General features: G+C 67.9%; 42 protein-coding genes and 2 pseudogenes (1 of these 44 cut by a window edge). 20 read left to right on the top strand and 24 right to left on the bottom strand.

What is annotated here, in order from left to right; translation table 11 throughout:
- The first annotated feature begins 187 nt into the window (after positions 1–187).
- From CFB35_RS25070 to CFB35_RS25055, 4 genes are all read left to right on the top strand, one after another.
- The gene (locus CFB35_RS25070; RefSeq protein ID WP_059639823.1) at positions 188–1,642 is read left to right on the top strand and encodes a M20 family metallopeptidase; all 1,455 of its coding nucleotides are present in this window, start codon (positions 188–190) and stop codon (positions 1,640–1,642) included.
- A 60-nt stretch (positions 1,643–1,702) separates the two neighbouring features.
- Positions 1,703–2,812, top strand: coding sequence for a malate/lactate/ureidoglycolate dehydrogenase (locus CFB35_RS25065; protein ID WP_060012004.1), 1,110 nt, complete (start codon positions 1,703–1,705; stop codon positions 2,810–2,812).
- Positions 2,809–3,420, top strand: a complete 612-nt coding sequence (locus tag CFB35_RS25060) for a TfoX/Sxy family protein (protein ID WP_089465701.1) — start codon at positions 2,809–2,811, stop codon at positions 3,418–3,420. Before CFB35_RS25065 ends, CFB35_RS25060 begins: the two co-directional genes overlap by 4 nt.
- A 301-nt stretch (positions 3,421–3,721) precedes the next feature.
- Positions 3,722–4,300 (top strand): NnrU family protein, encoded by a 579-nt coding sequence (locus CFB35_RS25055; protein WP_089465700.1) that lies wholly within the window; start codon positions 3,722–3,724, stop codon positions 4,298–4,300.
- Between the two features lie 280 nt (positions 4,301–4,580).
- Here the strand turns inward: CFB35_RS25055 and CFB35_RS25050 are convergent, their stop codons facing one another.
- On the bottom strand, positions 4,581–5,318 hold the full coding sequence (locus tag CFB35_RS25050; protein ID WP_089465699.1) for a sulfite exporter TauE/SafE family protein: 738 nt from the start codon (positions 5,316–5,318) through the stop codon (positions 4,581–4,583).
- A gap of 297 nt (positions 5,319–5,615) precedes the next feature.
- Here CFB35_RS25050 and CFB35_RS25045 point away from each other — a divergent pair, with 297 nt between their 5' ends.
- The 3 genes and pseudogenes from CFB35_RS25045 to CFB35_RS25035 all read left to right on the top strand — a co-directional run.
- The gene (locus CFB35_RS25045; RefSeq protein ID WP_059584599.1) at positions 5,616–6,053 is read left to right on the top strand and encodes a hypothetical protein; all 438 of its coding nucleotides are present in this window, start codon (positions 5,616–5,618) and stop codon (positions 6,051–6,053) included.
- Between the two features lie 1,026 nt (positions 6,054–7,079).
- Positions 7,080–8,018 (top strand): LysR family transcriptional regulator, encoded by a 939-nt coding sequence (locus CFB35_RS25040; protein ID WP_059584601.1) that lies wholly within the window; start codon positions 7,080–7,082, stop codon positions 8,016–8,018.
- A 306-nt stretch (positions 8,019–8,324) separates the two neighbouring features.
- Positions 8,325–8,522 (top strand): annotated as a pseudogene (locus CFB35_RS25035) (LuxR C-terminal-related transcriptional regulator); the annotation flags it as partial.
- A gap of 41 nt (positions 8,523–8,563) precedes the next feature.
- Here CFB35_RS25035 and CFB35_RS25030 read toward each other — a convergent pair.
- Positions 8,564–9,004: a thioesterase family protein gene (locus CFB35_RS25030; protein WP_060011819.1), complete on the bottom strand. Its 441-nt coding sequence runs from the start codon at positions 9,002–9,004 to the stop codon at positions 8,564–8,566.
- Positions 9,005–9,211: 207 nt separating this feature from the next.
- On the opposite strand from CFB35_RS25030, the gene CFB35_RS25025 reads away from it, so the two are divergent.
- From CFB35_RS25025 to CFB35_RS25005, 5 genes are read left to right on the top strand one after another with little or no spacing between them, the layout of a single operon-like run.
- Positions 9,212–10,318 (top strand): 3-deoxy-7-phosphoheptulonate synthase, encoded by a 1,107-nt coding sequence (locus CFB35_RS25025; RefSeq protein ID WP_089465698.1) that lies wholly within the window; start codon positions 9,212–9,214, stop codon positions 10,316–10,318.
- A gap of 15 nt (positions 10,319–10,333) precedes the next feature.
- Entirely contained in the window at positions 10,334–11,593 is a 1,260-nt protein-coding gene (locus CFB35_RS25020; protein ID WP_050018149.1) for a Rieske 2Fe-2S domain-containing protein, read from the top strand.
- Positions 11,594–12,121: an aromatic-ring-hydroxylating dioxygenase subunit beta gene (locus tag CFB35_RS25015; protein WP_059639818.1), complete on the top strand. Its 528-nt coding sequence runs from the start codon at positions 11,594–11,596 to the stop codon at positions 12,119–12,121.
- 14 nt (positions 12,122–12,135) lie between these two features.
- Complete coding sequence (locus CFB35_RS25010) at positions 12,136–12,498, top strand: non-heme iron oxygenase ferredoxin subunit (RefSeq protein WP_059640013.1); 363 nt, start codon at positions 12,136–12,138, stop codon at positions 12,496–12,498.
- Positions 12,495–12,806 carry a DUF1330 domain-containing protein gene (locus CFB35_RS25005; protein ID WP_060011815.1) on the top strand — a complete coding sequence of 104 codons (312 nt, stop codon included), beginning with the start codon at positions 12,495–12,497 and terminating at the stop codon, positions 12,804–12,806. Before CFB35_RS25010 ends, CFB35_RS25005 begins: the two co-directional genes overlap by 4 nt.
- Positions 12,807–12,967: 161 nt before the next feature.
- Here CFB35_RS25005 and CFB35_RS25000 read toward each other — a convergent pair whose 3' ends face one another.
- From CFB35_RS25000 to CFB35_RS24955, 10 genes are all read right to left on the bottom strand, one after another.
- The gene (locus CFB35_RS25000) at positions 12,968–14,059 is read right to left on the bottom strand and encodes an IS630 family transposase (protein WP_059625722.1); all 1,092 of its coding nucleotides are present in this window, start codon (positions 14,057–14,059) and stop codon (positions 12,968–12,970) included.
- Positions 14,060–14,188: 129 nt separating this feature from the next.
- The gene (locus tag CFB35_RS24995; protein ID WP_060310613.1) at positions 14,189–15,727 is read right to left on the bottom strand and encodes a DHA2 family efflux MFS transporter permease subunit; all 1,539 of its coding nucleotides are present in this window, start codon (positions 15,725–15,727) and stop codon (positions 14,189–14,191) included.
- A 2-nt stretch (positions 15,728–15,729) separates the two neighbouring features.
- The gene (locus tag CFB35_RS24990; protein WP_089465697.1) at positions 15,730–16,929 is read right to left on the bottom strand and encodes an efflux RND transporter periplasmic adaptor subunit; all 1,200 of its coding nucleotides are present in this window, start codon (positions 16,927–16,929) and stop codon (positions 15,730–15,732) included.
- Positions 16,926–18,371 carry an efflux transporter outer membrane subunit gene (locus CFB35_RS24985; protein ID WP_089465696.1) on the bottom strand — a complete coding sequence of 482 codons (1,446 nt, stop codon included), beginning with the start codon at positions 18,369–18,371 and terminating at the stop codon, positions 16,926–16,928. Before CFB35_RS24985 ends, CFB35_RS24990 begins: the two co-directional genes overlap by 4 nt.
- Before the next feature lie 154 nt (positions 18,372–18,525).
- On the bottom strand, positions 18,526–19,050 hold the full coding sequence (locus tag CFB35_RS24980; protein WP_256940231.1) for a shikimate kinase: 525 nt from the start codon (positions 19,048–19,050) through the stop codon (positions 18,526–18,528).
- Positions 19,047–19,640 (bottom strand): hypothetical protein, encoded by a 594-nt coding sequence (locus tag CFB35_RS24975; RefSeq protein WP_143328756.1) that lies wholly within the window; start codon positions 19,638–19,640, stop codon positions 19,047–19,049. Before CFB35_RS24975 ends, CFB35_RS24980 begins: the two co-directional genes overlap by 4 nt.
- 74 nt (positions 19,641–19,714) lie before the next feature.
- Positions 19,715–20,857, bottom strand: coding sequence for a prephenate dehydratase (gene pheA / locus CFB35_RS24970; RefSeq protein ID WP_089465694.1), 1,143 nt, complete (start codon positions 20,855–20,857; stop codon positions 19,715–19,717).
- A complete protein-coding gene (locus tag CFB35_RS24965; protein WP_089465693.1) occupies positions 20,854–21,873 on the bottom strand; it encodes a nitronate monooxygenase in 1,020 nt (339 codons plus the stop codon). The genes pheA and CFB35_RS24965 overlap by 4 nt, the downstream gene beginning before the upstream one ends.
- Positions 21,874–21,890: 17 nt before the next feature.
- Positions 21,891–22,295 (bottom strand): thioesterase family protein, encoded by a 405-nt coding sequence (locus CFB35_RS24960; RefSeq protein ID WP_059584619.1) that lies wholly within the window; start codon positions 22,293–22,295, stop codon positions 21,891–21,893.
- Positions 22,296–22,330: 35 nt separating this feature from the next.
- Entirely contained in the window at positions 22,331–23,479 is a 1,149-nt protein-coding gene (locus CFB35_RS24955) for an acyl-CoA dehydrogenase family protein (protein ID WP_089465692.1), read from the bottom strand.
- A gap of 163 nt (positions 23,480–23,642) precedes the next feature.
- Between CFB35_RS24955 and CFB35_RS34595 the strand changes: the two genes are divergently transcribed.
- Positions 23,643–23,882 carry a hypothetical protein gene (locus CFB35_RS34595; RefSeq protein WP_124657746.1) on the top strand — a complete coding sequence of 80 codons (240 nt, stop codon included), beginning with the start codon at positions 23,643–23,645 and terminating at the stop codon, positions 23,880–23,882.
- A gap of 127 nt (positions 23,883–24,009) precedes the next feature.
- Here the strand turns inward: CFB35_RS34595 and gntB are convergent, their stop codons facing one another.
- Complete coding sequence (gntB, locus tag CFB35_RS24950; RefSeq protein ID WP_059639809.1) at positions 24,010–25,017, bottom strand: guanitoxin biosynthesis L-arginine gamma (S) hydroxylase; 1,008 nt, start codon at positions 25,015–25,017, stop codon at positions 24,010–24,012.
- Positions 25,018–25,235: 218 nt separating this feature from the next.
- Here gntB and CFB35_RS24945 point away from each other — a divergent pair, with 218 nt between their 5' ends.
- From CFB35_RS24945 to CFB35_RS24935, 3 genes are all read left to right on the top strand, one after another.
- The gene (locus CFB35_RS24945) at positions 25,236–29,249 is read left to right on the top strand and encodes a non-ribosomal peptide synthetase (protein ID WP_089465799.1); all 4,014 of its coding nucleotides are present in this window, start codon (positions 25,236–25,238) and stop codon (positions 29,247–29,249) included.
- Between the two features lie 88 nt (positions 29,250–29,337).
- Positions 29,338–41,952, top strand: a complete 12,615-nt coding sequence (locus tag CFB35_RS24940) for a hybrid non-ribosomal peptide synthetase/type I polyketide synthase (RefSeq protein WP_089465691.1) — start codon at positions 29,338–29,340, stop codon at positions 41,950–41,952.
- Positions 41,949–43,205, top strand: a complete 1,257-nt coding sequence (locus CFB35_RS24935) for an MFS transporter (protein WP_059584627.1) — start codon at positions 41,949–41,951, stop codon at positions 43,203–43,205. The genes CFB35_RS24940 and CFB35_RS24935 overlap by 4 nt, the downstream gene beginning before the upstream one ends.
- Before the next feature lie 44 nt (positions 43,206–43,249).
- Here the strand turns inward: CFB35_RS24935 and CFB35_RS24930 are convergent, their stop codons facing one another.
- The 6 genes from CFB35_RS24930 to CFB35_RS24905 all read right to left on the bottom strand — a co-directional run bounded on the left by CFB35_RS24930 (position 43,250) and on the right by CFB35_RS24905 (position 48,705).
- The gene (locus tag CFB35_RS24930) at positions 43,250–43,912 is read right to left on the bottom strand and encodes a helix-turn-helix transcriptional regulator (RefSeq protein WP_081059157.1); all 663 of its coding nucleotides are present in this window, start codon (positions 43,910–43,912) and stop codon (positions 43,250–43,252) included.
- Positions 43,913–44,171: 259 nt separating this feature from the next.
- Entirely contained in the window at positions 44,172–44,924 is a 753-nt protein-coding gene (locus tag CFB35_RS24925; RefSeq protein WP_059584631.1) for a thioesterase II family protein, read from the bottom strand.
- A 146-nt stretch (positions 44,925–45,070) separates the two neighbouring features.
- Complete coding sequence (locus CFB35_RS35100; protein WP_155634556.1) at positions 45,071–45,217, bottom strand: hypothetical protein; 147 nt, start codon at positions 45,215–45,217, stop codon at positions 45,071–45,073.
- 977 nt (positions 45,218–46,194) lie between these two features.
- Positions 46,195–46,944, bottom strand: coding sequence for a response regulator transcription factor (locus CFB35_RS24915; protein ID WP_059584633.1), 750 nt, complete (start codon positions 46,942–46,944; stop codon positions 46,195–46,197).
- A gap of 277 nt (positions 46,945–47,221) precedes the next feature.
- Positions 47,222–48,205, bottom strand: a complete 984-nt coding sequence (locus tag CFB35_RS24910; protein ID WP_089465690.1) for a FecR domain-containing protein — start codon at positions 48,203–48,205, stop codon at positions 47,222–47,224.
- Complete coding sequence (locus CFB35_RS24905; protein ID WP_059585104.1) at positions 48,202–48,705, bottom strand: sigma-70 family RNA polymerase sigma factor; 504 nt, start codon at positions 48,703–48,705, stop codon at positions 48,202–48,204. Before CFB35_RS24905 ends, CFB35_RS24910 begins: the two co-directional genes overlap by 4 nt.
- A 509-nt stretch (positions 48,706–49,214) precedes the next feature.
- Between CFB35_RS24905 and CFB35_RS24900 the strand changes: the two genes are divergently transcribed.
- Positions 49,215–51,497 carry a TonB-dependent receptor gene (locus CFB35_RS24900; RefSeq protein ID WP_059584635.1) on the top strand — a complete coding sequence of 761 codons (2,283 nt, stop codon included), beginning with the start codon at positions 49,215–49,217 and terminating at the stop codon, positions 51,495–51,497.
- Between the two features lie 16 nt (positions 51,498–51,513).
- On the opposite strand, the gene CFB35_RS35095 is transcribed toward CFB35_RS24900, so the two are convergent.
- The 5 genes and pseudogenes from CFB35_RS35095 to CFB35_RS35710 all read right to left on the bottom strand — a co-directional run.
- The gene (locus CFB35_RS35095; RefSeq protein ID WP_155634557.1) at positions 51,514–51,657 is read right to left on the bottom strand and encodes a hypothetical protein; all 144 of its coding nucleotides are present in this window, start codon (positions 51,655–51,657) and stop codon (positions 51,514–51,516) included.
- A 504-nt stretch (positions 51,658–52,161) separates the two neighbouring features.
- Positions 52,162–52,809 carry a hypothetical protein gene (locus CFB35_RS34585; protein WP_124657753.1) on the bottom strand — a complete coding sequence of 216 codons (648 nt, stop codon included), beginning with the start codon at positions 52,807–52,809 and terminating at the stop codon, positions 52,162–52,164.
- A complete protein-coding gene (locus CFB35_RS34580; RefSeq protein WP_143328755.1) occupies positions 52,806–53,474 on the bottom strand; it encodes a hypothetical protein in 669 nt (222 codons plus the stop codon). The genes CFB35_RS34585 and CFB35_RS34580 overlap by 4 nt, the downstream gene beginning before the upstream one ends.
- A gap of 223 nt (positions 53,475–53,697) precedes the next feature.
- Positions 53,698–54,021 carry a hypothetical protein gene (locus CFB35_RS34575; RefSeq protein WP_124657755.1) on the bottom strand — a complete coding sequence of 108 codons (324 nt, stop codon included), beginning with the start codon at positions 54,019–54,021 and terminating at the stop codon, positions 53,698–53,700.
- A 398-nt stretch (positions 54,022–54,419) separates the two neighbouring features.
- Positions 54,420–54,536, bottom strand: a pseudogene (locus CFB35_RS35710) (IS5/IS1182 family transposase); the annotation flags it as partial.
- 155 nt (positions 54,537–54,691) lie between these two features.
- Here CFB35_RS35710 and CFB35_RS24890 point away from each other — a divergent pair.
- The 3 genes from CFB35_RS24890 to CFB35_RS24880 all read left to right on the top strand — a co-directional run.
- On the top strand, positions 54,692–55,981 hold the full coding sequence (locus CFB35_RS24890) for an FAD-binding oxidoreductase (protein WP_059584639.1): 1,290 nt from the start codon (positions 54,692–54,694) through the stop codon (positions 55,979–55,981).
- Positions 55,982–55,998: 17 nt separating this feature from the next.
- Entirely contained in the window at positions 55,999–56,556 is a 558-nt protein-coding gene (locus CFB35_RS24885) for a helix-turn-helix domain-containing protein (protein ID WP_059584641.1), read from the top strand.
- A gap of 157 nt (positions 56,557–56,713) precedes the next feature.
- Positions 56,714–57,671, top strand: the 5' portion of a protein-coding gene (locus CFB35_RS24880) for a glutamine synthetase family protein (RefSeq protein ID WP_059584643.1). The gene runs 389 nt beyond the window's last position; the window shows 958 of its 1,347 coding nt (coding positions 1–958); it begins with the start codon at positions 56,714–56,716; its stop codon lies off the right edge, out of view.

Genomic DNA, 57,671 nt, shown 5'->3' with positions numbered 1-57,671 from the left:
CCGTCCCGCACGCGAAGAAGGATGCGGATGAACCGACGCGGCGCCTGTGGCGCGACGCGCTCGCCTGCGCGGCCGGGCTGCGCGACGCGTTGCCGACCGCGGTCCGAACAGCCGGGAAGGGGGCGCCGGCGGGGAAGCATCGGCGTATGATCTGGGTTTTCGTCAGCCCGATCCAGGCACCCCCACCATGACATCCGTCGACACTACCCGCGTCCTCGACCATGACAAGCTCGTGACCTTCATCGAGCGCAAGTGGAACGATGAAATCCTCCACGCGCTGACCGACTACATCGCGATTCCCGCGAAGAGCCCCGCATTCGACCCCGACTGGGCGAAGCGGGGCTATCTCGAGCGCGTCGTCACCGACGCCGCGCAGTGGGCCGAACGGCAGCCCGTGAAGGGCCTGAAGCTCGAAATCGTGCGTCTGCCGGGCCGCACGCCGGTGATCTTCTTCGAGTCGCCGGCCACGCGCTCGGGCAGCACCGACACGATCCTGCTGTACGGCCACCTCGACAAGCAGCCCGAATTCGACGGCTGGCGCGCGGACCTCGGCCCGTGGACGCCGAAGTTCGAGAACGGCAAGCTGTACGGCCGCGGCGGCGCGGACGACGGCTACGCGATCTACGCGAGCCTCGCGGCGCTCGGCGCGCTCGACGAGCAGGGCATCGAGCGGCCGCGCTGCGTGGGCCTGATCGAGACCTGCGAAGAGTCGGGCAGCTACGACCTGCTGCCGTACGTCGACGCGTTGCGCGACCGGCTCGGCCAGGTATCGCTCGTCGTGTGCCTCGATTCGGGCGCCGGCAACTACGACCAGATGTGGCTCACCACGTCGCTGCGCGGCCTCGTGTCCGGCGACCTGCAGGTCGAGGTACTCGAAGAAGGCATTCATTCGGGCGTCTATGGCGGCATCGCGCCGTCGAGCTTCCGTGTGATGCGCCAGTTGTTCGAACGCCTCGAGGACGCGAAGAACGGCAACCTGCTGCCGGGCGCGTTCCATTGCGAGATTCCGGCCAGCCGCGTGCGCGAAGCCGAGGCCGCCGCCGCGATTCTCGGCGACACGGTGTGGAAGGGGCTGCCGTGGGCGTGCGGCCAGGACGGCAAGCCCGTGCTGCCGACCACGACCGATCCGCGCGAGGCGCTGCTGAATTCGACGTGGCGTCCGTCGCTGTCGGTCACCGGCGCGGCCGGCATGCCGGCGCTCGCCGATGCGGGCAACGTGCTGCGTCCGCGCACCGCGTTCAAGCTGTCGCTGCGGCTGCCGCCGCTCGTCGACGCCGCGCAGGCCGTACAGCAACTGAAGGCGTTGCTCGAACTCGATCCGCCGTACAACGCGAAGGTCACGTTCAAGCCGGACGCGGGCGCCGCGACCGGCTGGAGCGCGCCGGATCTCGCGCCGTGGCTCGCGTCGTCGCTCGACGCCGCGTCGCGCCGCCACTTCGGCGCCGACTGCGCGTACATGGGCCTCGGCGGCACGATTCCGCTGATGAACGTGCTGCAGGAAGGCTTTCCCGCGGCGCAGTTCATGGTGTGCGGCGTGCTCGGGCCGAAGTCGAACGCGCACGGTCCGAACGAGTTCCTGCACGTGCCGTACGCGAAGAAGCTCACGGCGGCGGTGGCCGACGTGATCGCGACCGCGCGCTGATCGTCGCGACGTTCGACGTACCGGTTGCCCGACCCGAACCGACTGGATGGAGTGTTGCCGATGACCGCATTGCCGACGCCCGATACCGAACCGCTGCGCATGCGCGCCGAACCGCTGCATGCATTCGTCGCGGCACTTTGGGAACGGGCCGGCAGCCACCCGCGCGAGGCGACGCTCGTCGCCGATCATCTGGTGGGCGCGAATCTCGCCGGACACGATTCGCACGGGATCGGGATGATCCCGAATTACGTCGCGTCGTGGCGGGAAGGGCAGTTGCAGCTGAACGGGCACGCGTCGATCGTCCGCGACGGCGGCGCGGTGCTGACGATCGACGGCGGGCGCGGCTTCGGCCAGGTGATCGCGTTCGAGGCGATGGTCGAAGGGATCGAGCGCGCGCGACGCATGGGCATCTGCGCGATCGGGCTGCGCGACGTTCACCACCTGGGCCGCATCGGGCATTGGGCCGAACAGTGCGCGCGCGCGGGGCTCGTGTCGTTCCATTTCGTCAACGTGCCGGGCGACCTGCTGGTCGCGCCGCTGCACGGCACCGATCCGCGTTTCGGCACGAACCCGTTCTGCGCCGCGTATCCGCGAGCGGGCAAGCCTCCGCTGCTGCTCGATTTCGCGACGAGCGCGATCGCGTACGGCAAGACGCGCGTCGCCTACAACCAGGGCAAGCGCGTGCCGGCCGGCTCGCTGATCGACCATCGCGGCCAGCCGACCGACGATCCGGCCGTGATGCACGAGCAGCCGTTCGGCGCGCTGCTGCCGTTCGGGCTGCACAAGGGCTATGCACTCGCGGCGATGTGCGAGATCTTCGGCGGTGCGCTGGTGGGCGGGCATACGACGTACGGCGATACGCTGCAGAAGACGAGTGCGATCGTCAACGGGATGCTGTCGGTGCTGATCGATCCGAACGCGTTCGACGCGGCCGATGCCGAACGCGAAGCCGATGCATTCGTTGCATGGGCGAAGGCGTCGCCGCAGGCCGGCGATACGCCGGTGCGGATGCCTGGAGAACCTGAAGAAGCGAGCCGCGCCGCACGCGGCACGGCCGGCATTCCGGTCGACCGCGCGACGTGGCGGCAGATTCGCGAGAGCGCGGCGGCCGTGGGTGTCGACGCGGCGGAGTTCGATGCGTGGACGCGGCGCTGCGAGGTGTCCGCATGAGTTGGCAGGCGGAGAAGGCGCACGGTGAGGAAATCGCGTATCGGCTTGCGCCGCTCGGCACGCTCACCGTTGCACGGTTCTTCAGCGGTGCGGCGTTGCGGCTCGACGGCGTGATGTTCGGCTTCCTGTCGCGCGGGTCGCTGTTCCTGCGTGTGGACGACGTGAACCGGCCGGCGTTCGTCGCGGCGGGGATGGGGCCGTTCTCGTATGCGCGGCCCACGCGCACCGTCGCGCTCGAGGGCTATTACGAAACGCCGGCCGACGTGCTCGAGGATGCGGGCGCGCTGTTCGACTGGTGCCGCGGCGCGTATCGCGCGGCGCTGCTGGCCGGGCCGCCGAAGCGCAAGGCGAGGGCGGCGTCGAAGACGGTAGCCGGGGCGGGGCCGAAGGCCGCGCCGAAAGCTGCTGCGAAGGCTGCTGCGAAGGCTGCGTCGAAACCGGCAACGAAACCGGCAACGAAACCGGCAACGAAACCCGCGTCGGCACAGAAAACGAAGCCGGCGGCGAAATCCGCATCGAAACCGGTGTCGGCGCAGAAAGCGAAACCGGCATCGAAATCATCGCCCGCGCCGGCACCGAAACCTGCGGCGAAGCGCAAGCAGGCGTAGTCCCGATTACGAGAAGCAACGGCGTCGCGATTTTCGCTTTCCTGACTTTCAGGTGCGCCCGTCGCGGCCCACCCGCACACTGCGCGTGCCGACTCGCCCGCACGATCCGGCGCACGAATGCATCGAGCTTGACGCACCGCACGTCCTGCATGCTTCACAACGGCCGCCCCGGCGTTTATGATCGGCGCGGGTTGCGCCCGTGCCTGGCGACCCGCACCGGCCTCGCCGCCGGCCCCGCGAACGGCGCACCGTACGCCGCGCGGAACGCTTCCTCACTCACCATCCCAGACGGAGACAGCCGATGCTCGTCCTGATTCTCGGTTTAGCGATCTTCCTCGGTGTGCACTCGATCCGGATCGTCGCCGACGGCTGGCGGTCCGCGACGATCGAGCGGATCGGCGAGAAGGGCTGGAAGGGCGGTTACGCGATCGCGTCGATCGTCGGTTTCGCGCTGATCATCTGGGGGTACGGGGTCGCCCGGGCGGGCGCGACGCTGCTGTGGGTGTCGCCGGTCGGCGTGCGCCACCTGACGGGCATGCTGACCGCGGTCGCGTTCGTGCTGATCGCCGCGTCGTACGTGCCGCGCAACCGGATCAAGACGCTCGTCGGCCATCCGATGCTGGCCGGCGTGATGGTCTGGGCGGTGGCGCACCTGCTGGTGAACGGCACCGTGCACGCAGTCGTGCTGTTCGGCGCGTTCTTCGTGTGGTCGATCGTCGATTTCGTCGTGTCGCGTGCGCGGGATCGCCGCGACGGTGTCCGCTATCCGGCCGGCGGGCTGGCCGGCGACGTCGCGGCCGTTGCGGCCGGACTCGTCGCCTGGGCCGTGTTCGCGCGGTTCCTGCACGGCCCGCTGATCGGCGTGCGGCCGTTCGGCTGAACGGAGTGCGAACGCCGGTCGGCCTTGCGCCGGCCTGCGATGCTTCACGCCGGCGGCCTGCCCTAACGACGGCTGCCTTCGCCGCAAGCAATGCGCCGCGACGTTCGCGCGCGCCGTCAGGACCGCGAACCGACACGGGACGCCCGAATCCGGGTTGAACGCCTGCGACTCCGGCACGGCGACAAGCCCTGGCAGCGCGACCCGGTTCGGCACCGGATCGCGAAAGACGTGTTGCGGTTTGTGCGTCGCGTGCCGCGATCGCGGCGGCAACGGGCGTGCGTCAGATCGGTTTGACGAACAACCCGACGGTCAGCAGCGCGCCGATGCAGATGATCGCGATGCGCAGCACGCGTTCGTTCACGCGATGCAGCGCCCACGCGCCGAGCAGGCCGCCGACGATCGCGCCCGCACCGAGCGCGATCGCCGCCCGCCAGTGCAGTTCGGGCGACGTCACGAACAGCACGACGGCCGATGCGTTCATCACGCCCGCGAGCGCATTCTTCGTCGACATCGCGTGGCGCGGCGGCAGGCCGGCCATCGTCAGCGCGGCCATCATCAGGAACCCGATGCCGCCGCCGAAGTAGCCGCCGTAGACCGCGATCAGGAACTGTGAGACCCCGGCCGCGACGGGGCCGAGATGTTGCGCGCCCGCGCCCGGTTTGCGGAAGAAACTGCCCCACGCGAACACGACCGTCGCGAACAGCACGAGCCACGGCACCAGGTGCGAGAAGATCGACGACGGCGTCTTGAGCAGCAGCAGGCCGCCGAGCGCGCCGCCGGCCACGCTGATCGCGAACAGTGCGCGAAACGGCAGCCTGCCGACGCCGCTCACCATGTTCCGGCTCGCCCAGCCCGTCGTGACCTGGCCGGGAAACAGCGCGACCGTCGACGTGATGTTGGCCGCGAGCGGTGACATTCCCGACACGATCAGCGCGGGCAGCGTGATGAACGAGCCGCCGCCCGCGAGGGCGTTCTGGAGCCCGGCCCAGAGGCCGGCGAGGATGATGAGGGCAAGCATCGGTTGCGGGAACGGGGAGGTGGCTGGACTCGCTAGCCGGAAGCGGGCAGGCGCGGCGGACGCACGATGGTAATGCAGGATCGTGGGCGCGGGAAGGACCGACGCGGCGGGAGAGGCCGGGGCTGCGATACGAAGCGTCCGTCGCGTCGTGGCAGGGGGCGAACGTGCCGACGGGACGCGCCGCCGCGGCGATCCCGGTCAGAAAAAACACCCGATTTAACGCTTCATTACGATGGGCTTACCGGAAAGGTGCTAGATTCGCGCACCGATATCTCATCAAGCGGAAGGGGCAAAAAAATGCTGAAGAAATTGGCCGGGATGGCAGTGGTGGTCGGTGCGACTGCGGTGGCGTCGCTGCCTGCCGTGGCAGGCGACACGAACAACGCACTGGGCGGCGCGCTGGGTGGCGTCGCAGGCGCGGCGGTCGGCAACGCGGTCGGCGGGAGCACGGGGGCGATCATCGGCGGGGCCGTGGGCGGTGGCGCAGGCGGGGCGGTGACGTCGAACAAGCGGGAACGCACGGGCGCGGTCGTCGGCGGCGCTCTGGGTGGCGGCGCCGGCGCCGCCGCGGGCAACGCGATGGGCGGCACGGCCGGCAGCCTCGTCGGCGCCGCCGTGGGCGGCGGCGCGGGTGCGGCGCTGGGCGGCCACGTGTCGCGCAACAACTCGCGTTCCAGCGATCATTACCACGGCAACAAGCACAAGAACAAAAAGCGCCACAAGCACGACGACTGACCGGCCGTTCGCCGGCTAGCGGCGATGGGTCGAGCGCACATCGTCGCGACGTCGTTTCGCACGTCCGCCGGCAAGCGCCGATGGCGCCGGGTGGCCGGGCAAGCCTCCGTGATCGCCGAGCATGAATCGCGACGGACGCCGGGTAATCCGGCGTCGACGAATTTCATGAGGATTCCTGTTGTTTGCGGCGAGGGCGAGGCCACGGCGGAATCGTTCACCCTGGGGCGGACGGTTCGCGGGAGAGCGCACGGGCAAGCTGCAGCAGCAAGGTTGGGCGAGTGCAGCGCCGATTGCATACGCGGCCGGACCGAGCAGATTGAAGGGCGGTTTTGACAACGGTGGACATTCCAGCCGGGCGAGTCGGACGAAACATCACCGAACCCCGGTGAAATGCCGATCGAGTCGCAAAACGGGCGCGGCGGACACTCCAGCCGGTTTTCCCGAATCGCCGGAAGATTTTCGCAAAATCGGTTGATCGGGATTTGTTTCGTGAAACGTATGCGAGCCAAGACGGAATATTGACGAGAAAGTCAATAGAAGAGTCTAAAAGTTCTGTTATTCGATCGCGATGAGCGAACCGTGCGGTGCTTTGCGCGCACGCCGTGCCGGCCGGCCGCGCAGCGCCTGCCGAGGCTCGCGCGGGCTCCGCTGCGGCAGGCCTTGCTTCACCGGCCGGCTTGCGTGCGCGATGCGCGGCGCGACGCAATCGAATCGGTTTTGTTTTATTGTTCATTCGCGTTCATCGTTTCATTTAAACCTGATACGCATCGTGTCGGGTTGCGATTTATTTCAACGCGGTGCACAATCGTTCACAAGTGCAATAAATCCGCAGCGGATTTTCTCAGCGGCACGAATACTCCCCGCCATTCACTGCCCGCCATTTCGGCGGACGCACGATCGTGCGTCGGGCTCGGCGGCGCGACTGCCGATTTCCGGTCTATCGCGAATCACGGAGCACATACGCCCGAGGCACGATGCCGCTGGCCCATCGGCCGGCCGGTCCCGACAGTACAGCAAGAGCGCAACATGGCGACTTCCATCGACCTCAATCTTCTCGTCGTTCTGGACGCGTTGTTGTCCGAGAACAGCGTCGTGGGCGCGGCCAACGCGCTCGGCCTCAGTCCGTCCGCACTCAGCCGGTCGCTCGCGCGGCTGCGGGTGATGACGGGCGATCCGTTGCTGGTGCGGGCCGGGCGCGATCTCGTGCCGACCCCGCGTGCGCTCGAGTTGCGCGACAGGGTGCATGCGCTCGTCGTGGAGGCGCATTCGGTCATGTGCCCGTGCGAGCGGGTCGACATGCGTACGCTCAAGCGCACGTTCTCGATTCGCGCGAACGAGGCCTTCGTCGAGACGTTCGCGCCGGCGCTGCTCGAACACGCGTCGCGCGTCGCGCCCGACGTGCGGCTGCGCTTCGCGCCGAAACCCAACAAGCATGTCGATGCGCTGCGCAACGGCGACATCGACCTCGAAGTCGGCGTGATCGGCCAGGCCGGCCCGGAACTGCGCGTGCAGGCGCTGTTTCGCGACCGCTTCATCGGCGTGGTCCGCGCGGATCATCCGCTGGCGACCGGCGAAATCACGCCGCAACGCTTCGCGTCGTTCCCGCAAGTGGGCGTGTCGCGCCGCGGGCAGTTCAACGGCCCGATCGATACGCTGCTCGATTCCCTCGGCATCGTGCGCTCGGTGACCACCGTCGTGTCGAGCTTCCCGACCGCGCTGTCGCTCGCGCGCAGCTCGGACTTCGTCGCCAGCGTGCCGGAGCGGCAGACCGAGCGGTCCCGCGCCGGCATGTACAGCTTCACGCTGCCGTTGCCGATCGCGGACCTGACCGTCTCGCAGATCTGGCACCCGCGTTTCGATCGCGACCCCGCGCATCGCTGGCTGCGCGATTGCGTGCGCAGTATCTGCGCGCCGCGCGTGGCCGATGCGATCGCGCCCGCCAGTCGTGCGGCCGTTTCGATATGACGTGTCGTGCAACTCTGGTGGCGTGCGTCAACGTCATTGATACATTGCGTCTCGTGCATCTTCCGAAGCGTAAATCGATTCGGTATGCTCGATTCCATTGTGACAACACCGGAGATAATGGGTGGGAAGATCGTTGCTTTTGAATTCGCCGAATATTCGTGACGCCTTTAAATAATAAACATCCAATCCGAGGGGCATGTGAATCGAGATGAGCGGCGGAAATGAATCTGAAACATTGGCGTCTTATTCTGGATGGAGAAACGAATGATTCAGTGTGCGGCGAATATAGAGGCTCCCGTGGATGTCGCGTTGAGCATGCGCGAATGCGAGGTATTGCGATGGGCGGCGGAGGGGAAGACCGCGTATGAGATCGGCATCATTCTCGGCCTGACCGAGCGGACGATCAATTTCCACATCTCGAGATCGATCGTCAAGCTCAACGCGTCCAACAAGACCAATGCGGTCGTGAAAGCCGTGTTGATGGGCCTGATCGTGTTTGCTTGAACGGCGCCGGGGTGTCCGTCCGTGGACCCCCGGCTGCGGCATCAGATCGCGCCCTGGAACGACAGCACGCGCGTCCTGAACTCTTCCGGCACCGGCACCGTGGTCTTGCTGCCGTAGTCGAACATCACGTGCGTGGATACGGCCCGCGCAACCACTGCATGATCGTCGGCCGAATCGTCGGCGTCCGCCTGCCCGTCGCGCACCATCAGGTATTCCAGTTCGAAGCTCTTCGATCCGAAGCGCGTGACGCTGCTGCGGACCGTGATCGTATCGCCGTACTGCGCGGGCTTCAGATATTCGCACGAGGTCTTGACCATGATGTGCGGCAGCTTTTCCGAATAGGGCAGCTCGAGCAGATCGTGCATGTAGGTCAGGTACGCGTGCTGCAGATAGTCGTAATAGACGGGGCTGCTCACATGGCCCATCGCGTCCGTTTCCCGATACTTCACGTCGATTCGCGTTTCAAAATATTTTCTTGTCATTACGAGGCTCCTTGGCAGAACAGCAGGTGAGAACGTGTTTTGTCAGGAGTTAAGTTAGACGTGATCCGCATATCGGAATACTGTCGGAAATCACAGATATCCACCATGTGAAATGCTTCTGAGATAAATGACAGTATCACCGGGGATTTGACCGCGCTCTAATTGCCTCCGTAAATCGGCATCCGATCAGCGAGAGTGGAGCGTTAAATGGAAAAACCCGTTGAGGCAGCGTTGACGCAAGGCGTGGCGGTGATCAGTGCGCAGCGGTTGCGCACCGAGTTGCCGTGCGATCCCGGCCTGGCACGGTCGATCGGCGATGCGCGGCGCGCATTGGCGCGCATCATCGCGGGCGAGGACGACCGGCTTGCGCTGATCGTCGGCCCGTGTTCGATCCACGATGCGGACGCCGGGCTGGCGTTCGCGCGCCGGCTCGCGCCACTGCGCGAGCGGTACGCCGATGTGCTCGAGATCGTGATGCGCGTCTATTTCGAAAAGCCGCGCACCACGGTCGGCTGGAAAGGGCTCGTGAACGACCCGTATCTCGACGGCAGCTTCCGGATCGAGGACGGCCTGCGCGTCGCGCGCAAGGTGCTGCTCGGCATCAATGCGCTGGGCTTGCCGGCCGCGACCGAATTTCTCGATCCGATGACCGCGCCGTATCTCGACGACCTCGTGTCCTGGGGCGCGATCGGCGCGCGGACGACCGAATCGCAGATCCATCGCCAGGCGGCCTCGGGGCTCGACCTGCCAATCGGTTTCAAGAACGGCACCGACGGCAACGTGAAGGTCGCGATCGACGCGATCCGCGCGTCGCGCGTGTCGCACAGTTACCTGAGGCCTTCCGTTTCCGGCAGCGTGGAAATCGCGACCACGTCCGGCAATCCCGACACGCATATCGTCCTGCGCGGCGGCAAGACCCCGAACTACGACGCCGCCAGCGTCGCGGCCGCCTGCGCCGCGCTGCGCGACGCGCATCTTCCCCCGTACGTCGTGATCGACGCGAGCCATGGCAACAGCGGCAAGCAGACCCGCGCGCAGATCGACGTCTGCGGCAACCTCGCCGCGCAACTGCATCGCGGCGAACGCGCGATCGTGGGCGTCATGATCGAGTCGTTTCTCGTCGAGGGGCGGCAGGACCTGGTGCCGGGCACGCCGCCGGTGTTCGGCCAAAGCATTACCGACGCATGTCTCGGCTGGGATCACACGGCCGAACTCATCGAGCAGTTGGCTGCCGCGGCGGTTGCGCGGCGGCGTTCGCCAGCCGGCTTCATCGCGCACGGCGCCGCCGTCGCGAGGCAGGCCGTTTCTTACTGAATGAAAGGAGCTCTCTTGAACTCACCCATCGACATCGCCCGCGCGCTCGACTGGAAAGGCGACGGCGCCAGCCGCACGCCATACGAGGCGTATACGAGTGAAGCGCTGTACCAGCGGGAACTCGAGCGCCTGTTCTATGCGAATCACTGGTGCTACATCGGCCTCGAAGCCGAAGTGCCGTCTCCCGGCGATTTCCAGCGGACCGAAGTCGGCGAGCGATCCGTCGTGATGACGCGCACGGAGGATGGCGAGATCGTCGTCTTCGAAAACGCGTGCGCGCACCGCGGCATGCAGTTCTGCCGCGAGCGCTCGGGCAAGGCGAAGGATTTCCACTGCCCGTATCACCAGTGGAACTACGACCTGAAGGGCAACCTGATCGGCGTGCCGTTCCGGCGCGGCGTGCGTCAGGGCGGCACGATCAACGGCGGCATGCCGGCGGATTTCGAGCCGGGCAAGCATGCGCTGCGGCGCCTGCGCGTGTCGACGCGCGGCGGCGCCGTGTTCGCGTCGTTCGACGAGAACGTCGAATCGTTCGAGGATTTCCTCGGCCCGCGCATCCTGCCTTACTACGACCGCCTGTTCCACGGCCCGAAGCTGACCGTGCTCGGCTATACGCGGCAGCGCGTGCCGAGCAACTGGAAGCTGATGGTCGAGAACATCAAGGATCCGTATCACGCGGGGCTGCTGCACACCTGGTTCGTCAACTTCGGCCTGTGGCGCGCGGACAATCCCGCCCGGCTCGTGACCGATGCGCATCACCGGCACGGCGCGATGGTGTCGATTCGCAGCGGCGGCGGCGGCGGAGAAGTGACCCACAACGTGACGAGCTTCAAGGAGCGCATGACGCTGCACGACGACCGCTTCCTCGACGTCGTGCACGAACCGTGGTGGGGCGATCCGACTGTCGTGATGCTCACGCTGATGCCGAGCGTCATCATCCAGCAGCAGGTCAATGCGCTGTCGACGCGGCGCATCCGGCCGATCGGCCCGGGCGTGTTCGACTACGTGTGGACGCATTTCGGTTTCGAGACCGACACCGAGGAGATGACGCGGCGCCGTCTGCGCCAGGCCAATCTGTTCGGGCCGGCCGGCTTCGTGTCGGCGGACGACGGCGAGGTCATCGAATGCGTGCAGCAAAGCTTCGAGCAGATCCAGCACGGCAACGTTTACAACGAGCTCGGCGGCCGGCAGATCGACGAGCAGACCGAACACATGGTCAGCGAAACGCTGGTGCGCGGCATGTACCAGTACTGGCGCCAAGTGATGGAGGCCTGAATGAGCACGATCACGACAAGAACGGCCCGGCCGGCCGCCGAGCCGCACGCGGGCGGCGCGACCTTCGAGGATTTCTATTCGCTCGTCCAGCTCAACGCGAGATATGCGGCCGTGCTCGACGGCGGCGACTGGGACGCGTGGCCGGAATTCTTCATCGAGCAATGCCGGTACACGGTGGTGCCGCGCGAGAACCACGAGCGCAACCTGCCGCTGGCGGTGATGGATTTCGAAAGCAAGGGCATGCTGAAGGATCGCGTCTACGGGATCAAGGAGACGCTGTTCTTCGATCCGTACTATCAGCGCCACGTGATCGGGCTGCCGCTCGTCACGTATCTCGACGACACGGTGATCGAGGCGGAGACGAACTACGCGGTGCTGCGCACGAAGACCGAGCAGATGAGCGACGTGTACAACACCGGGCGCTACCTGGACCGCATCCTGCGTACGCCGCAGGGGCTGCGTTTCGAGTCGCGCATCTGCGTCTACGACAGCGAGATGATTCCGAACTCGCTGATTTACCCGATCTGAACGAGGTGCCGAACGTGACTACGGAATGGATCGATGCAGTCGCGCCGGAAACGGTGCGCGCCGACGGAATACTCGGCGTCTGGGTGGGCGGCCGCGACATCGCGCTGTATGCGGTCGGCGACGAGATCTTCGCGACCGAGAACCAGTGCACGCATGGCGATGCGCGATTGAGCGACGGCTTCCTGCTCGACGACGAGATCGAATGCCCGCTGCACCAGGGGCGCTTCAGCGTGCGGACCGGCATGGCGCTGTGCGCGCCGTTGACGACGTGCGTGCACACCTACCCGGTGAAGATCGAGAACGGCCGCGTGTTCGTGCAGCTCGCGCCGGCCGACGCGGCGGCGCCGGCGTCCGCGCCTGCGGAGGCGCGATCATGAGCGCGTACGTGGTGTTCGATATCGACGTGCACGACGTCGACGCTTACCAGGCGTACCGCCGGCTCGGCGCGCCGACGGTGGCCGAGTACGGCGGGCGCTTCCTCGTGCGCGGCGCCGAAGTCGAGACGCTGGAAGGAGACTGGGCGCCCAAGCGCGTCGTCGTGCTCGAATTCGAGTCGGCGGAGCGCGCCCGCGAGTGGTATCGGTCGGAGGGTTATCAGGCAGCCAAGCGCCTGCGCGAGCCGGCCGCGCGGACGATCGGCATCCTTGCCGACGGCTACGTGCCGGCGCCCGGCGATCCGCGTTAATCCGCGTTAAGCGGAGCAGTTGAACGGGCTGCGCGCCGTGTCGATCGGCGCGCAGCCCTTTTTCATTCGCGGTGCCGTCGAGCGCGGGCCGCCATGCCGATTCATCCATGACGGCGATGCGGTCCGGCAGGGGCTTGCGCCGCCTGCCGCCCGCCGCCCGGCTAGTGTCCTGTTCCGCTGATTCGCGAGCAAAGTCGATGCAGCTTTTCGAGGATGGAATCGGCTGACGCGGTCCAGACGAACGGTTTGCAGTTTTCGTTGTAGTGGGAAACGAATTGATCGATTCGCTTGACCAGTTGTTTGACCGAGCCGAACGAGCCTCTACGAATCGCCTTGTCGGTGATCAACGCAAAGAAGCGTTCGACCTGGTTGAGCCACGAACTGTAGGTGGGAATGAAATGCATATGCCAGCGGGGGCGTGCCGCCAGCCACGCCTTGACCTTCGGATGCTTGTGACTGCCGTAGTTGTCGACGATGCAGTGCACGTCGAGTTCGGCTGGCACGGCCTTGTCGATTTCGCGCAGAAACGACAGGAATTCCTGATGTCGATGGCGCGGCTTGCAGGTAGCGAGCACGGCGCCATTGAGGACATTCAGGGCGGCAAACAACGTCGTGGTGCCATGACGGACGTAGTCGTGAGTAACGCCTTCGACGTAGCCGAAACCCATCGGCAGCATGGGTTGTGTACGCTCGAGCGCCTGACATTGACTCTTCTCGTCCACGCACAGCACCAGCGCGTTCTCCGGTGGACTCAGATACAAGCCGACCACATCGCGCAGTTTCTCGATGAAGAACGGATCGGTCGAGAGCTTGAAGCTTTCACTTCGGTGCGGCTGCAGGCCCAGCAGTTTGAAGTAACGGTGCACGCTTGTCGGCGAGATGGCGGTTTCGGCGGCAATCGTGCGCACACTCCAATGAGTGGATCCATCTGCCGGCTTCGTGTGCAGGGTCTTGTGAATCAGTTGGGCCAACCGCTCGTCGTCGATGGTACGCGGCTTGCCGGGACGTACTTCATCGTAGAGTCCGTTGATTCGCTGCTCCAGAAACCGCAGACGCCACTTGCCCACCGTGGCACGCGTGAGTTGCAGGCGCTGCGCGATCGCGCTGTTGGGCTCGCCGTCCGCAGCCGCCAACACGATACGCGCCCGCGAGACCAGCGCAGCCGAAATCGAGCGAGAACGCGCGATCGACATCAGTTGCGAACGCTCGTCTTCGCTCAGCACCAGTTCCGCCTTCGGTCGTCCCATCGCCATGCTGACGTCTCCCGTTCCGTTGACGTCAACATGCTACGCGAAGATAGACCAGTTAACAACGGAACAGGACACTAGCCGGTCAGTCGCTCCTGCCGGGCGAGACGGCTTCCGGATGTTTTCCGTCGCGCGTCACGCGTGGCGGGAGCGGATCGACCAGACCGCCAGCAGCGTCGCGCCGAACAGCAGCAGGCAGCCGAACGAGAAATCGTTCAGCGCGAGCATGTGCGCTTCGACGTCGATCGCATGCGAGACCGACGCGAGCGCGCCGGACGGCGACAGCCCCGCGTGATCGAGCCGCGCGAACCAGTCGGCGGACGCGAAATCGTACGGCGTGATGTGGTCGACGAGATAGGTGTTGTGCACGCGGGAACGGCGCTCGAAGTAGGTCGGCGCGACCGAGGTCGCGACGCTGGTGCCGATCCGGCGCAGCGCGTTCTGCAGCCCGGATGCCGCGGGCAGCCGCTCGCGGGGCAGCCCGGCGAGCGAAAGCGACACGAGCGGCGTGATGAAGAACGCGGTGGCGGCGCCCATCAGCAGCGAATTGGCGGCGATGTCGCCGAGGGTCACGTCGCTGTTGAAATGCATGCGCCAGAACGACGCGGCGCCCCAGCCGACGAGCGCGACGGTCGCGAGCAGGCGCGGATCGGTGCGGCCCTGGAAGCGGCCGAGCAGCGGCGCGATCACGATCCCCGCGACGCCGAGCGGCGCGGTGGCGATGCCGGCCCAGGTGGCCGTGTATCCCTGCTGGGTCTGCAGCCACAGCGGCACGAGCACCAGCGCGCCGAAGTAGAGCCCGAACCCGACCGTGATCGCGAGCGTGCTCGTCGTGAAGTTGCGGTCCGCGAACAGCCGCAGGTCGACGATCGGATGGTCGTCGGTCAGCTCCCAGAGGACCAGCGCGACGAACGACGCGATGCCCACGACCGCCAGCATGCGAATTTCGTCGGAGGCGAACCAGTCGAGGTTCTGGCCGCGATCGAGCAGCAACTGGAACGAACCGAACGCGGCGGTGAGCAGCAGCAGCCCGACGACGTCGACCGGCAGCCGCCGCGTCGCGTTGTCGCGCCCCTTCAGCAGCCGCGCGAGCACGCCGAGCACGAGCACGCCCGGCGGCACGTTCACGTAGAAGATGTACGGCCAGCTCAGGTTGTCGGTGATCCAGCCGCCGGCGATCGGCCCGAGCACCGGCGCGACGAACGTCGTGGTCTGCCACACGGCCAGCGCGACGTGGCGGCGCGTCGACGGGAACACCGCCATCAGCAGCGCCTGCGACAGCGCGGTGATCGGGCCCGACGCGGCGCCCTGCAGCGCGCGAAATACCAGCAGCGACTCGAAGTTCGGCGCCATCCCGCACAGGATCGACGTGACCACGAACAGCAGTACCGACACGCGGAACAGCCGCACCTGGCCGAAGCGCTGCGTGAGCCAGCCGGTGAGCGGCAGCGTGATCGCGAGCGGCGTCGCGAACGAGGTCAGCATCCACGTGCCCATGTCCGGTGCGACGCCGAGATCGCCCGCGATGGTCGGGACGGCGACGTTCGCGATCGTCAGGTCGAGCGTCTGCATGAAATTCGCGACGCTGACCGCGATCGCGACGAGCGCCAGCGGCACGCCGGCGAGCGGCTCCAACGGCAGTTTCGGCGCCGCGTTCCGGGAGAAGAAGCGCATCGTCAGGCTCCCGGCGCGAGCGGACGGGCGCCGCTGTTCGCGCGAATCGTCTCGGCGACGAGCGCGTCGCCCGCTTCGTCATCCTCACGATAGATCGACGTGGCGTCGATCGACCGGCGCGCTTCGGGCGCACGGGCGGGCGGCGACGCCGACGCGGTGCCGGCGCCGCGATCGACCGGCACCGATGCCGTCATCGACAGGCCGATACGCAGCGGGTGCGCGCGCAGCTCGGCCGGATCGAGCGCGATCCGGACCGGCACGCGCTGGACGACCTTGATCCAGTTGCCGGTCGCGTTCTGCGCGGGCACGGCCGCGAAGGCGGCGCCGGTGCCGGCTTCGAGCCCGACGACGCGCCCGTGGAACACCACGTCGCTGCCGTACAGGTCCGAGAACAGCTCGACCGGCTGCCCGGCGCGCATGCCGCGCAGTTGCGATTCCTTGAAGTTGGCCTCGACCCACACGTGATCGAGCGGCACGAGCGCCAGCGACGGCGTGCCGGGCGACACGTGCTGGCCGACCTGCACGACCCGGCGCGTGACGAGCCCGCCGAGCGGCGCGTGTATTTCGGTGCGGCGCAGCGCGAGCGCCGCGCTGCGAACGCGGGCCGCCGCCGCGCGCACGAGCGGATTCGTGTCGATCGACGTGCCGTCGGTGCGCGCGAGCGTCGCGTCGTAGGTGGCCTGCTGCGCGTTCAGCGCGGCTGCCGCGCCGTCCATCGCGTCCCGCGCATGGCGAAGATCCTCGCGCGACACGCCGCCGTCTTGCGCGAGGCTCAGCCGGCGCTGCAGGTCGTCGTTCGCCTTGGCCCATTCGGTGCGCCGCACCCGGATCTGCGCTTCCTCGCGCACCACGTCCGCATGCGCGGTGCGGTATTGGCGCACCGCGTGCGCGAGTTGCGCGACCGCTTCGTCCAGCGCGAGCCGCGCATCGGTCTTGTCGACGCTGAACAGCAGATCGCCCGGGCGCACCCAGTCGGCGTTCTGCACGCGCACGGCGTCGACGGTGCCGCCGATCTGCGGCGAGATCTGCACGACGTCGCCGGACACGTACGCGTCGTCGGTGGTCTCGGTGCCGCGCGTGGTGGCCCACGCGGCGGCGGCGAGGCCGGCCGCGCCGGCGAGCGCGATGAAGAACCAGCGGAAGTAGCGCCGGCGCGCGCGTTGCAGCGAGGGCCCGGCGGCGGGGGATTCGGGACGGTTCATTGTGTGACTCCAGTGGAAGTGGCGCCGCCGAGCGCGGCGATCAGGCGGGCGTGCTCGATCGCGAACGACGCATCCGCGCGGGCGACCGATGCGCGATCCTCGAGCAGCCGGCCTTCGGCGAGCAGGACGTCGAGGTAGCCGGAAATGCCTTTGCGGTAGCGCTGCGTTTCGATGGTGTAGGTCCGTTGCGCGCGCGCCAGCGCCTCGCGCTGAAGCGCCCGCTGCCGGCCGAGCGTGTCGATCTGGACGAGGGTGTCGCTGACCTGCGCGAGCGCGTTGACGACCGTGTCGTCGTACGTCGCGACTGCGGCGTTGTAGGCGGCGGTTTGCGCGCGCAGGCCGGCGCGCAGGCGCCCGCCCTCGAAAATCGGCAGCGTGATCGCGGGGCCGGCGCCGAGCGTGCCGCTGTTGCCGTGGAACAGCGCGCGGAACCCGAAGCTCTGCACGCCGGCGAAGGCCAGCAGATTGACATCCGGATAGAACGCGGCGCGCGCGGCGTCGATGTTCGCCGCTTCGGCTTCGACCCGGTAGCGCGCGGCCAGGACGTCCGGCCGGCGGCCGATCAGCGCCGCGGGCAGGACGGCCGGCATCGGCAACGCCGCCGCCGGCGGCGCGGCGGGTGTCAGCGCGTCGGCGTAACCGGGCCCCCGACCGACGAGCGCGGCGAGCCGATGGCGCAGCCGGGCCGAGGCGGCCGCATGCGTGTCGATGTCGGCCTGTGCGTGCGGAATGGGTTCGCTCGCCCTGAGCACGGCCACCTGCATGTCGAGGCCGGCGTCGGCGCGTTGCGACGTGAGGCGCAGCAGATAGCTGTGCTGCTGCAGCGTATCGCGCGCGATCGCGAGCAGTTGCTGTTCGAGCGCGAGCTGCAGGTACGTTTCGACGATCGCCGCCTGCAGCGACACGGCGGCCGCATGCTCGAGCGCGCGCTGCTGATCCGCGCGCAGCGCGGCGGCGCGCGCCAGCGCGTGCTGCCGGCCGGCGATGTCGAGATCCCACGACGCGCCGAGGAGCGCCTGCGCGTCGACCTGCCAGTGTCCGGCCGCGGGCGGCGGCGTCCGATAGCTGCCCGGCAGGCGCGTCGGCACCGCGCTCGCCGTCGCGCCGAGCTGCGGTAGCAGCGCGGCGTTTTCGACGTCGGCGTCGGCCAGCGCCTGCGCGACACGTTCGCGCTGCGCCTGCAGCGTCGGTGCGCCGGCCAGCGCATCGTCGACGAGGCGATCCAGCTGCGCGTCGCCGAACGCGGTCCACCAGCGTTCGATGATCGTCGGCGAGCCGGCGCCGGCGGAGCGAATCGCGGCGCCCGCATCGAGTTGCTCGACGGGCGTGATCCACGCCGCCGGGCGTTGCGGGCCGAACGGGGCGCAGCCGGCGATCGCGAGCGCGGCGAGCGCGGGAACCAGGCGGCGCGCGCCGCACGCTCGGTCGATGAGGAGGGGCATGGTCGATTTCCTGTCGCGTGAAGGCGAACGGTCTGTATCTAAAAATATATCTTTAGATATTATTCGACGGTCGGCAACTGGTAGAAATGGCAGTCGGCCGCACCGGCGGCCGGCATCGTCGAAAAGCGGAAAGGGAAGGACAGAGGCGCGCGGGTTACGCGATGGCGAGTGCGTCGAGCGCGGCCGCGAGCGTTTGTGCGACGGACTGGCCGGAGGTATCGATGCGGCAGTGCGCGCACGCGCGGTACAGCGATTCGCGCGTGTCGTGCAGCGCGGCGAGCGCCGCGCGCGGGTCGGCGACGTTCAGCAGCGGGCGGGACGCGTCGCCGCGCGTGCGGTGCCACAGGGTGTCGAGATCGCTCGCGAGATGGATCACGAAACAGCGCTGGCCGAGCCGGGCGCGCGTGTCGTCGCGCAGCACGGCGCCGCCGCCGGTCGCGAGCACGAGCGCCGGCCCGCGGGTCAGCGCGTCGATGACGTCGGCTTCGCGTGCGCGGAAGTCGCCCGCATGGAATTGCGCGGCGACGAGCGCGCCGAAGCGGCGTTCGAGTTCGCGGTCGGCGTCGACGAACGGCAGCGCGAGTGCGCGGGCCAGTGCGCTGCCGACGGTCGTCTTGCCGGCGCCGGGCATGCCGACGAGCGCGATGCGCATCGGGCCGGCTTGCGGGCGCGGGCTCACAGGCGGCTCCGCAGCGACGGTGCGCGGCGGGTCACGGCGGCGATGCGCTGCATCCGGACGTAGTTGGCGAGCGGGTCCAGCGCATCGGTGACGAAGGTGTGAGGCGCGCCCGGAGCCGTATCCAGCGCAATGCCGGCGACGACGAGCGTGCCGTCGCACAGTGCGTCGGCGAGCGCGCCGATTCGTGCGCCGAGCGCCGGCGACGCCACGCCGAGATCTGCAACGACGCGGCGCGAGCGCGGCCAGTCGACCGGCTCGGCCGGGCGTACCGGCCAGCGCGCCAGCAGGCCGCCGGGCAGCGGCGTCGCGGCCCGTGCGGCGGATGTCTCCAGCACTCGCCAGGTCAGCGGCGCCGCGGGCAGGCATGCGCGCCAGCGGCCATAGGCGGTCGCCAAGCTGTCGCCGATCGCCACCGCGGGAAGCCGGAGGCGCTCGCAGCGCCGCAGCAGGCACGCGGTGCCGGCGGCGTCGGGTGTGCCGCGCACGAACGGCAGCAGCTCCAGTTCGTCGTCGTATTCGGCGCGCAACGCGCGCAGCCATCGCCCGGCGGCGAGCGACAGGCAGTCCGCCGCGGCGATGCCGCACAGCACGAGCAGGCGATCGTCGCGACCGTCGCGAATCGCGCGCAGCCGGGCGGCGACGCGGGACGAAGCGGGCGCCGTCGTCATGATGCGGCCGGGCCGTCGGCGTGCCGGTCGGGACAACCCGCGGCTCGCGGATAGGCGCCGAGAACGCGCAGTTCGGACGCGGCGAGCGCCATCTCGTCGAGCGCCGCGCGCACGTTCGGATCGAGCAGGTGCCCGCCGAAATCGATGCAGTACCGATACGCATGGCCGGCGCCGCGTGCCGGGCGCACGCCGACCCACAGCAGCGGGGCGCGGTGTCGGGCGAGCGCGTCGAATACGCGCGCGAGCGCGTCGGGCGCATCGGTCGGCCGCAGCACGATGCTCGTGCGGTCGTGGCCGGTCGGCGCGGGCGCCTGGCCACCGACGATCACGAAGCGCGTGTGGTTGTCCGGGTGATCCTGGATCGCACTGGCAACGATTCGCAGTCCGTAAAGCGCGGCCGCGGGCTCACCGGCGATCGCCGCGCAGTCATACAGGTGCGCGGCCTCGCGCGCGGCCACCGCGTTGCTGGACACCGGGATGCGGCGCAGGCCGGGCGCATGCGCGTCGAGCCACGCGCGGCATTGCGCGAGCGCCTGCGGATGGCCGACCACGCTGTCGACGCCGGCGAGCGATCCGCTGGCGCTCAGCAGGCAGTGCGCGACCGGCAGTTCGATCTCGCCCGTGACGCTCGCCGCCTGCGCAATCAGCAGGTCGAGCGTGCGGGTCACGGCGCCTTCGGACGAATTCTCGATCGGCACGACCGCGCATTCCGCGTCGCCGCGCGCGAGCGCGTCGAATACGGCGTCGATCGTCTCGTGCGCCTGCCCGCGGGCGAACTCGCCGAAATGACGGAGCATCGCGGTTTCGGTGTAGGTGCCCGACGGGCCGAGGAACGCGACCGACGGCAGCGCTTGCGCGTCACGGCTCGCGCTGAACAGCGTCTGCCAGATGGCGCGCAGGTCGCGGTCGCGCAGCCCCCACGGCGCGCGCGTGCACAGCTCGGCGACGATCGACGCTTCGCGGGCGGGCTGCCGCACCGCGAGCCCCGCATGCCGCTTGAGATGACCGATCTCGGTTGCGTGAGCGATGCGCTGGCCGATCAGTTCGAGAAGCTGGTCGTCGATCACGTCGATCCGCGCGCGGCGTCGCGCGATCGCATCGTCGACGGACGACGGGGCGGCAAGTTCGGTGGGCGTCATGGCGTGTCGATCCGTGAAGCGGAGGAAACGGCCGGCCGATGCGCGGCGACGTGCGCGGCCGCGCCCGGCTGCATGCGAGCGACGGCGCGCGCGTATTCGGCCGCGAGGCGTTCGACGATGTCGGCCACGCTGAGCACCGCGTCGATCGCGCCGACGCCCTGGCCTGCCCCCCAGATGTCGCGCCACTGCTTCGCGCCGCCGTCCGGCGAGAAATCGAGCTGCGCGCCGTCGACCCGTGCGAGCCGGCGCGCGTCGAGCCCGGCCGCCTCGATGCTCTGGCGCAGGTAGTTGCCGTGGACGCCGGTGAATGCGTCGGTGTAGATGATGTCGGCAGCGCTGGCTTCGACGATCGTGTCCTTGTAGCGCTGCACCACGTTGGCTTCGTGCGACGCCAGGAAGCGCGTCCCGATGTACGCGAAGTCGGCGCCGAGCGCGCGCGCGGCGGCGATCGCGTCGCCCGTCGCGATCGCGCCGGACAGCGCGATGAAGCCGTCGTAGAAGCGCCGCACTTCCGTGACCAGCGCGAACGGCGACAGCGTGCCGGCGTGGCCGCCCGCACCGGCCGCGACGAGGACGAGTCCGTCGACGCCGGCTTCCAGCGCCTTCTGCGCATGTCGCACCGTCGTGACGTCGTGCAGCACGATCCCACCGTAGGCGTGGATCGCGTCGACGACGTCGCGCGACGGCGCGCGTAGGCTCGTGATCATCAGCGGCACGCGGCGCTCGATGCAGATGCGCAGGTCCTGTTCGACGCGCGGATTCGACGGATGGCAGATATGGTTGACCGCGTACGGGCCGACCGGCGCATCGGGATGGGCCTCCCGGTACGCGCACAGCGTGCCGTCGATCGTGTCGATCCAGTCGCCGAGCTGCGCGCTGAGCCGCGCGTTGAGCGCCGGAAATGCGCCGACGATCCCGCTCCTGCACTGGGCGAGCACCATCTCGGGATAGCTCGCGATCAGCATCGGAGACGCAATCACCGGCAGCCGGAGACCCTGCAGCGGAAGCGGAATCATGGTCGGGCTCCGGCTCGTCAGCGCACGAGCGCCGCGCTGTCGCGCCGCTCGTCCAGGCGGCGATGGAAGCCGTCGCGGCTGACCGCGCAGCGCGTATGCACGCCTTCGCCGACGACGCCCACCGCGTCGCGCACCTCGACCCGGTACGTCATCATGCGGCCGTCGACCTCGATCAGTTCGGCGTCGACCGTCACTTCCCATTCGGGCGGCGTCGGCGCGAGATGCTTGATCTCGAAGTTGTAGCCGACCGTCATCTGCCCGGCCGGCAGCAGATGGTCGGTCGCCTGCATGCAGGTCTGTTCGATGAAGATGATCATGATCGGGCTCGCGAGCGCGTGCGCTTCGCCTCCCCATTGATCGGCGAGCGAAATCGTGTCGACGCGGTGGGTGGCGCGGGCGCGCAGGCCAGTCTGGATAGTCAAGGGCAGCTCCTGAAGGGGGATGGAAGGGTGAACGCTCACGCCGCGCGCGCCGTGGCGGCCGCGCGTCGTTGCATCTGGCTGAAGATGTTGCGGTAATGCATTTCCTCGGTGCCGCCGGCCGAGCCCATCGCCAGCGCGTCGGCGACGAAGGTGGCGAGTGGGCCGCGCCGGTAGCCGTCGCTGCCGTGAATCGCGAGCAGGTGCAGCGCGGCCTGCGCGAGATCGCGCGCGCCCGCGAGCTTCGCGATCGAACAGTTCGCGAGCGCCTCGGGACGTTGCCCGACGAGTTGATCGAGCGCCGCGCGCGCCGTCCAGCGCGTGCGTTCGATGCCGACCTGGACGTCCACCAGCCGGCGCTGCACGTGCTGATGGGCGTCCAGCGCGACGCCGAGCGTCTTGCGGCCGCTGGCATGCGCGAGCGCGTCGGCGAGAAACGGCTGGGTGACGTTCGCGCACAGCAGGCCGAACAGCGCGCGATTCATCGACGCGATGTCCATCAGCAGGCGCAGCCCGTCGCCGGGCGTGCCGAGCAGTTCGTCGGCGTCGACGCGCACGCCGGACAGCGCGAGATCGCCGATCGGAAGATCCGCGACGCCGAACGTCGCCTGCGGGGCGCTGCGCCGCACGCCCGCGCGTTCGGGATCGATCAGCACCAGCGCGGTGGCCGGCTTGCCGTCGCCGGTCAGCGTCGCGACGATCATCATCAGGCGCGCTTCGGGCGCGTGGCTGATGTTGTACTTGTGGCCGTCGAGCCGGTAGTGGTCGCCGTCGCGAACGAGGCACGTTTCGAGCGCGCGCACTTCGGTGCCGGTACCTTTCTCGGAGATCGCCGTGGCGCCGATGGCGCCGGACAGCAGCGACGGCAGATGCCGTGTGCGCTGCGCGTCGGAACCGTATGCGACGATCGCGCGAATCAGGGTCGCCTGATTGGCGAGCGCCATCGCGAAGCCGACGGAGCGCAGCGCCGCGGCGACCGCTTCGAAGGCATCGACGAAGTCGTGCCATGTGCCGCCCGCGCCGCCGAGTTCGCGCGGTACCGGCAGGCGCCACAGTCCCGCGTCCGACAAGGCATCCCATGCGTCGCGATGGAAGGCGCCGCAAGGGGCGGAACGCGCATGGCGTTCGGCGATGTCCCGGTACGCGGCGGTCGTCGTGTGCTGTGCTTCGCTGGCGATGAGAGTCATGTCGGGGCGCGGGCTTTGCAGGGATCGTGTCGCCAATCTAATGAAAAGCGCCCGGACGAGAAACTGTCAGTTATTGCACTTCGATGCGGCGCGCAGCGGGGAGTGAAGCAAGCGTGATCGGCGAGGCGATGGGCGCGGCGGAGCGCGATTGCCGGAGGTGATCTTGACGCCCGTCGCGTACATCGGCGCTCGCGGATTGCCTCTTTGTTTTGAAACGCCCGCCGGGCACCGGATGGCCGACCTCGCGCAGGCCGACGTGATGCGCCGCCGGCGGGCGTACGTGGTCGATCCGATACTCGCGGCGCGAGCCGCTCGCCGAGCGTGCGGTGCCGACACGGCACCGTGTTCGTGCCGCATCGCGACTGAAATCGCGTGCCAGGTGCCCGACGGACTTCTCGACTAACGACGCTGCCGCGCGCGCAAACCACGACGGGATCGCATGCGTGCCGCCATGATCGGTCGATCCTGTCGGCAGGACCGCGTGGACATGGCCGCGGCGATGCGGGCGACGAGGACGATTGCACGTACGCTCATGAGTTCGACTGCGGTGCGTGAGACGGGGTGGCCGGTGCCTTGTAGCCTTCGAGGATCTGTTCCATTACCGACAGCGGGTGGCTTCCGCGCGACACGATTCCGCCGGTGCGGGCGTTGGCGCGCGCATAGTGTTCGTCCCGCATCAGGATTCGGTGGGCCGCAGGCAGGTTCCAGTACGGGATGGCCGCGAGAAGATGATGCGTGAGGTGCAGATTGTCGCCGTGCATGCCGATGAACCAGCGTTCCCACCATGACGGAAATCGGTTGCGGGTCATCAGCAATTCGTCGGTTTCCCTGCCGAACAGGCCGAAGTGCTCGGATACCTCGGATAGCCACCCGATGACCTGGAACGACGTCAGGTACGGAATCAGCCAGAAGAGCAGGTACCCTGCGGGGTTCGTGGCAATGCCAAGGACTGCGAACAGGAACGCATGGACCAGGATCAGCTTTATCGCGCCACGCCGCGATTTGAGCAGCGATGCAACGCGATGACGGACGAGGTAGTTGGCGTAGCTGAACACGTTCAGCAACATCAGGGTACGAAGCACGTGGCCGAAGCAGAACTCGAATCGATCCTCGGCGCGCTGAAGGCCCGAGTCGATATAGTAGATGTAGTCCGGATCGCGCGTCGGATCGCCGAGAAACCGGTGATGCGACATGACGTGAGACTGGCGATACGATTCGAAATCCTGAAAAACCGGGAGGCCGGAAAGATATTCGCCGATGAAACGATTCAAGCGGCCATTGCGTGCGAGTGTCAGATGCGCCGCTTCGTGCAATAGCGACGCGAGTGCGCGCTGGCGGGATCCGACGATCAGCACGGTCAGCGGATACGCGTACGGCGTCAGCCTTGTCATCCAGATCGCGCCGGCGATCGTCGCAAGGTCGCCCATCCAGCCCAGTAGCCCGCGCCAGTTGTTCTTCCGGTACAGCGGGTCGAGATCGGCCTTGAGTACGGCGCTTATCCGGAACTTCCTCAACACGCCCGTATTCTGTTCGCGCATATCGATTCCTTGCCTGTTTTGAAATGCGAACCAAGTTATACGAACGTGTTTTGCACAGCATCTGTGAAATTTCGCTGTGGAAATTGACAGTGAAATTTCGCAGGTTGTGAGACGGCCATGTCCCGTGTTCTTCTTCCATTGTGATTCGGACTTTCAGGCATGTCGATCGAGTACGGTCGCATGCCAATTTTCAGCAACGAGAAAACAAGGGAGTGGTCGTGAGCAAACATTTCGATGAGACGGGCAATGTCCTTGATCGGTTGAGCGAATCCGCCGGCCGCAGCTACCCGGCGGGAACGGAGGCGCGGCTGTCGATGTCGCAGGAGCAGGCGTGGTTTCTCGAGATGCTGGTGCCGGACAGCATCGCGTACAACTTCCAGGCGGTCCTCAACCTGCGCGGCGCTCTCGACATCGGCGCGCTCGAGCGTGCGCTCGGGCGGCTCGTTCAGCGCCATCAGAGCCTGTCGACGGTATTCGTCGAGCACGACGGCGAGCCGGTGCAGCGCATCGAACCCGCATGGCCCGTCACGGTGCCCGTCGTCGACATGTCGAAGACGGCCGAGCACGCGCGCGACGCGTACATCGAATCGCTGATCAGGGTAGAAACGGGCGCCAAGATCGACGTCGGCACGCTGCCGCTGGTGCGCTGGGTTCTGTTCAAGCGCAGCGAGCATGATCATGCGCTGCTGCACATCGAGCACCACCTGATTCACGATGGCTGGTCGTTTCGTTTGTTCCTGCGCGAATTGAGTCACTTCTACAACGCGGAGCGTGGCAGGCAGGACCTTGCGCCGCTCGAGCCGGTCATTCAGTTCATCGACTATTGCGAGTTCGAACGTGCGTGGCTCGAATCGACGGCCGGCCTCGCGGGACGCGCGTACTGGCGGGAACGCCTGCGGACATGGTCCCCTTACGGCCATTCGCCGTTCCCGCGCGCCGGCGCGCCGGTCGCGAATCTCGATTTCGTTGGCAGTTCGGTATCGGTGCCGTTCCCCGCCGCGCTGGCCACGCGCCTGAAGCATTACGCGGCGCAGCGCAAGGCAACGCTGTTCGAGACGATGTTCTCGGTGTTTGCATCCGTGGTTGCCGCGCGCTCGGGCAATACACGCCAGATCGTCGGCACGGCCGTCGCTAATCGAGACGTCCAGGGGATTCAGAACACGATCGGCATGCTCGTGAACATGCTGCCGGTATGCGTCGAACTGTCGCCCGACATGCAATGGCCTGCCCTGATCGACCGCGTGAAGGACGAGATCCGCGCCGGATGCTCGCATTCGCACGTGCCGTTCTCGAGCATGGTCGCCGATCTTCAGCCCGAACGCGCGACGAATCTGCTGCCGTACATTCAGGTCGCGTTCAGTTTCCATAATTCGATGACGCGCAAGCTCGAATTCGACGGGCTGGACGTCGACATTCTCGAAGGGCTCAGCAATGGTTCGGCCAAGTTCGATCTGAACGTGATAGTCGTGTTCGACGACGAGACGCGCCCCGAAGCCGGTGGGCGCTTCATGCTCGAATATTCGACGTCCGCGGCGGCCGAGGCGGATGTGCTCGCGCTGATGAATGCGTTCTTCGCGACCGCGAATGCCTGGCTCGACGATCCCGATCGCCGTCTCGGCGCGCTTGCGGGCGCGCCGGCCGGTGGCGCGGACGATGCGCAGCCCGTGGCCGGCGACGCGGACGTCGCGTTCTGGCGCGCACAACTCGACACGGAGGTGGGCGAGCTGATCGCGGATGCACCTGCCGGGACGCCGCCCGTCGAGTTCTACACCGGGCGGCAGGACCCGGCCAGCGGCGCCGAGTCGCTCATGCAGTTGGACGCGGCATGCGACGCGAGCGGGATCGCGCCGGCCGCTGCGTCGCTCGCGCTGCATGCGGCGGCCCTCGCGCGCTTCAGCGGCAGTCTCGATGTCGTGATCGGGCTTGCATCGGACATCGACGGTCGCACACTGCCCGTGCCGCTGCCGGTCGCGCTGCACGTCGACCCGTCCGCCTCATTCGCCGAATTGTCCGGAATGGCCGGGCGCGCGTGGCGACAGGCAGTTGAGCGTCATGCACGCGCACCGCAGGCGTTGGATGTCGCGACGGCCGAATGGCGCGCGGGTACGGGCCATGCAACGGCGCCGGGCTTCCAGTCGACGTTCGCCGTGACGTACGACTCGCCCGCGTCGCACGCCGCGACGCAGGGCGGTCGCACCCGCATCGACGCGCTGCTGTGCGTTACGCCAGGCGGCACGACGCCGACCCCGGTTTATACCTCCGAAGGGTTGTCGGCGCAGACTGTCGCGTCGTTCGCGCGGGCGGTCGAACGGTTGGTCGATGCGGCCGCGCTGTCGCTCGACATGCGCATCGGCGCCGCCGACGCTGTGGGCGAGCCGGGCGAGATCGCCGCACTGCGCCGGCAGGCGGAAGGCGCGCGGCCGCCGTACCGGGAAGCGACGCTGCATGCGCTCGTCGAGCGCTGGGCGGCCGAACGGCCCGATGCGCCCGCGGTGCGGTGCGGCGAGACCGTATGGACCTATGCGGAACTCGATGCGAAAGGAAGCGAGGTCGCCGCGCACCTGATCGCGTGCGGCGTGCGGCCTGGGGATGTGGTAGGCGTCAGCATGGCCCGCTCGCCCGCGCAGGTGGGTGCGCTGCTCGGCATCCTGAAAGCGGGGGCCTGCTATTTGTCGCTCGATGCGGCACTGCCGGCCGCGCGTCGTGACTGGCAGGTCAGTGCAGCCGGAGTCGAGCATGTGTTGGTCGACGCGGACGCGCCGCCGTTCGCCGACGGTGTCGCGACCCACTGCGTCGATCGCGTGCCGCTCGGATCGTACGCCGGGATCCGCGATGCCGGCAGGCCCGACGCAGGCATCGACGCGCCGTGCTACTACATGTTCACGTCCGGTTCGACCGGCGAGCCGAAGGCGACGCCGAGCCGCCATCGCGACGTGGTGAATTTCCTGACGAGCGACAGCTGCGTGAAGATCGGGCAGGACGACCGCGTGCTGATGTTCGCGCCGCTCGCGTTCGACGCGTCGACGTTCGAGATCTGGGGCGCGCTGCTCAACGGCGCGCAACTGATCGTGCAGCCTGGCACGCATGCGAGCCTCGAGGATCTTGCCGATACGCTCGTGTCGTCGCAGGCGAGCGTGATATGGCTCACTTCCGCGTTGTTCCAGGAGATGGTCGCGCAGCATCCGCAAGCGCTGCGGCACGCGCGGCAGGTGCTGACCGGCGGCGACGTCGTGTCGACCGACGCGATGCGCGGTTTCTTCGCGGCAGGCGGGCGGGCGCTCACGGTGTGCTACGGGCCGACCGAAGGCACCGTGTTCACGACGGCATATACGCTCGAACGCCCGGAGGATATCGATGCGCGCGCGCTGATCGGTCGGCCGATTTCGCATCGCGACCTGTACGTGATCGACGTGTTTGGCAATCTGGCCGCGCCAGGCGTGCCCGGTGAACTGTACGTGGGCGGCGGCGTGACGGACGGCTATCTGAAGCGGCCCGACCTGACGGCGCAACGCTTTGTCACCCTGCCGTGGTTGAGTGGGCGCACGCTGTTCCGATCCGGCGACATCGGCCGCTGGACCGCCGAAGGTTGCGTCGAGTTCCTGGGCCGGCGCGACAGCCAGATCAAGATTCGCGGGTTTCGGATCGAGACGGGCGAAATCGAGCAGGCCATGCGGGCACTGGACGGCGTCGCCCAGTGCGCGGTGGTGGTGGTCGCGCAAGGGGCGGACAAGCGGATCGAGGCGTTCGTCACGGCCACGCGCGGCGCGACGCCCTCCGCGGCCGCGCTGCGCGACGCACTGGTCGATATCCTGCCCGACTACATGGTGCCCGCGCGCGTCCACGTCGTGGAGCGCCTGCCGTTGACGGCCAGCGGCAAGCTGGACAAGCGCGCGCTGCTCGACGCACTCGCGCCCGTGGAAACGGACGCGGGCGCCCGGGAGGATGTGCGCCGCACCGCACCGACCGGTGCGCTGGAAGAGGCGATTGCCGCAGTCTGGGCCGACGTGCTGAAACTCGACGTGATCGAGCGCGAGCAGGACTTCTTCTCGATCGGCGGCCACTCGCTCGCCGGCATGCGGATCGTATCGCGCCTCGGCAAGACGCTCGGCCGGCGCGTGTCGCTCGACACGCTGTTCCGCTTCCCGACGGTCGCGTCGTTCGCCGGCGCGCTGTCCGACAGCCCGGCCCACGCGACGCCGGCCGCCGCCGTGGCGGCCGGCCAGGCCGTCTGACCCGCGGCCGGCCCGGCCGAACCTTTCCCATCCTCGAAGCACCTCCGCGCGCGCCGACCGGCGCGCGCCTTCCATCCTGGAGCAATGCATGGATCTCGCAAGTCCGGCGGAAACGTCCGTCCAGTCCATCGCCGCCGGCCCGACCGGCATGTCCGCGGCTCAGCAGAGCCTGTGGTTCCTGAATCAGTTCGAACGTGGCGGGGTGACCTACAACGTCCCGTTCTCGTTGCGCCTGTCCGGCCGTGTCGACCCCGATGTGCTCGCGCGCGCGCTCGACGTCGTGCAGCGGCGGCATCCCGCGCTGCGCTGCCGGTTTCCGAGCCGCGGCGGCCAGCCGGTCGCGCAGATCGTCGACGCGCCGGCCGCACTGACGCGCGTCGACTTATCGAGCCTGCCTGATCCTGCGGCGAGCGTGGCCGAACTCGAGAGCGAGCAGGCGCGCGCGCCGTTCGACCTCGAGCGCGATGCTCCGTTGCGTGCGACGCTCGCGCGGGTGGCCGACGACGACTACCGTCTCGTCGCGACCGTGCATCACATCGTGTTCGATGGCCGTTCGCTGCAGCTGTTCCTCGATGAACTCGCGCGGGCGTATGCCGAACTCGCGCACGGCCGCGAACCGGACGCCGCGCCGCTCGACGACGGCCTGCATGCCGATGCGAACGCCGCATCCGCGGATCTCGCCGCCGGCCTCGCGCATTGGCAGGCCCGGCTGTCGGGCGCGCCTGCCGTGCTGCCGCTGCCGCTCGATCATCCGCGGCCGGCCGCGCGGCGCTTCAACGGGCGCCGGATCGAATTCGATGTGCCGCTCGATGTGGCCAACGGGCTCAAGGAGGTCGCGCGGGCGCGCGGCCTGTCGATGTACATGGTCGGGCTCGCGGCGTTCGCGGTGCTGCTTCGCCGCTATACGCACGAGGGCGACATCGTGATCGGATCGCCGATTTCGAATCGCTATGCGCTCGAGCGCGACGACGTGATCGGCTATTTCGTGAACACACTGCCCAACCGGGTCGACGTATCGGGCACGCCGACTTTTTCCGACGTGCTCGAACGCGTGCGTGCGACGGTGCTGGACACGCTCGAGCACGCATACGTACCGTTCGAGAAGATCGTCGAAGCCGTCCAGCCGCCGCGTTCGTTGGCTCATGCGCCGATATTCCAGGTGCTGTTCGATTTCGCGGCCGAAGGGTTCGAGGTGGACTTCGGCGCCGGAATCGAAGCGCGGATGCATACGCTGGACTCCTGCACCGCGAAGTACGATCTCAGCCTCACGCTGGCACTCGCCGGCGACGGCATGCGTGCAGCGTTCGAGTACGACTGCGACCTGCTCGGCGGCGCGCTCGTCGAGCAGATGACCGACAGCCTCGTGCGCATCCTGCGTTGCCTGGTGACCGACCCCGACGCGCGGATCGACGCGGCGCCGCTGCTGTCGCGCGAGGCCGCGGCCGCGATGCTGGCGCTCGCGAACGACGGCGCGCGAGACCCGGGCCGCCCATTCGTGCCGTTTCACCGCGCGTTCGAGCAGGCGGCGCAGCGCGACGGCGGTGCGCTGGCGCTGGTATACGGCGAGCGGCGCGCCACCTACGCGGACGTCGACGCGCGAGCGACGGCGCTGGCCGCGCAATTGCGGGCGTCGGGCGTGCGGCGCGGCGATCGCGTCGTCGTGTTGCGGCGCTATGGTCCGGACGTGGTCGTCGCGCTGCTCGCGATCCACAAGGCCGGCGCCGTGTTCGTGCCGGTGTCGCCCGACGACGCGAGACGCGATGCACTGATCGCCGACGTGGCGCCGGCGGCGATCGTCGTCGAACATCCGTGCGATGGCGCAGGGTTCGATTGCACCGCGATCGCGATGGAAGCGCTTGTGTGCGAGCCGGGCGCACCGCTCGCGGGCTTCGATCCCGATGGAGCGATGACGACCGCCGACGACATCGCCTATGTGATTTTCACGTCGGGCTCCACCGGTCGCCCGAAAGGCGTCGAGGTTTCGCACGGGAGCTGGATGTCGCTGTTTCATGCATTCGAGGCAGCTTACGGCCGCACGCAGCCGGGTGTGACGGCCGTGTTGCAGATGGCGAACCATACGTTCGACGTGTTCATGAGCGACGTGATTCGCGGCCTCGGCGGGGGAGGGCGGCTGATCATGTGCCCAAGGGAGAGCCTGACCGATGCGCAGGCGCTACATGCGCTGATCGAGCGCGAGCGTGCGACCGTGATGGAATTCGTGCCGGCCGTCGTGCGCCAGATGATCGAATATCTCGAACGCAGCGGCAAGCGCCTGGACGGGGTGCAGGCGGTCACGTGCGGTGCGGACGTCTGGTTCGTCCACGAGTACCGCAAGCTGCGCGCGCTGTGCGCGCCGGATACTCGCGTGCTCAGCGTGTATGGCGTGACGGAAGCCACGTGCGAAAGCGCGACCTTCGAGCCGCGCGACGCGTGGTACGAGTCCGAGCGCAGCATGCCGATCGGCACGCCGTTGCCGAACACGTCGATGTACGTGGTCGACGACGCACTGAATCTCGTTCCGCTCGGCGTGCCCGGTGAACTGCTGATCGGCGGCGGCGCCGTCGCGTCGGGTTACCTGAATCGGCCGGAGCTGACCCGCGAACGTTTCCCGGTCGGCGGGTTCGATGCCGACGGGCGCTTCGTGTCCGATCCGGGCGGCCGCCGCTTCTACCGCACCGGCGATCTTTGCCGGCATCTGGCGGACGGCACGATCGAGTTCATCGGCCGGCTCGACAACCAGGTCAAGGTTCGCGGCTTCCGGATCGAGCTCGGCGAGATCGAAAGCGTGCTCGCGGAGCATCCGGGCGTGCGCGAATGCGCGGTCGTGGCGCGCGGGGCGCCGGGCGGCGAGCTCGAACTGGTCGGTTATGCCGATGCGGGGGCAACCCGGGAAGCGTTGTTCGAGCATCTGCGCGCGCGGCTGCCCGAGCACATGGTGCCGCGTGCGCTGGTCCTGTTGCCGGCGCTGCCGCTGTCGCCGAACGGCAAGATCGACCGCAAGCGCTTGCCCGATCCGGACTGGGATGCGCTCGCGCATGCGTACGTCGCGCCGCGAAACCCGCTCGAGGCGCGGCTTGCGCAGGACTGGGAGGCGCTGCTGCGCACGACGCGCATCGGCGTGCACGACAATTTCTTCGAGCGAGGCGGCCATTCGCTGCTCGTCACGCAGGCGCTGACGCGCGTCCACGATGCGTTCGGCGTGAAATTGAAGGTGGCCGACGTGTTCGAGCGGCCCACGATCGAGCAGCTTGCCGAGCGCGTGATGGAGCACATGATGTCGGCTGCCCGGGAAGGCGTGGCCGCTCGCGCGGATGCGCCGATTCCGCGCGCGGACGGCCACGAGCGCCGGCGCCTGTCGTTCGCGCAGCGGCGTATGTGGTTCGCCCGGCAGGCGGAGCCGGGCGCGGCGTACAACATGCCGGAAGTGTTCCGTGTGCGCGGCCGCCTGGATCGAGACGCGCTCGAAGCGGCGCTGAACCGCGTGGTCGGGCGCCACGAGGTGCTGCGAACGCGCTTCACCGCGGACGTGCAGGCGTGGGTGGACGATGCCGGCCATCCGCGCCGCGAGCCGCTGGCGCAGATCGACGCCCCGGCGCCGGTGCCGTTCGTCGTCGAGCCGATCGAGCCGGGGCGCGTGAACGAGCGACTCGCGCGCGAAGCGGCGCGTCCGTTCGAGCTGGACCGCGAGTGGCCGATCCGCGCATTGCTGCTGCGCGTCTCGCCGGACGAACACGTGCTGTGCATCGTGCTGCATCACATCGCGTACGACGGCTGGTCGAGCGGGCTGTTGCGCCGCGAGCTGGCGCAAGCCTATCGGGCGTGCGCCGCAGGCGAGGCGCTCGCGTCGTGCGAGCCCGCGTTGCAGTATCAGGACTACGCGGCGTGGCAGCGCGCACGGACGGCGACGAGCGGTTTTGCGGAATCCGTCGCCGCATGGCGGGAGCGCCTGAGCGATCTGCCGTCCGCGCTGCCGCTGCCGGAGCGGACCGACGCGCCGGGCGCCGGCGCACCGGGCGCCGATTACGTCGATTTCGCGTTGCCCGCATCGTGCGCACCGCAGCTGAAGCGGCTGTGCGAGCGGCTGAACTGCACGCCGACGATGGTGATGCACGCGGCGCTCGCGGTCCTGCTGCATCGCTACACCGGGCAGGACGATATCGTGATCGGCATCCCGTTCGCGGGACGAGATCATCCGGATGCCGAAGCGTTGATGGGGTTCTTCGTCAATCTGTTGCCGGTACGGTTGCAGTTGGACGCGCCGATGCGACTCGGGGACGTTATCGCAGCAAGTCGGCGCATGCTGCTCGAGGCCGGCGCCGGACAGTCGGTGCCGCTCGATCATCTCGTCGAAACGCTGAATCCGGCTCGCGCGCCGGGTCGGCACCCGTTCTTCCAGATCGGGCTGGTGGTGCAGAGTGCGGCGCCCGAGGCGCTCGACCTGGCGGGGCTGGCGGTGGACGAGCTCGCGGTCGCGCCCGCCGACGTCAAGCTCGACCTGATGGTCGAAGTGCGCGCATTCGACGGCGCATCGCTCGGCGGCAGCTTCAAGTACCGTACGTCACGCTACGCGCGCGCATTTGTGGGCGGGCTCGCGCGCCATTTCGGCGAATTGCTGCGCAATCTGCTGGCCGATGCCGGCCAGACCGTGTCGGACGTGATGATGCTGCCGGCCGACGAATACGCGGCATTGACGGACGCGTGCCGTGGGCCGCGGCGCGATTTCGGCGCGACGGGTGACGTGATCGCGCAACTGGAAGCGCACGCGGCGGCGACGCCGGACGCGATTGCGCTGGAGTTCGACGCACGGCGCTGGACCTACGCGCAGCTCGACCAGCTCGCGAACCGGATCGCCGGCGCGCTGCGCGCGCACGGCGCGACGCCCGGCACGCATGTCGGGCTGTTCACCGGACGCCATCCCTATCTCGTTGCAGGCATGCTCGGCGCGCTGAAGGCGCGCTGCGCGTTCGTGCCGCTGAATCCCGACGACACGGTGGACGGAGGTCTCGGCTACACGGTGGCCGACGCCGGCGTGCGGCTGGTCGTCGCCCAGCGCGACCTCGCGGCGCGCTGCGCCGCGCTCGGCGTGACGACACTGATCGCCGACGATATCGACGACGACCGCGCGCCGGCCGTGCGCGCGCCGGGTCTCGTGCACGCGCCGACCGATCTCGCGTACGTGCTTTACACGTCGGGCTCGACCGGACGTCCGAAAGGCGTGATGGTGACGCGGCGCAACCTGCTCAATACCGCGCACGCATTCGCAGCGTCCGTCGGGCTGCATCCGGGCGCGCGCCAGCTGCAGTATTTTTCGCCCGTCTTCGACGGCGTGTGCGGCGAAGTGTTTCCGGTGCTCGTGTCGGGCGCGACGCTCGTGTTCGCGCCCGCCGCCCGGCTGCTGCCGGGGCCCGAGCTGCTCGGGCTGCTGCGCGCCGAGCGGATCACGCATCTGCAGATCACGCCGACCGCGCTACGCCTGCTGCCGTACGCCGAGTTGCCGGAGCTTGCGACGATCGTGGCCGCGGGCGAGGCCTGTCCGGCGAACATCGCGCGGGAGTGGGCGCAAGGCCGGCGCTTCATCAATGGTTATGGGCCGACCGAGACGACGATCTACGCATCGGCGACCGACTATTGGGATGCCCGCGGCGCGCTGGTGTTGCGACCGCTGGCGAACGTGACGTTCGAGGTGCTCGATCGCTACGGCCATCCGTTGCCGTGCGGCGTGCCCGGTGAGCTGTACATCGGCGGCGAGGGCGTGGCGGCCGGCTACCTGAACCTCGACGAGGAGACCGCGCGCCGCTTCGTGCCGGATCCGCGTTCAAGCGAGCCCGGCGCGCGCCGCTACCGGACCGGCGACTACGTGATCCGCCAGCCGGACGGCAGCCTGACGTACGTCGGACGCGCGGACGCGCAGGTCAAGATCCGCGGCTTCCGGGTCGAACCGGGCGAGGTGGAGGCGCGCCTGAACGCGCTGCCGGGGATCACGCAGGGCGTCGTGCTCGCGCCGTTCGATGCGAACGGGCATCGGATCCTGGTCGGCTACTACGTGGGCGAACCCGCGGAAGGCGAGGTGCGCACGCGGCTTGCGCAGCAATTGCCGGCCCATCTTGTTCCGGAGCGCCTCGTGAGGCTGCCCGATCTGCCGCGCGCGCGTACCGGCAAGGTGGACCGCAACGCGCTCGCCGCCCAGGCGGCCGGGCCGGTCGCGCCTGTCGCGCCCGTCGCGCCCGTCGCGCCCGTCGCGGACGCACCGGCCGGCGATGCTTCGGCGCCACCGGCAGCTGCTGCCAAGGTGCAGGGCCAACGTGTGCCGACCGACGGCCGCCGGCTCCTCGCGCACGTGAAAGCGATCTGGCAAGCCGTGCTCGAACGCGACGACGTCGAGCCCGACAGCAATTTCTTCGATCTCGGCGGGCATTCGCTGCGGATCGTCGAGATGCGCAAGCGCCTCGAGGACGCGTTTGCGACTCGGATCGCGATTGCCGACCTGTTCGAGCATCCGACGTTGCGCGCACTGGTCGCGCACCTGGAGCGTAACCGCGTGAGCGTGGCCGAAGCCGAGGCCGACGATGCGCCGGCGCAGGCTGCGGCCGCGGCCGATGCGCCGGCCGCCGTGCCGCCGGCAAGCGATCGCGCGATCGCGGTGATCGGGATGGCGGGCCGCTTCTGCGGCGCTCCCGATCTGCAGGCCTTCTGGGACAACCTGCTCGACGGCGTCGAGTCGACGCTGCACTTCAGCGACGAACTGCTCGCCGAACACGGCGTCGATGCGCAGACGCGCGCGCAGCCGGACTTCGTCGGGCTCGGCAACCGGCTCGAGGACGTGGACGGCTTCGACGCCGAGTTCTTCGGCTACTCCGCTCGCGAAGCGGCGCTGATGGACCCGCAGCAGCGACTGTTTCTCGAGTGTGCGTGGGAGGCTGCCGAGGCGGCCGGCTATGGTGCCGCGCGCGGCGCCCGGGTGGGCGTGTTCGCGAGCGCCGGCACGAGCCACTATCTGCTCGACAACGTCTATCCGCGCAGACGCGAACTGAAGCTCGAGAACATCCAGTGGCTGCTCGGCAACGGCCGCGACTTCCTCGCCACCCGCGTCGCGTACAAGCTGGGCCTGGCCGGCCCGGCCGTGACCGTCGAGACCGCCTGCTCGTCCTCGCTCGTGGCAGTGCATGCCGCTTGCGCGAGCCTGCGCGCGGGCGACTGCGAGATGGCGCTCGTCGGCGGCGTGTCGCTCGAGGCAGAGTATTACGGTTATCGACCCATGCCGGACAGCATCATCTCGACGGACGGCCGGTGCCGGCCGTTCGACGCCGATGCGTCCGGCACGACGGGCGGCAGCGGCTGCGCGGTCGTCATGCTCAAGCCGCTCGCGAAGGCGCTGGAGGACGGCGATCACGTGCATGCGGTGATCCGGGGCTCGGCGATCAACAACGACGGCGCCGGCAAGGTGAGCTACACCGCGCCGAGCGTCGCCGGGCAGGCCGGCGTCATCGCGGCCGCGCTGCGGGATGCCGACGTGCCGGCCGACACGGTCGGGTACGTGGAAGCGCACGGTACCGGCACGCGGCTTGGCGATCCGGTCGAATTCCGCGCGCTCACGCAGGCCTATGCCCCGAACGGCGCATGGCCGGCCGGCCGCCGGTGCGCGCTCGGCTCGCTTAAGGCGAACCTCGGGCATCTCGATGCGGCGGCAGGGATCGTCGGCTTCGTGAAGGCCGTTCTCGCCGTCGAGCACGGCGAGGTGCCGCCGATGCCATATTTTACGAAACCGAATCCCGAGATCGATCTCGAGGGCAGCCCGTTTCATATCAACACCGAGCGGTACACGTGGCCCGATGCACCCTGGCCACGTCGCGCGGGCGTCAGCTCGTTCGGGATCGGCGGCACCAATGCGCACGTGATCGTCGAGGCGCCGCCGCCGCGGCCGTCGCCGTCGTCCGACGCACCCGATGCTGGCGTGCAGGTTCTGCCGCTGTCGGCCCGCACGCCGGCCGCGCTTCGACGCATGCGTCGCCGCCTGGCCGCGCACCTGCGCGCGTCGTCCGCGCGGCTGTCAGACGTCGCGTTCTCGCTCGGCGCGGGCCGTGCGCGATTGCCGGTGCGCGACACGATCGTGTGCGCGACGCGCGAGGCCGCATGCACGGCGCTGGACGCGCCGTGGGATGCGCCGGCGGGTGAGCCGCGGGAAAATCGCCCGGTCGTGTTCATGTTCCCCGGTCAGGGGGCGCAGCATATCGGGATGCTGAAGGGGCTCTATGAACGCGAACCGGCATTCCGCGACGCGCTGGACGAATGCGCGGCGCTGCTGCGCACGCAGCACGGGCTCGACATCCTCGCGGCCATGTACCCGGACCCCGGCAGGGAGACCGATGCGTCCGCCGGGCTGCGCGAGACGGGTATCGCGCAACCGGCGCTGTTCGCCGTCGACTATTCGTGCGCGATGCTGCTGCGCGCTCGCGGTGTCGAGCCGGACGCGCTGATCGGCCACAGTCTCGGCGAGCTGGTCGCCGCGTGCGTCGGCGGCTACTACACGCTGGCGGATGCGCTCGCAATCGTCGCGACGCGCGGACGCCTCATGCAGGCCGCCGATCGCGGCGCGATGCTTGCCGTCGCGCTGGACGAGCACGCATGCGCGCGCTGGCTCGACGCGGACGTGGAGCTGGCGGCCGTCAACGGTCGCAACCAGTGCGTGCTGGCCGGCGGGACCGAGGCGATCGAGCGGCTGCGGCAAGCGCTTGCCGAGGCAGGCGTGCAGAGCCAGCCGCTTGCGACGTCGCACGCATTTCATTCGCACCGGATGGCGGCGGCCGCGCAGGCGCTCGAGGCCTTCGTCGCCCGGATTCCGGTGCAGGCGAGCACGGTGCCCGTCATATCGAACCGCACCGGCGCCTGGTTGTCGCTCGACGCCTCCAACCACGCCGGCTATTGGGCATCGCACCTGCGCGACACGGTGCGTTTCGCCGACGGGATCGCGACGTTGCACGACGCGTTCGATGCGCCGCTGCTCGTCGAAGTAGGCCCGGGGCGGACGCTGCGCACCGCGCTGGAAGCGGACGGCCGGGCATACGATGTGCTCGGCTGCGGCCGTCATCCGCGCGATCGTTCGGACGACGTGTCGACCTTCGCGCATGCGATCGCCACATTGTGGCGGCTGGGTGCACGCGTCGACTGGCGCCGCGCGTGCGGCAGCAACGCCGCGCGGCGCGTGCCGCTGCCGGCTTATCCGTTCGCGCGCACACGACACTGGATCGACGCGCCGGTCGAGCGAAGCGGGCCGCCGGCGCTTTACCGTCACTGGCGGCGTGTTGCCGGCGGGCGGCGCACGTACGAGCTTGCATTGCCGCCGTCGTGGTGGGTCGTCGACGAGCATCGCGTGTTCGACGGCAAGCCGGTGCTGCCCGGCACCGGCTGTCTCGAGCTCGTGCGAGGCGCATTCGAGCGGATGGGACACGGGCCGCGGATTGCATTGAGCGACGTCTATTTCCCGGCGCCGCTCGTGCTCGACGACGCGCACGGCGCACGTATCGTGCGCGTGAGCTTCGGCGGCGCGGACGGCGGTGTTCAGGACTTCGCAGTCACCTCCGCCGCCGCGGACGATGCGGCGGCGTGGACCGTGCACGCGCAAGGCACGATCGCCGATGCCGACCAGATGCCGGCTCCGCCGGCCCGGTTCGAGCACGTGCGCGCGCAGCGTGCGGACACGCTCGCGAGTCCCGCCGCGCGCGCCGCGCTCGACGACCGGCTCGCGCTGTTCGGCCCGCGCTGGCATTGTTTCCGCGCGTTGTGGCTCGGCGACGACGAAGGGGTCGCGCAGCTCGAGCTCGATCCCGCGTTCGCGGCCGACCTGGAGAATGCGCCGCTGCACCCGGCGTTGCTCGACATGGCCACCGGTTTCCTGTCGACGCTGGAAAACCGCGGCGCGCGGCTGCCGTTCCACTATCGCAGGCTGTCGCTCCATGCACCGTTGACCGCGCGGCTGTTCAGCCATGCGCGCCGCGTGCGCGAGAACGTCTTCGATGTGACGCTGTTCGCGCTCGACGAGGCGGGAGGCGTCGGGCCCGCGCTCGTCGAGGTGGAGGGCTTCACGCTGCGCGACGAGCGTGCGCCCGCGGCGGCGGCCGACCGCTCGTCGCCGGCCGCATGGTGCTCGCGCCCCGCATGGCGGCCCGCACTGCCGCCGCGCGGCGATGCGTTGCCCGATGCGGCCTGGACGATCGTCGCACGCGGCAAGTCGATGCGCGACGCGATCGCGACGCATGCACCGCACGGCAGCATCCTGGTCGACGAGGATGCGCGCGGCACGCACGCGCCCGAGGCCGGCGACGGTTACGGCCATGCGCGCGCGTTCGAACGGAATTCCCGGCCGGCGCAGATCCTCTATTGCGTCGGCGCCGACGATCGCGGTTCGGCGGTGGAGCGCTTCGACGATCTGATGCGCCTGTTGCAGACGTTCGGCCCGCAAGCCGCATCCGGCACGGTTCTGACGCTCGTCACCACGGGCGCCTGCGCCGTGCGTGCCGGCGAACGGCCGAGCGGCGTGCAAGCCGCGCTGGTCGGCGCACTGCGTGCAGCGAGCCGGGAGTTCGCGCATCTGCGCTGTCGCCACGTCGATCTTCCGGCCGAGCCGGGCGATGCCGATCATGCGGCGCTGCGCGGGCTGCTTGCGCGCGCCGACGCCGGCTCGCCGGCGCCGCTCGTGCCGACGCTCGTGCCGACGCTCGCGCTGCGCGACGGCACGTTCCACGAGCCGGGCTTCCGGGCGCTGCCCGACGTGGACGCGACGCCTGTGCTGGTCGACGGTGGCGCGTACGTGATCACGGGCGGCCTGGGCGGCATGGGGTTGACGTTTGCCGAGCATATCGCGCGCCGAGTCGCCGCGCCGCGCCTGTTCCTGGTATCGCGCACGGTCGATGCGTCGCGGCCGGACGTCGCGGCGGCGACTGCCGCGCTGCGTGCGCTCGGCGCCGACGTGACGCTCGTGCAGGCCGACTGCGGCGAACCTCGCGCGTGGGCCGCGGCGCTGGCGGATATCGCCGCACGCTGCGGCCGCATCGACGGAGCGATCCACGCGGCGGGGATCGAGGCCAGCGGGCCTGTCCAGCTCGGCGAGCCGGCAGCATGGGCGCGCGTGCTGGCGCCGAAGACGCTCGGCACGGACGCGTTGCTCGATGCGCTGCGCGCGCACCGGCCGGATTTCGTGCTGCTGTGTTCGTCGCTGGCGGCGCTCGTCGGCGGTCTCGGCCAGGCCGACTACGCGGCGGCGAACGCGTATCTCGACGCGGTCGCGCATGCGGCGCGCCACGACGGGCTGCCGGTCGTCTCGATCAACTGGGATGCCTGGGCCGAGGTCGGCATGCGGGTCGCATACGATCGTGCTCATCCGAACCAGACGCCGATCGACGCGGCCCACGGTCTGCTGAACGACGAGGGCTGCCGCGTGTTCGACATCGCGCTCGCGCACGATGGCGCGCAAATCGCGGTGAACAAGGCCGAGGACATCGAGGTGTGGCTGCGCCGCCTCGCGGGCGGGACCGATGCGCGCGGCGAGCGCGGCGACGCGCATGCGGCGCCGGCCGTCGACGAGCGGATCGCACCGCGCAACGACGTCGAGCGCGAGCTGGCGCAACTCTGGCGCGAGCTGCTGGGCGGCGAACTGCCCGGCGTGACCGACAATTTCTTCACGCTGGGCGGGCACTCGTTGCTCGGCGCGCAGCTGATATCGCGCGTGCGGGAGCGCTTTGCGAATTGCCTGACGCTTGCCGAGTTTCTGGACGAGCCTACGATCGAACGGATGGCGCGGTCGCTCGGCGCGCCGGACGCGGCCGATACGGCCCGCGGCGAGGATGACGCGCACGTGCGCTACTGCCTCGTGCCCGTGCAGCGTACCGGTGCCGGGACGCCGTTCTTCTGCGTACCGGGCATGGGCGGCAACGTTACCCAGGTGCTGCCGCTCGCACGCGCGATGGGAGCGGCGCGGCCGTTCTACGGTCTGCAGTGCCTCGGGCTCGACGGCAAGGCCGAACCGCACGATAGCGTCGAGGCGATGGCCGAGCACTACGTGCGCTGCATCCGCACCGTTCAGCCTCACGGGCCGTATCTGCTGGGCGGCCATTCGCTCGGCGGCAAGGTCGCGCTCGAGATGGCGCGACGGCTCGACGCCGAAGGGGAGCCCCCCGGCCTGATCGCGTTGTTCGACTCCGCTGCGCCGCCGTACCTGCGCATGACGACGCCGACCGATGCCCAGGTAGTCGGTTCGCTGCTGGGCATTTTCGGACGCTACTCGGGCAAGCCAGTCGACGTGACGCGCGATATGCTGGCGCGTCTCGAAGCCGCATCGCACGAAGAACGCCTGCGCTTCCTGAAGACGCAGCTCCAGGCTCACGGGTTGATCGACGCGCGCGCCGACGACGGCAGCATCGGCGGCATCTTCAACGTCTATCGCGCGGCCGCGGCGTTCGGAATGGCTTACGACCCGCCGAAGCAACCGTCGGACTGGTCGTTCGTGCTGTTCCGGGCGGTCGATTCGATGCCGTCGGGCATCAATCTGCCGGAGATCCGGCAGACGCCCGCGTGGGGTTGGGAGGCATTCAGTCGCGCACCGGTCGAATGCATTGACGTGCCGGGCGATCACTTCACGTGCCTGTCCGACGTGCACGCCCATGCGATCGCGCTGCCGCTGGCCGATCGCCTGCAGGCGTTCGAGCGATGAGCGCGCAACCGCACGTCAACGGCGCGCCGCCTGCCGGGCACGGCGGCACGCGCGCGGTGCGCGTGGTGCTCGCGATCCTCGCGCTCGACGTTCTCGGCACGGGGCTGGCGATGCCGGTGCTGCCGACGCTCGTCGCGGGGCTCGCGGGCCTGTCGCCCGCGCGCGTTTCGCTCGTGCTGGGCGCGGCGATCGCGTCCTACTCGGCAATGCAGTTCCTGTGCGCACCGATGCTGGGCGCGCTCAGCGACCGGTACGGACGCCGCCCGGTGCTGCTGGCCGCGCTCGTCGGCATCGCGGCGAGCCACTGGACCGTCGCGTTCGGTGGCGGTCTGGCGTCGCTGCTGATCGGCCGCGCGCTCGGCGGTGCCGCCGCCGCGAACGTGTCGACGGTGATGGCGTATCTGGCCGATGTCAGCGACGGCGAGCGCCGCACGCATCTGTACGGCAGCGCGGGCGGGGTCATCGCGGTCGGACTCGTGGCTGGCCCGGTCGCTGGCGGCTGGCTCGCGTCGTTCGACCCGTACCTGCCGTTCGCGATCGCCGGCGCGCTGGCCGCGCTGAATGCGGCGTACGTCGCATCGTGGCTGCCGGAAAGCCTGCCTGCCGCGCACCGGCGAACGTTCGACTGGCGCCGTGCGCAGCCTTTGGGCAGCCTGCGCGCGCTGTTCGGCAACCAAACGCTGCGTCCGTACCTGCTGGCGTTACTGCTGACCTGGGCCGCATACGGCGTGTTCCAGAGCTGCTTCGTGCTCGCGAACCAGGCGCGTTACGGATGGAGCGTGATCGATGCGTCGCGGGCGCTCGCCGCGCTCGCTGTCGGGATGGCCCTGTCGCAACGCTATCTCGTGCGTCGGTTGACCGCGCGCGTCGACAACCGAGCGATCCTCGCACTGGGTTACGGCTGTTGTGCGGTCGCGTATCTGTGCTATTTCGCTGCTTCGTCTCCATGGCTCACGTACGCGGGGATGATGGCCCAGGCACTGGGACTCGTGGCCGACCCCGCGCTGCGCGCCGAGTTGTCGCGCCATGCGTCCGACCGGCATCAAGGCGAACTGCAGGGCGGTCTCGCGTCGCTCGTCAGTCTGGTCGGGGCGATCGCGCCGCTCCTCGGGTCGGCCGCGCTCGCCGCGGCCGCGCGCACGGGCGGTGGCGCGGCCGCGGCGGGATGGCCGTTCGCGCTGGGCGTCGCGTCGTACGCGTGCGCGCTTGCCATCGTGGCGCGTGCGCCGGCGAGGCGCGCCGCTGCTCGCTGAGCGGGCCATGCCGCGCGGCGCATGTCGCGCGGCATGGTACGGCCTCAGATCAGGCCGAGTACCATCGCCTTCACGACCGCTTGCAGTGTATTGGTCGCATTCATCTTGAGCATCGCGTTTTTCAGGTGGAAATAGACGGTGCGTGTCGTGAGCCCGACGATAGACGCGACTTCGCCGGCCGTCTTGCCGAGCGCGGTCCACCGCAGCAGTTCCCGTTCGCGGTCCGTAAGACTGCACACGTCGCCCGTTTTCGGCGTCGGCGCCGACAGCGCGATGAACTTCGCATGGATCGCGCCGGCGAGCCACGCGATGTACGGGGCATTCGTCGCCTTTTCCTCGACTCTTACAGGTGTGATTTCTCGTCCGACCGAAAACAGGGCGGGTAAATCGGCACCGATCCAGCTGCACTGGGTAAGAACGAAGCGTGCGCCGTCGCTCCATTCTGCCAGGCCTTTGGTTCGGAGTGCGGCATAGACGGGACTGCCACCCGGAAGGAAATCCGCATCCTTGTAATACTTGATCCAGCTTTCGTATTGCCCGCGGTCGGAAAAGAATTCCGAGTCGTTGCCGGAGCATGTGGATTTGACTTCGAAAAGCCAGTTGGAAAAGCCGATCCTCGATACAGCGCGCGAGGCTGTATCGGCAAGATCGGACATGGTCTTCGCATTCTCTATGCCCAAGTAAATTTCATGCCATTGAGTCGTCATGGTTCGATACCCGATGAAATTTGAATAAATTCGGCCCGTGTTACTGAAGGTGTCTCCCGCTGACCGATAGCGCTTGCTTATTCATCGTTATGGACTTTCAACTCATACTGATCGTGTCGATCGAGGTCGTTCTCCTTTTCAATCCCGATGTCGGCATGCAATGCCGCAAATGCCGGCAGGTGCGACCGGTGCGCGGCACCGGGCGTACACTGGCCGGCAGATTTCCCCGCGGCATGCTGGTGCCGATTTGACGGGACTGCTACGTAGGGTCGGTCAGCGCGGCGACGACGCGGTTCCGAATCTCCTGTTCCCACGCCTGGAGAAAGAAGTGCCCGCCGTCGAACCGGTGCAGCGCGAATGGCCCCCCGCTGTAGCGGGCCCACTCGGCCAATGCATCGCTCGCGACATGGGGATCGCGCAGACCACCGAACACCGTCAGCCCGCACGGCAACACGAATGGCGTATCCACCCGGTACCCGTCGGCGAGTGCGAGATCGGCACGCAGCGACGTCAGGAAGTGCCCTAGCCATTCGGGCTCCGACAGCAAGGCAGCCGGCGTTCCGCCCATCGCTTTCAGCCACTCGATCAGTTCCGGATCGGATAGCCGATGGGCCGGCGGCCCGCTTGGCGCCACGTGCGGCGCGCGGTGTGCGGCGCTGAATGCGTGCGAAGGGGTGGGAAGGCCGCGCCGAACGAGTTCCCTTGTCCATTCGATGCTGACGACGCTGCCCAAGCTGTAGCCGAACGTGCCAAACGGCTTGTCGAGCAGGCCGGCCGCCGCCGTCGCAAGCGCGGTGCACATTGTGTCGAGCGACGTGAGCGCCGCTTCCGCAAAGCGGGTTTGGCGCCCCGGTGGTTCGATGGCGACGACTTCGAGCCAGTCTGGCAGTTCAAACGCCCAGCTCCGGTACAGCAGCGATCCGCCGCCGGCATACGGGAAGCAGAACAGCCGGTGCGTTGCCCGGGGACGCGGGCGATGCAGGACGAACCAGGGTGTGTGATTGATGAGCATGCGGATTCGGAGTGGAAATCACGGCGCAGCGCAGGCGGACAGCGTGTGTAGAGGGCACGGGACGCGCATTTCGAGAGGAAGCGGAATCGCCCCATTCCGACGTGAGCGTGACGTCCGGATGGCGAGTGAGCCGTTGCGAGGACGCATCAGATCCCGCAGGCAAGCACCACGGCCTGATCGGCGGGCGGCGCGTCGTGATGGAGGCGGAACCTGTCGATCGCACCGAGACTGTGAAGAAACGTGCGTCGGAAGAGGTCGGCATTCGTTTCGAGTCGATGTTTCGTGTCGGTCATGTTCGTATCGTTCTGTCGTCCATAACTTGATTCATGCAGCGATAAGCGACTCGCGCAACGACGGCAAACGTTTGCGCTTGCGAGCGTATGCGGAGAACGGCGAGTTCGTCGGGTTAACGAACACAGGACGAAAATATATAAGGTGAATCACGCCGGAATCCTCAAAAAATCTCATGGAAGGCATCAAGTGCTGTCGTAATCGCGGCGGAATTCCTGGTCATCCGAATATCGATGGACCACCGATGTCCGGATTATATGGATGAAAATCGCTTAAAAAGCACCAAATATGCACAAAAAATTGAAAAATTTTTAGATATACGGCTAACTGAATTGATATGGATAGTTGGATTTTTGCTAAGAGACGATTTCAAAAACACTCATCGAGAATGTTGACTTTCGTGGTGAGCTGTCAAGCGAGTCGCCGGGCGACTGCGCGGCGAGGGGCCGCGGACGCGCCATGCCTTTCCGCCCACAAGGGCCGACGATACGGTTGTCCGGTCCGAGCGAAGTGGAAAACACGCTGAACCAGCGCGCGGGCGTGTCCTTCAAGGGCGATCTGCCGAAATGCGCGCCGGCTGGCACGGCAACCGCGCCGGGCACGACATGCGGCGGGCTGCGAATCAACGCGTAGCGGATCACGCCGGACGGCACGCTGAGCTTCGCCGACGAACCCGCGATGGTCGATGAGTCGGGGCGGCCGGTCTGGAGGTTCATCCGCTGTCGGGTGAAGCCCGGCCAGACCGTCGCGTTTTCGGCCGGTCCGTTTTCGCCGCCTACGGACAACCGGCTCGCGCCCCGCGTCGGCTATGTGTGCGCGATAGACCAAGGCATCGCGTTCTTCGCGGCGCGGCGCGGCGCGTCGCGGACCGGTCGCGCCTGCGGGCAGCGGCCGCAGCCACCGGTTCGCGGTGACGGCGGGCGGCCGGACGCGATGCGCGACGAACCTGCCGCCGCGCGCACGCGTTCGACAGCCTACCTCACGCGGCCGGGTGCGGGCCGGCTGCTGTCGGCGTCGCGAATTCCGGCTCATGCGCGTCGCTGCACGACCCGACTTCGAGTTTGTAGCCAAAGCCATACACGGTGCGCAGCGCGACGTCGTTCGCAATGCCGAGCGAGAGCTTCTTGCGCAGCTTGTAGATGTGTTGCTCGATCGTCCGGTCCGCGCAGTCGCGGTAGTTGCCCCAGATCGATTTTGCGACCTGGCCGCGATTGAAGCAGGTGCCGGGGTTCGAGAAGAACAGCCAGGCCATCGCGAACTCGCGCGACGTCAGCGCGATCGCGCCGCCGTGCAGCTTGACCGTGCCCGTATCGCGATCGAGCGCATACGGACCGACCGACAGGCGGGCCGGGGCCGAGGCGGCGCGGGCCTGCCCGCGCCGGGCGAGCGTCGCGCGCACGTACAGCTCGTTGGGATCGAACGGCAGCGTCAACACGTCGGCCGCGCCGAGGTCGTACCAGAGGAACATCTCGGCGGGCCCGTCGAACGAGCCGACCACCACGACCGGCGCGCGGCTGTCCGCGTGGCACGCGCGCCACGACAGCACCGGATTGTGGGTCGCATTGACGCAGCGCGCGTCGAACACGATCAGGTCGTACGGCCGGTGGCGCAATGCGCGCAGCATCGTCAGCTCGTCGGCGAACCGGTCGCCGCGGCGCTCGCCGCGCCCGAGGCTGTCCGCGATGCGGTCGGCCAGACGCAGGTCGCGGGTCAGGAGGGCATAGTCCAAAGTGACCTCTTCAAATCGAAACGGAATATCGGCGTCCGCGCCCGTCGTCGCGCGGCGGCGCCCGGCAGTTCGCCGGGACGGGCCGTGCCTGCACGCACGGGACGGTTTTGCCGTTCGCCTGCGGTGTCGCGACTTTGCGGTGTTTCAGATTGCTTGTGCGACGAGTGACGAAAAGTGACGTGCCTTCCGCAAAAAATTTTTGCTGTCTGGCGTTGGATGGGTTACCACGGGCAATCGGGCGATCACCCGGGCAATCGCGCCGCGCTCCCGGTGCGCGTCAGGCTTGCGACGCGAGCGAAACGAGCACAACGCATCCCGCATAGCGCCGGACCTCCAGCGGTAGCGTCGCGGCGAGCGCGGCGAGGGTGCGCGGCGGATCGTCGAGTCGGAACACGCCGGTGACGGGCAGCGCGGCGGCGGCGTCGGTCACGCGGATCACGCCGGGGTAGTACGGACGCAGCCGCGAAATCACCGCGCCGAGCGGCTCGGTGTGTATGACCAACTGGCCGCCGGTCCATGCGGCTTCGTCCGTCGCGTTGGCGGCGAGTGGCTCGATGAGGTCGACGCCGGCGCGCGCGGTGAGTCCGGGCCGCAGCGACAGCGTCGCGCCACCCGGCACCGCGATTCCGACCGGCGCATCGAGTGCGGCGACGTGCAGCCACGGGCCGTCCACACGAACCGCGAACCTGCCGGCGCGCGCGCGCACCATGCGCTCGGCATGCCGGACCACGAACGGGCGCGCGTTCGCCGCCGCGCGCACGAGCAGCGCGCCCGCGCGCAACCGCACGCCGCGCTCGTCCACCCGGTAGTCGACGTCGACCGCGCTGCGCGCGGCGAGCATCAGCGACGAGCCGTCGGCAAGCGTCGCGGTGCGCTGCTCGCCGGTGTTCGTCTGCAGGTCGGCCGACCACTCGGCGATGGGGGAGAAGCGATCGGCGAGCGCGCCCGCGCCAGCGACGAGCGCGCCGAACGACAGCACGCCGCGCACGACGCGCCGGCGTGCGGGTACGGCCAATAGCGCATCGCCGAGCGCGCTCGGCGCGAGGCCGTGCGTTGCCGGCGGCGTCAGCGCGCCGAGCGATGCGTCGAGCCGCGCGACCGCGCGCGCGTGTGCGGGATCGGCGCGCAGCCACGCGTCGAAGCGCGCGCGGTCGCGCCCGGTCGCATCGCCCGAGCGCAGCAGCACCATCCAGCGGATCGCATCGTCGAGTACGCGCGGGTCGATCGCGTCGACCACTTTCGGTTGATCGGCCAGATTCACTGCAAAGACGCGAGATAGCACGCGCGCAGCGCCTGCGCGAGATAGTCGCGCACGGTGCGCTTCGATACGCCGAGCCGGTCGGCGATTTCGGCATGCGTGAGCCCGTGGAACTGGCTGTAGATGAACGCGTTGCGCGCCTTCGCGGACAGCCCGGCCAGCATCCGGTCGATCGCATGCAGCGTTTCGACGACAAGCGCGCGCTCCTCCTCGGACGGTGCGACGCTTTCCGGGCGTGCGGCGAGCACGGCGAGGTACGCGCGCTCGAGGTCGCGGCGGCGCCAGAAGTCGTAGACGAGGCGGTGGGCGATTGTCGTCAGCAACGCGCGCGGCTCCCGCACGGACGATGTGCCGGCTTGCGCGATCAGTTGCACGAACGTTTCGGAAGCGATGTCTTCAGCCGTAAACGCACAGCCGAGCTTGTAGCGCAGACGGCCGAGCAGCCAGGGGTAGTCGTTGCGGAAGATTGCGTCGACGGGTGGGACAGCGGCAAGCGTCGTCATGCTGAATTCCATGTTGCATCGAACGGTTGGAGCGGCCAGGAGCGCCTTGCACGCAGGCTAGCAAAGAATATACGAGCACTCAACCTCGATGCCGGTGCGCATTTTTACCCGCGATTCGCGCAAGACGAATTCGCTGCGGTGTGGCGACGTTGCCGTGACGGTCGCGCGGCGGCCGCATGGCTGCGCGTGTCGGGTTATCGGCCGGCCGGCCCGTACAGCCCGTCGACGGGCGTATCGCGTCGAGCGGGAGCGTCACGCAGGCGTGCGTGCCCGAGGGCCGGAGCCTGTGTGTCGCAGGCTGCGAATCCGACACGGCTTCGCAATCGCTCTGCGGTGCGCCGCCGCTGTTCTTCGTGATGCTACACATCCTATTGCCGTGAATGCATGCCGGCCACCGCTTTTTTTGACGTTCACGCGGACCCTGTATGCTCGCGCTCCGACCTGGCAGAGAAGTAAGCATGTTTAGTGTGTTTAGTCGATTCGAAATAAACGACATCGTCGGACGAGCGATGCTGGCGGGCGTCTGGTGGGGCGCGGCGACGGCCGCCGCCTGCGCCGACGAGGGCGTCGTCACCTTTCACGTACCGGGCGGCGCGCTCGATGCCGTGTTGCTCGAGGTTGCGCGGCAGGCGCACGTCGTGCTGTCGTTCGACAGCGTACTGACGGCCGGCCGCTGGGCCGGGCCGGTCGATGGCACGATGACCGCGCGCGACGCGCTCGCCTGCGCGCTGGCGGGCACGCCGCTCGAACCGACCAGCGTCGCGGGCGGCACGTGGACGCTGCAGCGCACCCGTACACCGGATGCCGGCGCGGCGACCATCATGTTGCCGCCCATTCGCATGCGCGCTCGGGTTGGCGCGGACGGCGGCTTCGCCGAGACGCGCTCGTCGGCCGCGGCGCGGCTCGACCTGCCGCTCGTCGACACGCCGCAGTCGGTCGGCGTCGTGAGCCATGCCGTGCTGACGAGCCAGCAGGCGGAATCGGTCGCGGACGCGATCGCGAACATCAGCGGCGCGACGTCGGTGTTCGACGAAAACAATGCGAACTACGGCATCGGGATACGCGGCTATACCGCGCAGGCGCTGCTCGTCGACGGGAGCGTCGTCGAATCCGCCGATTACCCGCCGCTCGCGGGCATCGAACGCATCGAGGTCGTCAAGGGCCCTGCGACGGCGCTCGTCGGAGGCGCGCCAAACGGCGGCATCGTCAACCTGGTCACGAAGCGGCCGCAGTTCGCGCGCCATGCGACGCTGCAGACGACGCTGTCGTCGCGCGGGCGGCGCGAGAGCATGCTCGACATGAGTGACGTGTCGAGCGACGGGCAGGTCGGCTACCGGTTCGTAGCGAGCGGCAACCTGAACGGACGCAGCTATGGCGGCTACGATGGGCAGCGCGGCTTTTTCGTCGCGCCGTCGGTGCGCTACCGGGACGCCGACACCGATGTGACGCTGCGTCTCGAGCATTACCGGCAGCGCGTGCCGGTCCTGCCGTATTCGGTCGGCGGCGATGACGGCAATCCGTTACCGCAAACGTCGCTCGAGCCCGCCGGCGCGCGCGACGACCACATGGGCACCGATTCGCTGCGCGCGTCGCTGAACGCCGAGCGCGCGTTCGGCGACGGCTGGCAGGCGCGCGTGCGCGCGATCTGGCTGAAATACGAAACCGTGTCGCATTGGCACGTGCCCTACGCGCTGCTGGACGGCTCCGGCGACATCGCACTCTACGGCCTGCATTCCGTCGAGCGGCGGCATGAATCGGATGTGGCGGCGGAACTGCTGCGCACGTTCCGCGCGGGCGGTGTGTCCGGCACCATGCTCGCGGGCGTCGAGCACTGGCGGCTGTCGTCGACGGCCGACATCGCACCGTACGCGTCCGCCGTCCAGAACCTGTATGCGCCGCATCCGCTGCCGTCGATTCCGTCCGGTCCGCTCGCGCGCGAATCCGATTCGGCGATGCGGCAATTGAGCGGTTACGTGCAGCTCCAGGCGCTGATCGCCGATCGGGTGACGCTGCTCGCATCGCTGCGGCACACGAACGCGCTGCTGGACAAATCGCTAAGCTCGCCGTTGGTGCGCAATTCGGTTTGGTCGCCGAGCGTCGCCGCCAGCTATGCGATCACGCCGTCGGTCAGCATCTATGCAAACTGGATGCGCGGTTTTCGGCCGTCGCTCGACACCGTGTCGTGGGACGGCAAGACCCTGCAGGCCACCCGCACCGAGCAGATCGAGACCGGCATCAAGTTCACGCTCTTCGGCGATGCGCTGACCGCGACCGCCGCCGCGTACCAGCTGCGCGACGATGGCAAGATCATCGGCGATCCGACGCATCCGGGCTTTTACGCACGCGTGCCGGGCGAGCACAACCGCGGCGTCGAGTTCGACTTGGCCGGGAAGGTTCTGACGGGACTGGACGTGATTGGCTCGCTGACGGTGTCCGATTCGGGCGTGGCGGTCGACCCGCGTGGTACGCAGGTCCGGGCGCCGGGCACGCCGGCGCGCGCCGGCAGTCTGTGGATGACCTACGCGCTGCAGGCGCCGGCGTGGCGCGGCTGGGGCGTCGGCAGCGGCGTGTTTTTCCGCTCGCAGCGGGCGACAGGCGCACCCGGCTACGTCGTGCCCGGCGATGCGCGCGTCGATGCGATGGTGTTCTACCGCGCGCAGAGGTGGGCCGTGCAGCTTGGCGTGAAGAACGTGTTCGACCGGAAGCTTTACGGCGCCGCGCTTTACCCGAACTTCATCCCCGTGCTGCCCGGGCGCACGTTCTTGCTGACGACGACGTTCTCGCCGGGCTGAATATCTTGCGCCGCGCTCACGGCTGCGTGCCGTACACGCGTTCGATTGGCCGGTAGCCGAGGCCTTCGAGCGCGAAGCCGGGGTCGGCGTCGGCCGTGCCGGTGACGACCATCCGCGCGCCGCCCAACTTCAGCGCGGAATAATCAGGACGACTCGACAATATCGGGCCCGGTCAGGAAGCGCAAAAGTGCCCGGGTAAGCGCACCGGCGTGGTCGAGATTGCAAGAGGTCCGCCCCGAGGGAGTGTTTCGAAGCGGGCGCCCGGAATCATGGCCGCGAGCCGTCGCCCTTCGGTTGCCGGGAAAACGCCGCCGTCTTCGCTTTGCAGGACCGCGTTGCGCTGCGCACGGGATTCGGTCGCCTGCTCACGGCGTAGTTTGCGATGCCGTTGCAAAGGCGGGCAGGATGCACGGGATCGGTCGTGGCCGCATGCGCATGGCCGATCCGACGCGGTACGTACGACCCGGAGATTGAACGAACCTGGTCGATCGCCTTGGTGAGCGCGGTGGACCTGGACATCAACTTCTATTTGACGAAAAGAGCGAATTTCGGGTCGCCGTGATGACCTGTCTTGGGTGTTAACGAAAAACCGGCTCTCCTTCCGGGAATTCAAGCCGTTCCTCGGTTGAGGCTTGGCGTATCACGGACGACCCTTGCAACAAAGTCAGTGAATCCAGACCATGCCGTACGCGGAATTGGAACCATTGACCGCCTGGTTCGCCGTCCAGTTTCCGTATCTGGCCGATCCATTCCAGGAATACACATGCCCCCACGCGAAATGCCCATCCCCAATTTCGTCGATCGTGCATCGCTTGCTTGTGATTTGATACGCTCCTTGAAACACGCCTTGCTTCCAGCGACGCACGACAACCTCGACGAACGTGGCATATTTCCCCGCCGGAACCTGTTGACTCCAGCCAGTCGATTCCGTATTAGTCACTGTGCGCCCATACGAGGCGTCAACGTGAAGCAGATTCAAGATGCCTCCCACGATCGGAATACTTTCCGGATTCAAACTGGCACTGCCGCTGACGGTGTATCCATTGGAACGGGTTTTCGTCCATGTATACGTACACGGGGCAGCTACATTGCGGACGCCATTGCACAGGAAGGTATCACCTCTCCATATCCAGTCCTGCCACGTATTGGTTGCTTGCTGAATAGGAATCGACCAGGATGAGCTGTTTCCCACCAGATTTGCCTGCTTGGTTTGGCTATCGAGCAGGCACGTCGTCCCGGCAACGGCATGGCCGACCTGAAACAGGCAAACGACGCCCGCAATCGCGGAATTGAAAAGCGATTTCGACTTCACTTGTTACCCCCATCATTGGTTTGAAAAATATTCGCGACGTTGTTTTGTGTCGCATCGATGCCTGAAACCTTCTGGTCGGGTCCTCCGTTGGTATTTCCGCCGCCGGTATTGAATATCGGGGTGATCAGATAGCCGTCGCCGTTCGGGCCTCGTTGAATTCGGACTGCATCGCCGGCAACCACGGTTCCCGGGCCGACAATTTGTTCTACGGCGGAATTGACGGTCGCGCCCCCGGGCTTTCCGCTATCGGCGGAATCGATGACTACCTCTTTGCCATTTCCCAGGCCGTCGACAATTTCCTTCATTACGCCCGGATTTGCAGTCTGGTCGCTGGAAACGACCAGAACATCGTAGTCGTCGGCCGTTCCCGGCGGGAGTTTCTCAGACAGTGCCGACGCAACGAACCCCGTCCCCGATCCCAGATTTCGGACTTTCTGCTGAGGTATCGACCCGCTGGCTACGAGTACCGTGTTGCCCGGAGGCGGAGGCGTGGAGTTCTGATTTTGTGCGACATTTTGCTGATTCAAGCTTTGATCTGTTGAGTTCTGAGCCGGCTTTGACGGCAAGGCGTCGCCGCCGGAGCATCCCTGCAAAATAGAAGAAACAAGCAGAATCAAACCTGAAATATATGTGGTATTTAACATTCGATCCTCAAAAAATGTCATGGCCGATGGTTCGGTAATTTGCTTCGTCTGGAATTGATGCTATGAAATGCAAAATGTCATGTCTTTTTATGTTGGACGATTTGGATAGGTCTTGGTAAAGTATCCGCCATTCGGATTCGTGGCATGCGATTTTTAAATGATAAATATTTAAAGAGCGTGACTTCGCTCGGAGGTAATGCGATATCGAACAAAATCGAACATTCGAAAGCGGAATAACGCCGGGCTAGATGGCATCTTTCGTTTCTGAAAAATATAGGAATGTTCTTTCGATTGACGTCGGCCCACATCCTGGGCGTAAAAATATTCGGTTGGTGGCGGTTACGAAGGCCTGGCTCGTCATGACGGCGTCGGTGCCGGTCGCGACGCGCGCAAGCGCGCGATTGCCCGCCGCTGCGTCTGCCGTGCCTGTCGCGCGGCCGGCGGCGGCCGCCTCGCTCGTATCCGGGCCGCTGCCGCACGCCGAAAGCGCGAGTGCGCCGAGGCTGTAGAGGAACGTGCGACGGGAAAGGCCAGCACTCGCTTCAAGTCGATGTTTCGTGTCGCTCATGTTCGTATCGTTACGTCCGTAATGTTGGCCACGCGGAGACGAAACTCTCACGCGGCGGCGGCAAACGTTTTCGCTTGCGCGCGTATGCCGGGGACGGCGAACCCGCCTTGTTATCGAACGCGTGGTGAAAATATATAGGTGTAGAAACTGTGGATTCTCAAAAATGCTCACAAGGAAGTGCGTGCGAAGCCTTGACCGCAGCGAATGTTTCGTTGCTCCGGTTGGCGATCCCATCCGCTAAGGAACGCTAACAGAACGATTTTTGAACGTGCCTCCAGCAGATGATTCAGACGGCGATTTTCATGAACGCCTCATGTATGGTGGCGAGGCGTTCGAACCGGATACGCAGTGGGATTGGGTCCTGCTTTCGACCCGATCCCACTGTATGAATGGAGGGCGACGCCGCGATCGTCGAGACGCTTGCGTCCGGGGTATCGCGTCGGACGCCGCTTCGGTGGTGACAACAGCGGTTGGGTGAGTGACCACGATTCGTCATCGAGTATCGGTTTGGCCATGGCCTCTCGGCGAAACAACGAAGCGGTTAACGGAACGCGCGACGGGTTAGTGGCCTTCGCAATTTATTTTGTTGGAATTTCTTGGCGTTGCTTCCGTGAAATTGTCGTGCTAGTTTTTCATGAAATTTCGCAGCAATATTTTCACGGAGGCTCGCATGTTCGTGCAGTCCGACCGTCACGTCGCAAGCTACTACGCCGGTACCTACCCGGCGCCGATCCCGCATCGGCCGGCGCTGGACGAACGTGTCGACGCCGACGTGCTGGTCGTCGGCGCGGGCTTCAGCGGGCTGCATACGGCGCTGCGGCTCGCGCTCGCCGGCAGGCGCGTCGTCATGCTCGAAGCGAGCCGCGTCGCGTGGGCCGCGTCGGGCCGCAACGGCGGACAGGCGCTGCTCGGCTGGTCGTGCGACATGCGGCCGCTCGAGGATGCGCTCGGCCGCGACGGCGCCCGGTTGCTCTGGGACAGCATGCGCTGGGCGGCGGCCGAAGTGCGCGAACTGCCGGCGCGACACGGTTTCGACATCGACTACCGGCCCGGCAGCCTGTGGGCCGCGGTGCGGCCGCGGCGCGTCGCGATGCTGGCGCAGGCGCGCGACGAGGCCGCCGAGCGCTGGGGCTACGACCGGTTGCGCATGATAGGCCGTGACGAGATGCCCGAATGGATCGGCGGCACGCGCTATCTCGCGGCGCTTCACGATCCGGAGGCCGGCCACCTGAATCCGCTCAAGCTCGCACTCGGCCTCGCGCGAACGATCGAGCGCGCGGGCGGCCGCATCTTCGAACAGAGCCGCGTGCTCGACTGTCGCGAGACGGCCGGCGGCCACGTCGCCCGCACGGCGCGCGGCGAAGTGCGCGCGGACGTGCTGGTGCTCGCGTGTAACGCATACGTCGACCGGCTCGATCGCGACCTTGCGCGCCGGCTGCTGCCGGTCGGCACGTACCAGGTCGCAACCGCGCCGCTCGCACCCGACGTCGCGCGGGCGCTATTGCCGCGCAACAGTTGCGTGATCGACAACCAGTTCGTGCCCGACTATTTCCGCCTGAGCCCCGACAACCGGCTGCTGTTCGGCGGCGGCTGCACGTATCTCGGCGGCATTCCGGCCGATATCCCGGCGGCGACGCGCCCGCGCCTCGAACGCGTGTTCCCGCAACTGGCCGGCGTGCCGCTCGACTACGCGTGGGGCGGTCACATCGACATCAGCATGCGCCGCACGCCGGACATCGGCCGCCACGGGCAGCGCTTCTGGCTGCAGGGCTTTTCGGGGCATGGCGTGCTGCCGACGCTCGCCGGCGCGCGCGCGGTGGCCGATGCCGTGCTCGGCGACGCGCATCTGCTCGCGCAGTATCAGCGCATTCGCAACCCGCGCTTTCCCGGCGGCGACCGGCTGGCCGCGCCGCTGGAGGCGATCGGCAAGGTCTGGTACCGCCTGCGCGATACCGTTTGATTGCATCGGAATCCTTCATGAACGAACAGGAAGAGATAGAAAGTCTGGCGATCCTGATCCGCGACCTGCGCAAGCATCGCAAGGTCACGCTGAGCGATCTCGCCGAACGGATCGGCCGCTCGGTCGGCTTTCTGTCGCAGGTCGAGCGCGGGCTGTCGCGTCCGACGGTCGCGGATCTCACCGCGATCGGCGAGGTGCTCGGCGTGCCGACCACGTATTTTTACAGCCTGAGCAAGCCGCGCAGCGTGCCGTGGGTCACGCGGCCCGACGAACGCCGCACCGTGCATTACGCAGCCGGCATTACCGACATTCTCGTGTCGCCGAACATGCGTTCGCGCTTCTCGATCCTCGAAAGCCATCTCGCGCCGGGGGCGAGCAGCGGCGAGCGGCCGGTCGACGACAGCGACGAGCAGGGCGGCTTCGTGCTCGAAGGAGCGCTGACGATCTGGATCGACGGCGACGACACGCCCGTCACGCTCGGCCCGAACGATGCATTCCAGCTTCCCGCGCACAAGCGCTTCCGGTATGCGAACCTGACCGACGCGCCGACGCGCGTGATCTGGGTATTTACCTGAGCTGAATGGTCGGCGGGGCGGGCGCCTCCGCAGTCCGTCGCGCCACACGGCCTGTTTGCAGTACTGATCGACATGCGGCATGCGTTGCGCCGTGCGCCGCATGAATCCGGTTCGCCGCGTTGCGGCACCGCCCTACAAGACATGGAAAGGATGAGACATGACTGACGTCGTTCCCGCGCTGGTCGGTGAAGTCCGCGCATTCCGGCAGGCGCACCCCGAGATCCGTTATGTCGACCTGATCTGCCTCGACCTGCCCGGGCATTTCTACGGCAAGCGCTATCCGATCGACGCGCTCGAGAAAGTCGCGTCCGGCTCGCTGCTGAAGCTGCCGCAGAACTGCGTGCTGCTCGGCACGCAGGGTGGCCTCTACAAGATCGGCGATTACTGTTTCAACGACGGCGATCCCGACGCGCCGCGCCGCCTGATCCCCGGCACGCTGAAGCCTGTGCGGTGGGAGCGGCAGCCGCTCGCGCAGATGCTGATCAGCTCCGACGGTACCGATTCGCCGATCGAATTCGAGCCGCGCGAGGTGCTCGCGCGCGTGCTGCGGCGGTTCGCGGCGCGCGGCATCCGGCCGGTCGTCGCATTCGAGCTCGAGTTCTACCTGTTCGCCGCGCAGCTTGTGGAAGGCATGCCGCAGTATCCGCGCGATCGTCTCAGCGACGACCGCGACGATCGACCGAACATGCATATCGAGCGCCTGTCGCGCTTCTCCGAGGTGTTGCACGAGATGGTCGACGCCGCGTGCGACCAGGGTGTCGATGCGACGGTGATCACCGCCGAGCTCGGGCCCGGCCAGTTCGAGATCAATTTCGGGCATACCGACGACGCGCTGCGCGCAGCAGACTGGTCGGCGCTGTTCTGCCGCAGTACCCGCGGCGTCGCGTTGCGGCATGGCTATCGCGCGAGCTTCATGGGCAAGCCGTATCTGCATGCGCCGGGCAGCGGGATGCACGTGCACGTGAGCCTGTATGACGATGCGGGACGCAACGTGCTTGCGGCAGACGGGCAGCGGCCGTTGCGGCACGCGGTGGCCGGCTGCCTCGCGCTGCTGCCGCATTGCATGCCGGTGTTCGCGCCGAATCACAACGCGTTTCGCCGCTACGGGTCGATGG

This window comes from Burkholderia sp. AU16482, assembly GCF_002223285.1.
Lineage (GTDB): Bacteria > Pseudomonadota > Gammaproteobacteria > Burkholderiales > Burkholderiaceae > Burkholderia > Burkholderia semiarida.
Note: the sequence above shows the minus strand (reverse complement) of the source record. Positions and strands in the feature narration are given on the sequence as shown.

Coding starts and splice junctions, on each gene's coding strand:
- CFB35_RS25025 (WP_089465698.1), top strand. CDS start 9,212: ATGGAAAAACCCGTTGAGGCAGCGTTGACGCAAGGCGTGGCGGTGATC.
- CFB35_RS24940 (WP_089465691.1), top strand. CDS start 29,338: ATGGATCTCGCAAGTCCGGCGGAAACGTCCGTCCAGTCCATCGCCGCC.
- gntB (WP_059639809.1), bottom strand. CDS start 25,017: ATGCGCGAACAGAATACGGGCGTGTTGAGGAAGTTCCGGATAAGCGCC.
- CFB35_RS25000 (WP_059625722.1), bottom strand. CDS start 14,059: ATGGCGATGGGACGACCGAAGGCGGAACTGGTGCTGAGCGAAGACGAG.
- CFB35_RS25030 (WP_060011819.1), bottom strand. CDS start 9,004: ATGACAAGAAAATATTTTGAAACGCGAATCGACGTGAAGTATCGGGAA.
- CFB35_RS24955 (WP_089465692.1), bottom strand. CDS start 23,479: ATGACTCTCATCGCCAGCGAAGCACAGCACACGACGACCGCCGCGTAC.
- CFB35_RS25045 (WP_059584599.1), top strand. CDS start 5,616: ATGCTGAAGAAATTGGCCGGGATGGCAGTGGTGGTCGGTGCGACTGCG.
- CFB35_RS34575 (WP_124657755.1), bottom strand. CDS start 54,021: ATGAGCGACACGAAACATCGACTTGAAGCGAGTGCTGGCCTTTCCCGT.
- CFB35_RS24905 (WP_059585104.1), bottom strand. CDS start 48,705: ATGACGACGCTTGCCGCTGTCCCACCCGTCGACGCAATCTTCCGCAAC.
- CFB35_RS24890 (WP_059584639.1), top strand. CDS start 54,692: ATGTTCGTGCAGTCCGACCGTCACGTCGCAAGCTACTACGCCGGTACC.
- CFB35_RS25015 (WP_059639818.1), top strand. CDS start 11,594: ATGAGCACGATCACGACAAGAACGGCCCGGCCGGCCGCCGAGCCGCAC.
- CFB35_RS25040 (WP_059584601.1), top strand. CDS start 7,080: ATGGCGACTTCCATCGACCTCAATCTTCTCGTCGTTCTGGACGCGTTG.
- CFB35_RS34580 (WP_143328755.1), bottom strand. CDS start 53,474: ATGACATTTTTTGAGGATCGAATGTTAAATACCACATATATTTCAGGT.
- CFB35_RS24965 (WP_089465693.1), bottom strand. CDS start 21,873: ATGATTCCGCTTCCGCTGCAGGGTCTCCGGCTGCCGGTGATTGCGTCT.
- CFB35_RS24985 (WP_089465696.1), bottom strand. CDS start 18,371: ATGCCCCTCCTCATCGACCGAGCGTGCGGCGCGCGCCGCCTGGTTCCC.
- pheA (WP_089465694.1), bottom strand. CDS start 20,857: ATGACGCCCACCGAACTTGCCGCCCCGTCGTCCGTCGACGATGCGATC.
- CFB35_RS25065 (WP_060012004.1), top strand. CDS start 1,703: ATGACCGCATTGCCGACGCCCGATACCGAACCGCTGCGCATGCGCGCC.
- CFB35_RS24885 (WP_059584641.1), top strand. CDS start 55,999: ATGAACGAACAGGAAGAGATAGAAAGTCTGGCGATCCTGATCCGCGAC.
- CFB35_RS35100 (WP_155634556.1), bottom strand. CDS start 45,217: ATGACCGACACGAAACATCGACTCGAAACGAATGCCGACCTCTTCCGA.
- CFB35_RS24990 (WP_089465697.1), bottom strand. CDS start 16,929: ATGAACCGTCCCGAATCCCCCGCCGCCGGGCCCTCGCTGCAACGCGCG.
- CFB35_RS25055 (WP_089465700.1), top strand. CDS start 3,722: ATGCTCGTCCTGATTCTCGGTTTAGCGATCTTCCTCGGTGTGCACTCG.
- CFB35_RS25070 (WP_059639823.1), top strand. CDS start 188: ATGACATCCGTCGACACTACCCGCGTCCTCGACCATGACAAGCTCGTG.
- CFB35_RS24935 (WP_059584627.1), top strand. CDS start 41,949: ATGAGCGCGCAACCGCACGTCAACGGCGCGCCGCCTGCCGGGCACGGC.
- CFB35_RS24925 (WP_059584631.1), bottom strand. CDS start 44,924: ATGCTCATCAATCACACACCCTGGTTCGTCCTGCATCGCCCGCGTCCC.
- CFB35_RS24900 (WP_059584635.1), top strand. CDS start 49,215: ATGCTGGCGGGCGTCTGGTGGGGCGCGGCGACGGCCGCCGCCTGCGCC.
- CFB35_RS25005 (WP_060011815.1), top strand. CDS start 12,495: ATGAGCGCGTACGTGGTGTTCGATATCGACGTGCACGACGTCGACGCT.
- CFB35_RS24995 (WP_060310613.1), bottom strand. CDS start 15,727: ATGCGCTTCTTCTCCCGGAACGCGGCGCCGAAACTGCCGTTGGAGCCG.
- CFB35_RS25050 (WP_089465699.1), bottom strand. CDS start 5,318: ATGCTTGCCCTCATCATCCTCGCCGGCCTCTGGGCCGGGCTCCAGAAC.
- CFB35_RS25060 (WP_089465701.1), top strand. CDS start 2,809: ATGAGTTGGCAGGCGGAGAAGGCGCACGGTGAGGAAATCGCGTATCGG.
- CFB35_RS24930 (WP_081059157.1), bottom strand. CDS start 43,912: ATGACGACTCAATGGCATGAAATTTACTTGGGCATAGAGAATGCGAAG.